The sequence below is a fragment of the Streptomyces sp. NPDC047525 genome (assembly GCF_040643025.1).
Lineage (GTDB): Bacteria > Actinomycetota > Actinomycetes > Streptomycetales > Streptomycetaceae > Streptomyces > Streptomyces durmitorensis.
Genome location: NZ_JBEYTL010000020.1, coordinates 1,747 through 59,417 on the forward strand (window position 1 = coordinate 1,747; position 57,671 = coordinate 59,417).

Genomic DNA, 57,671 nt, shown 5'->3' on the forward strand with positions numbered 1-57,671 from the left:
AAACACGCGGCTTCGGGGTGTTTTTGGGCCAGGGTGTGGGCCCCGGAACCCCCACGTGGGGGTTCCGGGGCCCAACGCATGCCCCAGGCAGGTTGTTTGCCGGACAGGGTTTTCAGCGGAGCATGTGCCCGTCGAGAAGGAAAGTCCGTCGACGTCGGGACCGGTGCGGCGGAAGTCCCGCCAGCTGGTACACCGCATCATGCAGCTGCGGGTGAGCCAGGAGGGTCCAGTTCCTCCGTAGGGCCCGATAGATGTCCACCAGGGCTGTGTGGGGGTGTGTGCCGAGGAGCGTGCTGTAGACGGCTGCCACAGCCGGTGTGCGCGAGCGGCCAGCAACGCAGTGGAGGAAGACCCGCTTACCTTCTTGGCGCAGTCGGAGGATCTGGTGGGCGGTCTGGTGGAGCACGAAGTGGAGGTTAGTGTTCGCGCCTTCCTTGTCGACCAGCCAGACCGTCACGTGTTCGACATCGGTTCCGGCGAGGATCGGGTCCTGTCCGACCCGGCACAAGGACACCACGGCGTCAATCGGCGCCTCGCCCCTGAAGTTCGTCGTGGGCAGGTTGCCCAGGAGAACCCCAGGGTCCTCCGGATGCTGCACGGCGAAGGCCTTTCCCGCGTAGGAGGGAATCCTCACGCGGGCGGCCGAGGGCCAGCCGTCGGCGTCGTCGGCGCCATGGCGCGCCGTCCGTACGGAAAGGCGGACGAGGTCGGGGCCGGTCAAGTTCGGCCAGCCGTTGACGGCCTGCTGCCAGGAGAGTGGGATGCCCGAGACGCCCCAGCGGGCGCCGAGCAGAGCGCCCGCGATCGCGGCGACGGTGTCGGTGTCGTTGCCTGCACGTACGGCGGCTTCCGTGGCCAGCTGGAAGTGCTGGGCGGGGAAAGAGCCGTTCGCGGGCTCAAGCTCCGGGACGGGGGTGCGAGTGATCGCTGACCACGCAGCCTGGAGGGCGGTGACGACGTATCCGTTGCTGGCCCAGTGGTGCGGGGGGTTGACCTCGGCTTCGTCCAGCCGTGCGTTCCACACGTCCTGGCGATCGGCGGCCAGAAGCGCCACGCCCTCCCGGACCCCCCTCAAGGTTCCTTCCAGGACGGCGGTCCGGATCCCGGAGCACCACAGAATGCACGCCTCGACGCACTCCGGGTCGCTGTGTGTCAGCGAGCTGATCAGGGTGACCGCCCTGACCATGCCGTCGATGTCGTCCAGGTAGGCGAGGGCGACGATGCCGGTCCGCATGAGAGAGCCGTTGCCCGCGCTGTACTGGGTGCGGGCGGTGTAGGCATCGGCCTCCGCCGTCATGGCCTTTGATACTGACGCTTCCTTGCGGGCCTTCGCCGCACTGAGCACGGCCCGGGTCTGGGAACCGATGTCGCTCGCGCCGCCATCGCGCCACTGGTGGAAGCGGCGGGCGATCCGGTCCAAAGCAGAGCGACCTGTGAGATCAGCACCGGTGGCGGCGACCTCGGCGATGCAGACCTGCATCTGGGTGTCGTCGCTGTACTCCCCCGGCTTGTAGGGGCCCAGTCCTCCGCCGACCATGACGGGCTGCTGGCTGTCTGTCAGGCGTGGCTGGAACTCGTAGGGAACGCCGAGAGCGTCACCGCACGCGGCTCCTATGAGGACTCCGGCCGCACGATCGGCAGCGTGAATGTCCAGTGTTCGTGGAGTCGGGGGTTGAGGAGTGGCGGCCAAGGCAGTGAGCAGCGTCATCACGGAGTGTCTCCTGAGGATCAGAAATGGGCGGAATGCCGGAGAGGAATGTGGCGGGGAGTGCGGCACCAACTCGCCTAGCACTCCAACCCGCTGTCGCTATGTCAGCCTGACACAACACCTCTATATCGTCAACCAGACGCAATGTGTTGCATGTTAGATTCCTGGTGTGTAATATCATTCTCGCTGAGTTGATGGGCCGCTCACCGGCCGCCATCCCCGTCCTCCTGGGACGCCGCACTCAAGCGCCCCCTGACCGCGAACTGGAGACCAGTTAGCCATGGTTGATATGCGCAGCATCGATCTGGAGTCGCTCAACTCTGCGACCAAGTACCCCTCAATCTCCACGTTCCATGAACGTGGCCCGAAGCGGGGCACGTTCACGGAGAAGTCCATCGATGCCTTCGAAGGAAGCGTGCTGCTCACCGAGAAGGTAGACGGCACGAGCACTCGGATCATCGTGTTCCCGGACGGGGAGTACGTCATCGGCTCCCGAGAGCAACTGCTCTACGCACGCGGGGACTTGATCGTGAACCCCAAGGATGGGGTGGTCGAGACGCTCCGCCCCATCGCGGATGCGCTGCGGTCACAGGACGGAGGCAGCGCCGAGATCCTCACCCTGTACCTGGAGGTCTACGGCGGCAACATCGGCCGGAACGCGAGCCAGTACACCGGGTACAGCCAGCTGGGCTTCCGGATGTTCGACGCGGCCACCGTCCCGGCACATGTACTCATCCAGAATCCGGCGGAGGCCTCGCGCTGGCGGGAGTCCGACGGACAGCACTTCCTCTCCGAGGAGGAGGTTCAGAACATCGCCGTTCGGATGGGGATCGCCCTCACCCCCCGTCTCGGCACCATCCCGGCCACCGAGCTGCCGACCGGCATCGAGCAGATGCACAGCTTCCTAACCACCCGCATTCCGGCGACGAACGTAGCTCTGGACCCCGGCGCCGGTCGACGCCCCGAAGGCATCGTGCTGCGCACCCCGGACCGCACGGTCATCGCCAAGGCGCGGCTGGAGGACTACGAGAACACCCTCCGGCGCCGTTCCGGCCACTGATCCCCACCCGAACTATCCCAGAGGGCGCCGCCCTCCTCCCTTTCCCCACTGCTCAGAGGAGTTCCATCATGAACAAGGCCCAGCTCGTGGAATCGATCGCGCACAAGCTCGGTGGACGTAAGCAGGCCGCCGACGCAGTCGATGCAGTCCTGGACGCGATGGTCCGTGCGGTCGTCGCAGGAGACGGCGTCTCGGTCACCGGTTTCGGCTCGTTCACGAAGGTCGACCGGCCCGCCCGCTACGCCCGCAATCCCCAGACGGGCGAGCGAGTGCGGGTCAAGAAGACTTCGGTGCCGCGCTTCCGCGCAGGACAAGGCTTCAAGGATCTGGTCGCCAATCCACAGATGCTCCCCAAGAACGGCCAGATCTCCGTCAGGAAGGCTCCCAAGAGGAGCCTGACCAGCCCTCTCACGAAGGTCAAGACCGCTTCCTGACCTGACGCCCGCCCCCTTCGCCCCCTCCTTCAGTTCATTGCCGCCTTGTCGGGCGGGCGCCTCGGCGCCCGCCCGCTGCAGAGAGACGCTTCATGACCTATCTCGTGTTGGACCACGGCTGGGTGACCTCGGCCCATGCCTGCCTGGAGTCCGCCCGCGCCGCCGAAACGCAGGGCCTCGGACCCAGCGACGAAGCCGGCCCGCTCCTGGACGGGGACCCCGCCTGGTGGCTCCGGGCCGGGTCACAGGATGACGCCTCTGGCATCGGCCTCGTACGCACCGAGGCGACATCGCTTGGGATCCGCTTCGAGCTGCGCGCATGCCAGGCGCCTTCCGGAACCTGCGACCACCGCCCGTGCGCATTCTTTGCCACCTGGGCCGTCAGCAGTTCATTCCGGCTGCTCAGCGCCTTCACGGCCCTCGTACCCACCTCCGGGATCTGGGCCGGGCTACGCAGCCACGAGCCCCGCGGTGACGATCCCGCCTTCCTCTCCGAGGCCCAAGCGCTCATCGAGAAACTGAACGCGGATCTCCGACCGCCGCTCCGCGCCGTTGGCCACACGAACATCGATGCCCGGACACTGGAGGAACGGCGCCATGCAGCACACGGCCACGTTGTGAGGTTCCTCGCGCGCCAGTTCGGGCCATCAACGGACAGGCCAGCCTCCGCCAAGGTCCGCCCCCTGCTCGACGGCATAAACCTGCATCTGACACTCCAGCCGCCGTCCGCGGAGGCCGCGGCCCTCTGCGGCGTCCCCCTCCAAGACCAACAGCAAACGACCACTCGCGCCGTATCCGGCGTCTCTCAGTGCGACCAGTGCTTCGGGCGCGCACCCATCAGCCCTTCTCCCGTGCTCACGGCGGCCGAGCATGACGCCTGGACGGCATACCTCCACGCGCCGTATCCGCTGGAGCCGTGACCCACCGACCACCTCAAACGCAGCAGGACACTGTCCTGTGCCCAAGCTCTGCCAGTCGCTCCCGGATCACGCAGGGCACTGGACTTCCGCTTGCTCCGCCGTACTCAATTCGCCGCCACCCTTCTGCCGCAAGTGAGCGACCTCGTCGTCCCGAGCACCGTCGGCAGCGAGTTCACGGTGCTCCCTGATCAAAGGAACCGCTCGAGTCCACTACCTCGCGGTGCAGTACGCGGCGAACGGACTGCCGGGGGCTCGCAACCGGCGCGTCATGCTGGACGTGCGGCACGCCGCGGACTTGGTGCACGACCACTATCGGGCAACGGCCGTCCCCAAGCGAGCACGACCTCGCCGCGGCCGCCAGCCCGGAACGAGTGCTGCCGGCGCAGGTCGGCGGGTTTTGCCAGCTCTGCAAAGGCCTGCTGTGGACTCAGTTGCCCGTTGCCGGGTCTCACCAGCACTTCAGCCAACAAAGCGCCGTTTGAACTTCCCGCTGGAGTTTCGACCGGGACACTGAAGCACTGAGCTATGCCCGACACTCATGGCCGAATGCGCTGCGGAGTCACCCCACATCCAGGGTGTTGCATGAAGTGATTTCAAAGAGTATTGTCACTGCATCAACTCGCGCAGCCTTCCCAACCGCTCCCGCCCAGGCCTGAGTTCCTGTGCGGCAACCACGCCCACTGGCGGGACACGCGTCCGCCCGTTGTCCGGCACGAAGCAACGTCTCTCCTTGGAGACCACCGATGACCGACTATGCCCAGAAGTACGCCGCCGCGCTCGACAAGCACGTGCTGAACTACTTTCCCGACAAGTCATTCACCGAGAACGCCGAGGCGGCGCTCGCGGGCTGGGTGTCGACCGAGGGGCTGCCTGAGCACCATATGTGGCTCGCCGCCGTGATGTTCCGCTGCTACGACGGCGTCAATCCCCTGATGGCAGCGCTCGCCCTGGCCGACGATGCTGGGCACCTCACGTGGAACCCCGACCACATGAGCGACCGCTCCGAACGGGGCACGGCGCTGATGGACTACTGGCTCTTGGACAAGTACACCGAGAGCAGCCTGGAGGAGCGGGAAAGGCTGATCCGCAAGGCGCTGCCGCTGTACGGCGTGGACGCCGACGCGACTGACATCGAGCTGGCTCGAACCCTGTTCGACGCCACGTTGCTAGACGACGCGTTCAGGTGCTCTCTGGGTATCCAGAGCCTGTTGCAACGATGCCGCTGACCGGATGCCAGCTCGGCACCATGCTGGCGCCCCAGTGGGTGCCGAACTTCCCTCAAGGCGTTGCATATCACCATTCCGCTATGTACTTTGGATGTATCGCAGGGCTCGACATCGTCTCGCCAAACCCCTCGTGCCACATCGGTCGGTCCGAGGTGCGCCCATTGTCAGTTATGAGTCGTGGAGGACAGGACAGATGAAGCGCAACAAGCCGATAGTGAAGCGTCGCAAGTACGGCACTCAGAGCTTGCGGCGGCGGCCGTACGCGTTCGACCACCGCAGTTCCTCACACTGGGCGCTCGCTGTTCCTCAGGCGTTCGCGGGAGTGGATCAGTCCGCGTTCGACATGACGGGCGCAGTGGCGGCAGGCAACGACCCTGACAGGCCGGAGGACCCTCGCTTTGGCTCCGTGCTGCGGTGGCGCATAGATCGGGACGGGCAGACAGAGTTCGTCTACGGCCGTGAGACCTGGAGTTCACATCCTGGCACGGGCTCTTCGGACTACGGCAAACGCGTCGGGGAGTCCTTCCGATGGAGCATTCCGACACCGTCGACAGACGTCTACCACGTTTTCGTGGCTGAGCGGGAGGCGTGCGCACGTGGCACGAAGTGTCCCCTCACCAGGTACTTCTACGCGTACGCCGACCTTGAGAGGCCGTCACATCGGCCGGACCAGTGCCCCATGAGCGTCCTCAGTGACGGGCCGCCCTGGCGCCTGGTCGGCCGCACCGTGCCGGGCGGTCGCCTGATCGTCTGATCACGTCCTGTTGCGCATCTGTCACCCCAAAGACCAGGTGAGGCGCCGCCCTCGGCGCCTCACCCCCGAACCCGCGCACATGGCCTGGCCCAGGCGGTAATTCGCCGTCCCCGAGGCTGGCCGCACTGACTCCACCTCACACCCTTCGAGCTTTCCAGGACCACTTATGCATCCTCAGCTTCAGCCGGGCGACCGCATGGCCCGCTCCGACCTTCACGCACACTTCGGTGGACGTCTCCAGGGGCGTATCAGACCGAGTAAGACCGCCCCCGTCATCCTCCTGATCACCACGCCTGGTGCGCACGAAAGCCAGCACGACGGCTGGACCGGACATCACTTCCACTTCCAGGGTGAGGGCCAGGGAGAACGCGAGCAGCGCATCACGAACGGCAACCGCGTCGTTGCCGAGCAGGCCGCTTCCGGTAGGTCGCTGCTTCTGTTCGTGGCGGCTTCAGATGGCCTCGTCCGGTATCTCGGCGCCTACCGAGTGGACCCGGACATCCCGTATGTGCGGGTATCTCTGCCGATCGTCGGCGATGCGGTGCAACCTCCGCGCACCGGCTACGTCTTCCGGCTCGTGCCCGAGGCCGGGACCCCTGTCCCCCAGGGAGTTCCGGCCGCGCCGCCAATCGCCTCCTCCACGGTGATCCGTGAGCAGGACCTCGCCCTTCCGTTCCACCCCCGGCCCGGTACCGAGCGGGGCCGGAAAGCCACGTCCATCGAAGAGGAGGCCGAGCGGCTCCTCAAGGACTACTGCGATCATCTGCGCTATCTCGGTCATGAGGTCCGTCGCTACTACGTCACCCCGGCGCGCGAACTCCTTCCGTTGCCTGTGGACCTGTTCAACCGGACCACCAACGAGCTCGTTGCCTGCTCGGGGAGCACTGCGCGGACTCACATGCTCACGGCTTTCGGTGAACTGCTCGATATGCGCCGGTTCTTCGCACCTTCGCCGCAGCTCGTCATGCTCGTCCCGTCCAAGCCTCGTCATGACCTCGCGGACCTCTGCGCGGCGTACGACGTCACCCTGGTCTGGCCCGACGGCAGGGATCAGTTCCTCAGCCTGGAGCCCACCTCAACGGTGTAGCCAGAGCGAATACGTTGCATCTTCTTGTTTTGTAGCGTCTTTTGATGAATCAATTGAGGGGTAGGCCGCGCCCGGACCCTCAACTTCTCCGCTGCTCACTCCGTGATGGAGGCGCTGCGCCTCCGGGACCCTAGGGAGCCCTTCCGTGAAACCGACACGCACCCGCCCACCCGGGAATACCCTCCGGGATGTAGCCGCGTCTGACATCGACGCCGTCATGCTTCTGGTTGCCCATGCCAACCCCGATGCGCCCGGGGCGTTCGAGGGAGCCAGGCACAATCTGGAGTCTCCCCAAATGGGCCCACTCTCCCACTACAGGGCCCTGGCCGTGCTCGCAGAGGACGATGCAGGCCGTCCGGTGGGGGCCCTCATGGGAGGCGCTCCGCTCTGGCTGTTCGAGCACCCGGGCATTGACGACGACGTTGTGCTTGAGGAGCTGGTCGCCCGGATCGGCATCATCTCGGCCGTGGCGGTCGACCCTAACCATCGGGGCCAAGGCGTGGGGGCGGGACTTATCCGCCATGCCATCCGTCGGTTCACCCGCGCCGGATACGGACTGCTGACTCTCAACTACAAGGCCAAGCTGGAGAGTTACTACCAAGGTCTTGGATTCTCGACCATGAACGAACTGAACGTACACCTCAGCTCGGGGCGGATCCTGGGGCAGACATGGGGTGACACACAGGTGGCCGCCCGGGCGCTGGACCGGTACACGGATCTCGCCAGCGTTCCCGGCTTGGCGTCGCCGGTCGTCTCGGGCATCGTGCCCGGCAGCCGGGTGCCCCGCAATGCGCACTTCGACGGCGAACGATTGCGTCACTGAAGCTCACCAAGGCGGCCTGGGCTATGAACCTTTCGCTCAGGCCGCGCCACGCCGGTGCGCGGGATGCGGCCGGCGCCAGGGTCAAGGAGGAATTGATGCAGGTTGATAGCGCGCAGAGCGTCACCCGACGAGCGTGGATGCGTTGGACGCTCGCGTCCGGTCTCCCCAGCTCCCTGGTCGCGTTGGGCAGCGTGTGGCTGTACGAACCGGACAGCCAGGCCAAGGCGATCGCTGCGGCAGGGGTCGGTGTTGCGGCGCTGTTTGTCTTCGTTCTGACGATGCCGCATGCGGCCCAACGAGCGCGGCGCTCGCGCCGCGCCTCACCCGACGATCCCGCGTAGGGCGCGTCAGATCCACCGCCGGGCGGAGTCGGACCATGGATACAGGGCGGCGTGCAGGCAGGAATGGCCTGCGCACCACACGCTTCATGCGAACCCCCGTCAGCCATAGGTGGTGTGGGTTGCGTGAGGCCACCGCGGGGAGCTCATCACCGTTGTGGTAACGCCGAAACAAAGAGTGTTGCATGTTGGAGTTTCGACCTGTATTTTGAATGACGTCGGCAGTGGTCACCGCTCCCGTCGAATCCCTCTCCCCGTTCCTTCAGGAGCCTCCCCGTGCCGACTTCCTTCGCCCATGAGGTCACCGCCGCCCTGATCTCCTATCGACGAGGAAGGGGAGATGCCTGGGTGACCCTTGTTGATGTCACAAGCGACCTGATGCACCTGGCCAGTTACATGCGGACCGACATCGAGCGCTGCCTCGATGGCGACGCCAAAGCCCGGCTGGACGAACGGGCGCCGTCCGCCATGCCGAGCCTTCACCCCTCCGTCGAGCCGATCGCTAACACAGACGACGCAGCCTCCGCGGATCACTGCTTTGACTTGTATGTCCACGCCAGCGACGCAGCTGCCGTGCTCCGAGTGCACACGGCCGATGACGCCCACACCTCGTTCTCAGCCGCGCTGAACCAACTACTGGCTGCACTGGGCTCGTTCGCCGCGCAGCTGGGCTTCAACTTCACCGACGTCATGCGCTCGGCCCGTACCTCCTACCGGATCGAGCAGCACAAGGCCCGGTAGCGCACCGATCCGGCCGGTCGGCACCGGCTCCCCGGACGTGCCGACCGGCCATGCGCGGAACAGCTCCTCGCTACCAGCCCTCAACGGAAGGACATTCCTCATGAGCACGTCCCTCGCACCCGCACCGGCCCACTCGGGTCGCGGTTCGATACGCCAGCTCCTCGACCAGGGTGTGCACCCCGCCAGCCTGGCCTCGCTGCTCGACCCGGACCTCGTCAACCCGTCCGCCTTTTGCGGAGGATGCGCGCACAGCGTGCTCAAGCAGCACCGCGACAACCAGGACCGGCTCAAGTGCGGCCTTCGCCCGCGCGGCAGCCGCGGACTACGCGGTCCCGATCTGCGTGAATCCACGCCCGCGTGCGTGAAGTACGCCGAGCCCTCCGCAGTCTCGCCCGGCAGCTGATTCGTCCCAAGCCCCGGAGCGGTGGCCCGGTCGCTCCGGGGCCCCACCGCGGCCTTCCGCCCTGGACAAGCCGCCGAGGGGCCGCAGACAGGCCAGAAGCCGCCCGCGGGCCCAGGGTGCCCGCTTTGGCGCAGGTGCCTGGCCACGGCCAACACCGAGCCCTCACCGTCAGGAAGTTGCCATGTCCTCTCCCTCCATTGCCACGCAGGTAAGCCAAGCCGTCAGCCAGGCGCTTTCCCCGGCCGTCGGCAACTGCACCGATCCCGGCTGCGCCAGGCACGCGGGCACCACCCAGTGCCCTCCGCTCGCCACGATGCGCAGCTCCGGCGCCGTCTTCGGCGAAGCCGTGGCTGAGGCCTGGTACGCCGCGGGTGGCAGTCGGCTGGACATCCCCGCAGGGATCGTCGCCGCCCTGGCCTTGTGGCCCCACAAGTCGTCTGGGGCGTCAGACGCCGACGCGCTCGCCTCGTACATCGACGCCCAACCGCCCCACGTCCTGGTGCGCGGCTTCGCCGACTGCGCCGACTCCTACTGGGGCCTGCGTCCCGATTTGTGGGAAGCCGCCCGGCCGCTGTTTCGATGGACGAGGGAGGACCTCAACCCCACCGAGCTCAATGGCGTCCAGGCCGTGACACGGGCCGCGTTGCGCCATGGGGTGCTCCTGTACACGGGGGACTCCGATCCCGCGGAGCGGTCCCGGATCGACCTGATGTCGTGGATCATCACGAGCCTGCGTCACGGGTACTCCACACACAGCTTGGGCGAGCACCACACGCCGCCCGATATCAGTCACTTGCTCGCCAGCGTGCTGGACGTCGGCAGGGCCTCGCCTCGGGGGGACTGGTTCATGGACCCGGCTGCCGGCACCGGAGGGCTCTTCCGCTGCACGGCGCAGGAACTGCGCCGCGAGGGCCTCAATCCGGCAGACTTCGGCTGGGTCATGCTCGACCTCGACCCCCTGGCCGCCGCCGGTGCGGCCGTGAACGCGATCGTCTGGGGACTGGGTCCACGTGCGGTCGTCGCGTGCGGTGACGCTCTCGCCAACCCCGACCTGGACAAGGAAGCTCTCACCAGACAGCGCGGCCTCGCACGCCATCGGGACTCGGTCGTTGCGCAGATCGGCTTCGCGATCGCCACCCGCACCACCGACCAGCTCCTGTGTGCGCTCACCGCCAGCAGGTAGCAGATGCGCCTGGCCCTCCCCACGACGGCCAGGCCGAGATGAGCCCAGCGCCAACGCCCCACCTCCGCACGGAGGGCCAGGTCGCGATCCCGCTCCTGAGCACTGTCCCGCCGGTTCCTAGCCGCGGAGGCGTCTCCACCGCTGAGGGCCTGTCAACTCATCGCCCTGCCCTCGATCTGCGAATCCGACGCCGTAATGACCGCCCGTTACGCCCGTCGGGTAACGCACCGCCCGACGCGCCTGGACGCGGGCCGACCGGATCCCCGATTCCCGCACCTGCCCCGTTCGCGCCCGGCCGGACCGTCCAGCAGAGCCCCACCGGAAGGTAACTCCATGGCTGCCCCCTTGCCCCTGACCATCGTCCGGAACCCGGTGGCCTTGGCCACTCACCTCGCCGAACACCAGATGCCCGGCCAGCGATCGAAGACCGCCATCACCCTTCTGCGCCGTGAGCGTGCCCGCCGGAATGCTCCGATGTCGACACCGCCGCCACTGCGGGAACGTGCCCGCGAGCGGCTGCTGAAGCGCATCGACCAGGAGATCGAGCACCGCGGCGGCGAAACCCTGATCGAAGGCAACTTCGGCAACACCTACCTGGAGATCTCTGACCGGCGCGACCGCCTGGTGCTTGCACATGCCGAGGGATGGCGTGCGTACGGCAAGCAGTCGGCCCGCCGCTCCCGGCTGAGCTACCTGTGGGGCCCCGACGACACCGGGTCCGGGCCGTGGGCTGTGCGCGTGCCCGGCACGGTGACCACAGTCGCGGACGCCCTGGAGTGGCTGACGCCGACGGAGGTGAAGAAGGCGCGGGACAAGGGCCTTCGGGTGCGGCGACAGGGCGATGTGTACGCGGTCGAGACGACCCCGGCCCACGACGGCAAGGGTGTCTTGCCGGACTCGCACGACTGGCGACCGAAGACCCGCCACCTGGTCCACCAGCCCGAAGACGGCCGACGCCACCGGCCGCTCCGCCTGCCCTGGCCGGTGCGGTTCGTGGCGCAGACCGCCTACGAGATGGGACGCACGAACACGCGCGGCGACGCCGACTGACCGTCCTTCACTCGCAATTGCCCGGCCAGGCCTCTGGCCGGGCCGATCGGGCCCGGCGGCCATCGCGGCCGGGCCCCGTCCTCCGAGGATCATCATGAATTCCCTGTTCGGACCACCGATCGACCTCTCTGACCTGGCGAACTTCCGGCAGGTGGACATCCGCCCCACCCGCTCGGTCTTCGTCGGCCGTGTCAGCACAAAGGACAACCAGAACCCGGCCTCGTCCATCCCTCGGCAAGTAGTCCTTGCCTCCGAGCGCCTGGCAGCGGGTGAGGAGTTCGCGGCGTACTTCTGGGATGTCGAGTCCGGGATGCTCGCCCCGGAGCTCCGCGGCCTCGGCTCACAGGAGATGTACACAGCCCTGGCTGTTCCGACTCCTCGGGACGGCGGACTCCCGGACCTTGTGGAGCGGGCCGAGTTCCTGGGCGTCACTCGGGTCCTGGCCGAGAGGTCCGACCGCGTAGCACGCCACATGCTGACCAGCCTCACCGTGGAGCACCAGCTGGAGCAGCTCGGGGTGGAGGTGGTGTATGCCAACGAGCCGACAGGCGGCACCGAGTCAGGCCGGCTGCGCAGCCGCCGGTATGGCCAGGTCGAAGCGGAGGTCTACCGCACCGTCCTGATGGAGATGTCAACGGGCGGGCAGATCCAGCACGCCATCGCCGGCTGGAATCACGGCTATGCGCCCTACCCCTACGTCGCGGTCGAGGACAAGAACGCCCCGGCGCGGGACAGGGGGCGGTTCGGCGTGGTGCGGCCGAAAAGGAAGCTGGCTCCGCACCCCGACCCGCGCCGGTTCGACGCGGCCCGCGAGCTGTGCCGCCTGCGGCGGGTGGAGCACCTCAAGGCGGCGGACATCATCGCGATCCTGGCGTCGGAGCCCGAGCTCTACCCGATCGAGGGCAGATGGACGCACAACCGGGTAGAGGGCTTGATCGCCAACCCGAAGCTGACCGGGCACCAGGTCTACAACAGGAAGGCGAGCCGCACCGGACGAAAGGGACACTCCCAGTTGAACCCGGTCTCGAAGTGGGTGTGGTCGCCGGAGACCGTCCACGAGGCGGTGGTCAGCTTGCAGGAGTGGAAGCAGGCTCAGGAGGTCACCGCAGGGCTGCGCGCGGGGCCGGAAGGGGGCGGCCCGCTGCTGCGTATCCGCACTGCGGCCAGCCGGTTGGGGCTCACCGTCACCGCGGTCAGCAGCAGCCCGACGCACACGGTGTACCGGATCGGGGGGCAGCAGGTGGCCTTGCCGACGCCCATCCCGGATGCGGTTGCCCAGCAACTCATCACGGATATGGAGAGCGGAGCATGAGCGAGGTCATCGAGTGCCAGGCCGTCAGGCGGGGGCGTACTTGGGTGGTACATCTCCCCAAGTACAGGGTGTACGGGCACGGACCAACGCTGAAGAGGGTGGCTGAGAACGTCGAGCAGGGCCTGGCGCTCGTCGGCGTGACCGCTGCGGTGGAGATCCTTGCGGTGACGCCGGAGTTGGAGAGGCAGCGCGCCGCAAGGGATGCCTACACGGTGGCCCTGACCGAGACAGTCACGGCCATGGCTCTGCGGCGGACGACCCTGCGCGACATCGCCCACGCGACGGGCGAGCCGATCCGGCTCGTGAAGGCGATCATTGCCGCGAGCCGGCCCAAGGCGCCACCAGCCACGCCCTCGGCTCCTCCGTCGTCTGTGCCCGCAGAGTTCGCGGAGGAATGCCAGGCCTCCGAGCGTCCGCCAGCCTGAGTACCGTTTTACAGCCGATTTGCCGCCGCCCGCCCGCACCACGCCGCCCGGCGGGCGCCCCGCGCCGCGAGCACCGAAGTCCTTCTCCCTGAGCAGTCCCTTAGGCCCTGCCGAGGCTCCGACCCTCGATTGCGTACACGCAGTTCACTTCGTAGCAGGGCCGAGGGTCGCGCCATATCGGCGTCACGAGGAGTGTGCTGAACACCCTCCCGCGCCACCACTTTCCGTCGTGCCTGCGCCGGTTCGTTTCCGGCGAATTCCCACCACCTTGGAGTAGGTCCCCATGCCCCCACCCACTTTCGATCCCCGGCGAGCCGAAGGGCAGCTGATGGAGGCTCTTCGCGACGCCGTCAACGCGAGCATCAAGGACACAGGCGTGTGCACAGGTGATTCCGTCTCCGCACTCCTCATTGAGCGGCTCAGGGCCGGTCTCCTCCACGAAGTAGCCGCGGAGGAGACCGAGCACCAAACGACGCGGCTCGCCTTGCTCGGTGAAGTCGCCGGAACCCTCGCCCTGTTGTCGGACGATGAGGACTTCGCGGCTATGCGCCGCTACCGCACCTTCAGGTTCGCCGACCACCCGACGTACCTCCAGCAGGTCGAAGGCCTGCTCAGGACCCTCGCGTCTCAGGGCAGGCACACAACTGTCGCTCTCTTCGACCCCGAGGAGTACGAGGAGTTCTGCACGGATAGGGGCCTGGAACCGGACACCCCAGACAGTCGAACCCGCTTCACGGCCAACCTGGCATCCACTGGCACCACTGTTCTCTACGAGGGACAGCCCCTCGCCGACCTCCTCGCCGACCTCGTGGATCGGGCGGTCCGCCAAGCAACCTGGGAATACGCGACGACGCTCCTCGCCGACATCGGCGCCTGTGTAGTCTGCCGAGAGGACATCGGCAAAGCGGCCTTCCAGAGGGCATCGCACCTGGTCACGCGTGTCATCGAAACGTCCGGGCGCGGCGACCACCACCTGACGTGCAGCGTTCCGCTCGAGGACGGGACACTCGTCGCCGGTTTGCACGCCGTAGAGGTCACCGAGGGCAACACGGGAGTCGATGAGGCCGAAGCCCTGGAATTCGCCACGGTCCTCGCGGTAGGAATCGCAACCCGTAGTGCCTCGGGCCTGGTTGTGCGCACCACCGCGGGTGGACGCCCTGATCGAGTCCGCGGCTGGCGCCTGAGCGGTGAGAAGCTGCTGCCGCTCACCGCGGCAGAGGTCTTTGATGCCTACTGCACCGATGCCGTCTCGGGTCAGCTGATCGCCCCCGAAGCCGACGTCGACTGCCTCGCGGCGCCGGTCCTGCAAGACGTTGAACCTGAGGATGGCCACCGGCACTGAAGGCCCGAGCGGTGTCCCACTACTTCGGGTGGGACACCGCTCGGGCCCCGCCGGACATGCCCGGTGGTGCGAACTCGTCTGGTGACGCTCGCCAGGAGGAGCTGGGGCCTGGCCACCTGGTGGACGCCGCGCCCGCCTCCCGCATCGGTGGGCCCAGGGACTCACCGGTCGGGGGCGCCGGCCCAGCTCACCCTCCAGGCCTTCACGCACACACGCACGCCATCACCCTCGTTCCCACGCCCTCGGAGGCACTCATGCCCGTCCTCGACCGTCCACACCTCACCTCAAAGACCCCGTCGCCACTTCCCACGTTCTGGCTGGGCGTTCACCGTCCCCACTGGCTCAGCGCTCGCGATGTTCCGATGTTCGTATCGAACCGTCAGCTGGCCGGCCTCAAGAAGCTGCCGCAGGCCCGCGGTCCGTGGGCGCTCGACAGCGGCGGGTTCACCGAGATCACCAAGTACGGCGCGTGGCGCACCAGCCCGACGCAGTACGTGCAGCTGATCCGCAGGTACCGCGACGAGGTGGGCCATCTGGCCTGGGCAAGCCAGCAAGATTTCATGTGCGAGGAGCAGGCCCTCCGCATGACCGGGCTCACGATCGACCAGCACCAGGACCTCACGGTCCGGAACTTTCTGACACTGCGCGAGTTGGCTCCCGAACTCCGGATCACCCCTGTCGTGCAGGGATGGCTCCGTCCCCACTACGTCCGTTGCGTCGACAAGTTCATGGCCGCTGGGGTCGACCTGACCAAGGAACCTCTCGTCGGAGTGGGCAGCATCTGCCGACGGCCGAACACCTTCGTGGCCAGTTGGATTCTCGAGGACTTGCACGCCTTGGGCCTCAGGCTCCACGCGTTCGGCTACAAGAAGTCTGGCCTTGATGTCTCGTGGCGGCATGTGGTGTCGGCGGACAGCATGGCGTGGTCAAAGGGTGGGCGGTACGAGCGCACCTGTGGCACTCACAAGAGCGAGTCCAACTGTCTGGAGTACGCGCTACGTTGGCGGGCGGATCTCGTGGGCCACCTCGAAGAGATCCGAGAACGAGGGTGAGCGCCTCATTGAGCAGGCGGACGATGCGTCCGGAAGTCGGAGGCGGCATGCCGTCGTCTCCCAGCGCACCCCAAGGCCGTGATTCGACTGCGGTGTCCGGGTTACCCTCGCCATGTGCGTTGCACAATACTAAGTCATGATGTATTTTGATGCATGAGTCGAGGTGAGGCCTCCCCCGACGAACCCGCCCGTTGCGGCACCGCACTCAATGCCAAGAATGGGGACACTCCCTTGACCACCACGGACTCCAGTACCCGAGATCAACACATCTGGTTCCTGGCCACTCTCGGGCGCGATGCGCTGCTCCGGGCGCTGGCTCCGCACAACCTTCCTGCCGCCGCCACCCGCGATCCGCTCAGCCTGGCCGCCCGGTGCGTCATCGCCGACCCGATCGGCTTCCCTGAAGCCCACCGGGCCGCGCAGACGGTACTGCGACAGCTGACCGAGGCGAAGACCTTCTCCGTAACCGTCATCGACGACTGCGGCTCTGTGCGGTTCACCGGCGTCGTGCCCGTCATCGGCGAGCACACGGCTGGTGGTGTCACCGGTCAGTACGCCGAGCTGTTGTTGCTCGAAGAGGGCGGGCTGATGAGCAAGGCCGCGTTCCGTCTTTCGCGGATGCCGACGGACACCACCTGGATCATCGATACGGACTTCCGACGCAGCGGGCACCCCGGCGCCCAGCAGCCGTTCGGCTCGTCGCGGCTGGGCCGCAAGCGGACTGTGCTCGCCCCCTTCGCCTCCGAGCTCGACCGCCTCATCACGCAGGTGCAGGGAAGTACGCCGTGACGCTGTACGGCATCCCGCCCGCCGGGTTCCGACGCGCCATGTCGCCCGAGAGCGGGCGGGACCACGCCCACGCCATCGCAGACGTCGCCCACGCCTGGTGGGCGGCCCATCGCGAGGGCTCGGGCGACCGGGCGATCGCTCTCGGAACACTGGCCGGGCTCGCCCTGTGCGCGCCCTCCAAGCCGGACGGGCCCGACTTCGGCACGCTGCTGATCCCGCTCAGCGACGAACGCCTCGTGGACGCTCTGAGAGCGGGCTGGAACTCCTTCTGGACCTACGACCCTGATCTCACGGAAGCCGCGCGCCCGCTCCACGAGTGGCTCTCCCAGCCGAGCGAGACCGGCCCGGGGACTCTCCGACTATGCGCGCATCCTCGTGCGGGGCCTGATGGTCACCCGGATGCGTACAAACGCCGAGCGGCAGGGCACCGGAGAGTTCTTCACCCCGGCGATCGCCGCCGACCACATCGGCGAGACCATCCTCGCCACCGACCGCAGACCGGGCGGCCTGTTCCTCGGACCCGCCGCCGGAACCGGCACGATGACTCGGGCCGCCGCCGCGGCCATGCGCGCCTATGGCGTGGACCCGGCCAGCTACCGCTGGTGACTGAACGACCTCGATCCCCTCAATGTCGCCTGCTGAGCAGTCAACGCCCAACTATGGCGTCTGGGGCGGCAGGTCACCGTCTCCTGCGGCGACGCCCTGAACGAGCCCCGGTTGTTGGAGGAGTCGGTCCGGCTGCGCGCCGAGCGAGCGATCGCCGCTCAGCAGGAGCGGCCGGTGCTGTACCCCACCCGGGCCCGCCCACCGTTCTGGCCGCTCTAAGACCAACCACCCACCCAGTCCTCCCCGTGAACGGAGCCATCCCATGGCCATCAACACCTCACCGCCACCTGCCGTCTGCATAACGGTTCCCGACCCGGAGGGCCGCGGCACGGTCGTGCGGGTCGTCTACGCCCACCACGAAGACGGCGAGACCTTGGCGTTCAAGCTGGCTCACGCCTACGCCCACCGTCCGGAGAACGGCCAGGAGCTTCCGGATGAGTTCACGCTCGCAGCCCTGATGAAGCTCCTCGGCGAGCAGGGGGCGGCGTGTGCTGAGGGATGGCATGAATCGGCGAGCGAGCCGACCGAGGAGTCATGGAACCTGGTCTGGCCTTGGGCGCAGGCTCAGATCCGCCGTCTCTTCCCGAACGCCTCCTGGAACGTCGAGCCCGAGCGCCGGATCGTCATGCCCTGGGACAGCGAGACCGAGACGCCGCCGAACAGCGGCGCGTAGGAGTCTGTCCCGCTCGTCCCACCCGGGCGAGGGCCAGGCGGGACAGCATCCCTGGACTCCCCAAGTCTGCGGAGCCGACGGCAGCGCCCATTGGAACTGTCCCGAGCCCCGAGTGCCAGCCCCACGACGAATGCCCCCCTTCCCCTGACAGGTGTGGCGGACCAGCGCTTCCCGCTCGCGGTTGCGCTTCCACCACTGCCGGTCATTGTCAGACCCCTAAGAGAGGATCATCCTCATGACGACTCTTCCCGCCGCTCAGTCGCAGTCAGGCATTCCCAGCCGCACTGAGTACGAGGCCTCGCTCCAGCGGCTGCGCGAGGCCTCGCAGGCGTACTACGGCGACGGCGACAGCCTCCTGGACGACGCCTCCTACGACCAACTCCGGCTGACCGTCCTGGCCTGGGAGCAGGAGAATCCGGCCGAGGTCTCCCCGGATTCCCCAACCGGTCTCGTCGCCGACGGTGCGGCGCCTGTCGGCGACGTCGTGCACACCACCCGCCTCATGAGCCTGGACAACGTCTTCGACGCGGAAGGCCTCGTGGCTTGGGGCGCCTCGGTCCAGCGTCGGCTGGGCCGCGCGCCAGAGGGCGGGTTCACAGTTGAGCCGAAGATCGACGGCGCAGCCGTGGCCGCCCGATATCTCGACGGCCGCCTGGCGCAGGTCATCACGCGTGGCGACGGCAGCCAGGGCGAGGACATTAGCCACATCATCGGCCAGATCGACGGTCTGCCCGAGCAGCTGGAGGCAACGGTCAGCGTCGAGGTCCGCGGGGAAGTCGCTTTTACTCAGGAGCAGTTTGAGACCGCAAATGCGGTCCGCATTGCCCACGGCGCACAGGTCTTCGCCAACCCCCGCAACGGCACAGCCGGCACGCTGAGGGCGAAGGACCGGCCGTACCGGCTTCAGATGACGTTCTGGGGCTACGGCGCAGTCGAGTTGGACGGCACACAGTTCCTGCCCGACGGGGCTACCCACTCCGAGACCCTCGCCGCCGTGGCCGCGGCCGGTGTGCAAACGACCGCGGACTCCCCGGCTGGCCTGCACGTCGTTGCCGACCTCGCTGCGGCGCAGCAGCAGGTCGATGGGATCGCCGCCATGCGTCCGCAGCTGCCTGTCGGGATCGACGGTGTGGTGATCAAGTTGAACGACGCAGCCGAGCAGGCGGCGGCTGGGTTCGGCTCCCGTTTTCCGCATTGGGCCATCGCGGTCAAGTTGGCTGCGGTTGAGCGCCAGACGGTGCTGGAGGACGTCGTGTGGGAAGTCGGCCGCACCGGGGTCCTTGCACCGACCGCGATCCTCGCTCCGGTTGAGATCGACGGCTCCCTGGTCACGCGGGCGACGCTCCATAATCCCGCCGATATTCGCCGCCGCGATCTCCACCTTTCCGATGTCGTGACGGTATACAAGGCTGGCGACATCATCCCACGCGTGCAGGGAGCCGTAGTCGCGCTCCGTCCGGCCGACGCGCAGGAGGTGCCGCTGCCCGAGGCTTGTCCCAACTGCGGTGGAGAGATCAACAAGGCGCAGGAGCGGTGGCGGTGCGCACAGGGCACCGCGTGCGCGCTCCCGGCTCTGATCGGGTACGCCGCCGGGCGCGAGATGCTCGACATTGACGGCCTCGGCAAGACGTACGTGGCGGCCCTGGTCGCGTCCGGCGTCGTCACCGACGTGGCCGACCTGTTCAGCCTCACCACTGAGCAGCTCACCACGGCGTCCGGCAGTGCCAAGCGCGCCACCAAGCTCGCCGAGCAGATCGAGGCGGCGAAGGGCCGCCCGCTGAATCGCGTCTTCTGCGCCCTGGGCGTGCTCGGTACTGGGCGGAGCATGTCCCGCCGCATCGCCGGGCACTTCGGGCGAATGGAGGCCATCCGCCAGGCCGACGCCGCCGCGATGCAGGAGGTCGAGGGCATCGGCCCGGAGAAGGCCCCGGTCATCGTCGAGCAGGTTGCCGCTCTGGCCCCGGTCATCGACAAGCTGATCGCTGCGGGCGTCAACATGAGCGAGCCCCAGGAGCCGTCGTCGGCTCAGGGCGCAAGGGCACTGGATTCCAAGGTCGTGGTGGTCACCGGCAAGATGACAGGGCCACTGGAAAGCCTCAGTCGGACAGAGATGAACGCCCTGATCAGGAAGGCCGGCGGGCGCGCGGGCAGCAGCGTCAACTCCAAGACGTCCTTCCTCGTCGCAGCGGCATCCGCGGACGGCAGGCCGAGCACGAAGGCGGTCAAGGCCGCCGACCTCGGCGTCGAGGTCCTCACGCCGGAGGCTTTTGCGGAGCTGGTTGCCGACTACCTGGCCTGATCGGGACACAGGGGACATCAGGCGGGGGACGCACGGCACGTGCGTCCCCCGCCGCCGTGTGCTGGACCTGGTGGAGAGCGTGAGGAGGCTCCTGTAGCCACCGTGGCGGGGGCTGGCGTGCGCGACTTGCCCCATCGGCAACGGGGAAGTGCCCGTTCACGGCGCAGCGTTGCCCCCAGCACGCCACCGGACCGCGGCGCGTAAGCGCCCGCACCAACGGCCGGGACGAGCAGCCGATTTGCATGGGGGCTGCCTGTGGCGGGGTTCGTCCGGCACTTCGTCGGGAGGGGCCCTGGCCTGCGTGCTGACGTTGCGTAGCGCGCTGCCGAAGCCTCGTTCCGTCTCATCTAGTCCTTCAGCATCCGCACTCTGACGGCAGGGCAAACCGCTCTGACCTGGCTCAACTCCAAGTGCACGTCCCCTTGCTGAAGGTCCGGACGAGATGCTGAAACACCGAGCCACGCCCGAATGCCTGCCCCAGCGCCGGACCGAGGCTGGAACACAACCAGTGCATTGCAAGACACATTTTTAGAATGTATTATCAATCTGTAGTCGAGTGCAGTGCTTCCCTGACTCGCCTTCCCCCTTCCCATCACCCCAGGTGAGGCTGCCTTGTTCTCGCATCTTCCCGATGTGTCTGAGTCCGAGCTCTTGGCAAGCGCGTCGGCGGCCGCGAAGCGGCGCATTGTCCCTGCCAACGAGTTCAAGTCCCTTACCGACCTTCAGTTCCGCCTCTACCAGGAGTTGCACGCCACTGCGGCGGACGTGATCCGGCCTCCGGGTCGGGCAGGTGCGCACGCGGCAGCAGCCACGCGGCATACCCGGGCAATTGACAAGGTCTTCGAACACGGTGAGGAGCTCACCCTGTTCCGCCTGATCCACGCACACCTGGCGACCGCAGCACTGGATGACGAGAATGCAGCCAGCGAACTGCTGGCCCTGTCCGGCGTGCAAATCGGACCCGGTGGCTCGTTCCTCAAGCGCATGCTGCGGTTCGCAGCTTCGGACATGCTGCTGGGCACGGTCCAGATGCTCATCGTCGACTTCTTGCAGTCCGCAGACCGGGAGACGGTACGCGCGGCCCTGGCACAGATGGTCGGCATCGAATGGGCGATCGATCCGAGGGATACCCATCAGGACCTGACCCGTAACGGCTCAGCCGTGGCCACTGACGTCGATGCGGAAGTGCTCCGGTTTCGGGAGTTGCTCGCCCTGGACGAGGCGAACGGGACACCGTCGGGACCATGTTTGACCGAGTCCAGCAGTAGGCCGTGGGGGACTCCGGACTGGCATCAGATCCGGAACTGGCGGCGCCGGTACGTAGCGGCGCATACCCGGAGCATTGACTGGGCCCTGAACAAGGCCGTGGTCTACCGAAGGCCGAGCGAGCCTCTGGCTCCCTACGGGCACCCGCACGGCCTCGAAGCGGGGGTCGTGACGCAGCTTCGCCAGGAGGCGGAACGTGCGGAGTCCGCGCGCCTGATCCAGATCACCGAATCCGTGGCCCAGATGGCGCTGCGCCGCGTGCAGCGCCGTGCCGAAAAGCGCACGACCCCGTTTGACCCCAGCCACATGCCTTCGACGCGCGGAATGCTGTTCCTCGACTCCCCCTTTGAACTGCCCGGCGGCCGACGCATCGTCGGCTACGTGTGGGGCCCGTGGTCTCCCGGTGAAGCGCAGGGCTGGTCACATGTGCGTGACGACGGGGAACTGGAGCCGCTGGAGATCCCATCGGGAGGCACCTCGTGGACGTGGGTGACACCCCTGACATGCGACGAGTCGCTCCTCACTCTGCCCTTCGCGCCCTACGGCACGCTGCTGCTCCGGCTCGGTGACACCCTGGAGCCGGAGGCACGGCTCCGTGATCCGGAGAATCCCGCGCAGTTCGGGCAAGGACTGCGACGCCAGGGGCGTCGAGAGTCCTTGATCCGGCATGTCCGCAGCCTGTGGGAGTTGCTGACGCAGCATCAGCGGACGTCGGTAAGCGTCCTGTCCAGCCAGATCCATCAGGCCAAGCCTCGTGAACAGCGCTCCGACCGACGCCGTGGCATCACTGACTCCGGCCAGGTGACTACCTTCTGGGTCGACCCGGACGCGGGTGCGCAGTACCAGGCGCGGCGGCGCGGCGAGAAGGGGGCCGGGCGCAAACTGACCGTCCGGTTCTGGAGGGGCGAGCACGAGCGCGACCAGTGCCCGAACTCGCATGAGCACGCATCCCGTGAGGCGGCGAAGGCCCAGAGCTGCCCGCACTACGAGATCACCATTCCTGAGCACGTCGTAGGACCTGCCGGAGCGCCCTGGTCCGACCGTATGCAGCGCGCCCAGACCCGACGGGCTCCCCAGTCTCGCAGCGACGCGAGCACGTAGCCCTCCGTCCCCCAGTCCGGCCGGGCGGCCCCGTCTGCCCGGCCCAACACCCCGATCCCCGCTGGTTTCGGGGCCTTCATCAATTCGCCGCATAGGAGAAGAGCCATTGTCCGATCGCCCATCCCGTACACCCGCGCAGCACCGCTGCCAGCCTTTGCACACCGTCTACGGTCTGGTGGCGTTGCCCGCCGGTGCGGGGGTTCTCGTCCAACAGCCAGTGATGTCCCTGTTTGCCGTCCCGCTTGCCGTCATCGCAGCCCAGGTGCCCCGTCTCGTCAGGGCTCGGTCCAATCCAGGCTCCGGGGCGCAACGTGCGGTGACGCCCATTCCTAGGACCAGGGCCAGGACCATGGCTCGGCCCGCCTGGGAAGTTATGGCTGGCGTGCTGGACGCGCTGGCAGTGGCGTGTGCGTTCACTGTCTGCGCGATCTTGCTGCGCAGTGACGGCGCCGCTCTCGTCCTACGCGGGGCGGCATCCGACTACCTGGTGCTGACCGGCAGCCTGCTTTTCGTCGCCGCGCACGCCTACGCCCATCGCAAGGCCGCCCGCCCCGCAGGGCCGGCGTCCGACGCGTAGCCGCTCCCCATGCCCTGTGCGGGACGCCGTGCTCCAAGCGGTACGGGTCCGGCCCAGCCGGTGGGGCTGCTCATGCAGGGCACGCCTGGAGTTGAGCGTGGCGAACCGCACCAGCGACCCGGTGTACGGCCTCACCACGCTGCGCTTCCTTCCTGACCGGACAGGGTCCTCGGCCTGGCCACCACCGTCCGCCCGGTGTACGGCTACCACGACGCCGCCATCGCCCCACACCGCGCTGCCACTCAGACCGTCGCCTGCCGAATTTCCCTTGGCAGGATTTTCGGGGACATGTCGCGCGGCAGCCCTTTCCGACACCTGTAGCAGTCGACGGTGCCTCCTTCGACAGGAACAGGAACTCACCATGCCCCATCGCCTCCTCGCCGTGTCGCCGCGCGGCGACGCACATCGCTGCTACGCGGCCGAACAGGTCGAGGGGGAGTCTCACCATTCCGGCGGGTACGAAGAGGCCGATTCGGCGTTACAAGGATGCACTTCGTTTCGATGACTGAAACAAGGCCGCCTCTGTGGGCAAACGCCTTGCGCCTGCCCGACCTTCCGCTGTTTGATATTCATACCTTGCACGCCGAACCCAGGCGGGTGTGTGCGCGCAGTGCACCGAACCGGTCGCCTCCGGCCATCTTATGTTCGGTCGGGGGTGCCGTCCGCCCGGCGCAGCGGGCGGCACCTCCAACTCTTCTTCTGTTCTCGCTCGGACATCGTGAGCGTCACAGCGGTAGGCAACACGCTCGCGCTATGAACGGCTACCGACCCAGCACAAGCGGGCGGCGTGAGCGTAGAAGCCGGGCCCTGAGGCGAACAGCAGACCGCCCGATCCCACTGGGGGCGGCGCAGCACACATACGTTGGAGCACATTCAGGATTCCCGAGCCCCCCGCGTTGCCGTCCTCGGCTAGGCTCACTCGTGCAGGGTTCAAAATGCTGTCGGCGAAGCCGCCGGAGGCAGCAAGTGCGTCCAGTTGTTTGGTGCTTCCAGGGTGGATGAGGCCAAAATCCGCCTGCTTCCAGGAGCGGCAGAGATGTGAGACGGATGCATTGATGGCTTGAGCGGCCCGCGGGCTCCCATCGAATGTATGCGCAGTCTCAGGGCGGTAGGGAAAAGGCGGCAAGAGGTCTGGGTCCAACCCGGCCCACTGCCACGTGTCCTCAATGTAGACCGTGGGGTGCGTATGCGGGTCAGGGCTGACGAGCGTGGCTGCGGCACTGTCGCTGCACAGCAGTTTGGCCAACAGCCAGTTCTTGAAGTCTGCGCCACGACCACGGGGCAGCGCAGAGCTGGGGGCTTCAGCGCCGACCACCAATACCCGTCTGCCCAATCGGGCATCTTCCGTGGCTACGCTCAGGGCTTGTGCACCACCTGCGGACCCCAGGTCGGCCAGCGCCGTCAGAGGCAGGCTACGTGGCAAGGCGAGCGCCTGCGTGAGGTGCTCCGCGAGCCCCCGAACGACCCGGGAGTCGGTCGAGTACATGATCAGACCGTCTAGGTCAGCGATGGAGAGGCCCTCGACCTCGAGCGCTTGCTGGACCGCACGCTGGCCCAATTGCTGCACGTCCGCGATGGTCCGCTCCGGCGAGGCTTGGCAGCTCTGCATCACGCTGGCGAGTGGACGGGTGAAGTATCGCCGCTGAACGCCGAGGGCGAGCGCGAGCTGCCGGACATCGGGGTCGAGGAGGTGCCTGGTATCAAGCTCCTCAACTGCGGCGGCCAGTTCGCTGGTGGGCACCTCGTGGGCGGCCAGCACGATGCTTGGACTGTTCACGTACGCCATATCGTCACGCACAGTACCCCGCAGCCGTTAGCTGATGTGCTGGCCCTAGTGCGAGGGGTTCGACGTCTCTGCGCAGAGCGTTCAGGTATAGCGATCCGCTGGACGGCGACGCGGCCAGTCCGCAGGCCGAACAGTCGGCGCCAGTTCTCACCCCGCGGCTGCACGCGCCTTGAGCCGTCGGCATCCAGCGGTCGGTTCCGAAACAGCGTTACGCCCAAACTCCATTGCTCTTCCGGAATCGCACTGTGACAAACCGAGCACCTGGCGCTGTCTCTGGCTGGGCCATGAACAACCGCACGTGGCCGACACCATGGATGGCGTGACGCATTGGGCGGATGCCTACTCCCGGCATGCTTACGCACGCAGAGGATGGGTCCTCGTAGATTCGGCGCACGTCCTTGTCATCGAGAAAGCGTTCATGCAGCCTGTTGAGCTCCGCGTCATCGGCGAAGGCAAGACGATTGGATCTGAACTGGGTCAGAGCGAAAGGCGCCCACTCTCTTTCCCAGTCGATGAGCATGGTGTCCCTAACCGACTCGTCGAGGATCATCCACTCCATGAGGTTCTCTGGCGGCTCTCCGCCGGGGAACGCCGAGGCGAACGCTGGACTGAACATCCGCACACCCCAGCGGCGGTCGGTCAGGTAGGCCATACCGTCCTGACTCTCAACGACCTCCTGCCACGACGGTTGGGGTAGAAGCGGGACATCGTCGGCCAAGGACCGCGCCGGCGCACGGTTGTAGAGCTGGTTGTGCACCTCTACATAGTCGGCTTCGCTCATCTGCAAGACCCGCGCCAGCTTAAGCAGATGCTCGGGTGAAGGAGTGAGTCGCCCCTCCTCAATTTCGGCATGTGTACCTAGCACCTGCCCCATCGCGGAGTCAATGTGATGGGCTTCCACCAGAGGGCGATTGTGATCCTGCCGAGCATGCCGCCACCCGAGTTGCTCCAGTGTGAGAGCCTGGCGCTGATCCTGGAGTATGCAACAAACTGTCCGCACTACGCCTCCGCCTTCGTTGACCCTTGTGGATTGCCATTTGGCATCGGGTCCATGGTGCCGTTGAACTGCTTGCGTGTCCTGTGAAGGTGACTACTTCCCGCCAACGCGCATCGTGGGCTGAACCGTGTGGCGGCCTCCGAGCAGGGGCGGATGATCGTTTCGCCGAGGCCGCGAACGGATCCAGGTACGAGGGAAGCGCCCCGATATCTGGTCACGCCATGTTCTCCCGGCCTGCCCGTCGGCGTCCGCGAGCATGCGGTGCGCATGATCCTGGCCCATGTCTCGATACGGACCAGGTCTGCGTCAGCTGGGCCGAGGATGACCGGAAGATGGTGACGCTGCCGCCGGATTCCGGGGCGGGTTCACAGGCCTCCGCTCCTGTGGGGGACTGCATCAGACGCGGCCACCGACGGCCGGTACACGGTCAAGGTCGCTGCCCCGCACCGTCGAATTCACTACGGCCGCGACTTCCCCCAGCCGCCCGCTTCTGGCTGGCCTGCCGTCTCTGGCACGCGTGCCGTCCTCGCCCGTCACTTTGTGGGGTCCGGCGGGCTGGTCTTCGCAGGAATTCCGGAGGGCGTGTCACACCGTCGCTCTCTCCGACACCTGTAGCAGGTGACGGTGCCACCTTCGACCAGAACAGGACGCTGCTATGCCTCATCGCCTTCTCACCGACGTCCCCCTCCGTGCGGCGTCGCCGTCTTGGCCAGTTTCCAGCCGGACGACAGGCCCGCGATGACGCGGATCGCAGCCCAACCCCGGCCCTTCGACGGGCATGAGCAACGTTGGGACCACGCCCTTCGGGAGACGGCCCAGCGCCTGTATGCCGAGCCTGTGTATGGACATCTACAACTATGGGTGCACGAGATCACGCGCCACGGATGGCTTCGCTGGGATGTGGCCGCCGACGAGCAGTTCCATCCCCACGGACGGCTCCAGGAGGCGGGCATCTTCATGCCCGCTCAGAGCCGGGGCTGGCGGTGGCTCAGCAAGACGGTCTGGGGGCGCCGGCCGCCGACGTATATCTGGGCCCTCGCGGGGCACGAGTTGCCCCGCCCCGTCCCACTCGTCCGAGCTCTGGTGTTCACCGCCACAGCGCTGGCAGCCCTCAGCCCTGCACTGGCCCTCCTGCCTGCCCCAACACGGTTGCTCGCTGCCGGACTTCTCGGCGCGCTTGCGGCGGCCGGGGTACCCGCGGCCACACAGCAGGCGACCAGACGCCGGGTGCGGGTTGTGGGCGAACACCAGCTCTATGCACCGGTCTATTTCCGGCTCTTGGCCGGCGAACAGCAGCTGCGTCGTCTGGCGCAGCACAGTGAACGGCCCGAGCTGGCCCGGGCCGTGGCGATAATGCCCGGCCTGTTGTGGGACGCGGCTGGCCTGGTGCCCCTCGCTGAGAACTGCAACGAGGCCAGAGACTTCCTCCTCGGCTACGAGGAATCGCTGTCGCTCCTTGTCGAGCAGGGTGTCGAAGTGGAGCGCGAGGAAGCAGCTGTCGAGCGTGCGATCCGCGAGGACCCTGTCCCCACGGAGCTCGATGTCGGCACGGCCCCTCTGCCGGGTGCGCTGATGCCTCGTTCCGCGCTCGACGAGGCTCGGCGGGATCTTGAGGAACTGGAACAGGGATTGCGTCACGCCCGCAGCGTCCTGCGCGACGACGGCGATGCGGGCAGTACTGGGAAGGAAGAAGACCATGACCGATGACAAGGGTCGTCCTCGCCCGCCGCTGTGGCGTGCACAACACCCGGAAGCCTACGCGGAACTCAAGCGCACCTACGGAGTGATCGGGCACAGCAGCGTCCTGATGGTGCTTAGCCTGAGCTTGATCGGCACGACGCTGACCCTCGGATATCTGCACCTTCCGGAGTGGGTGGATCGCGTGGTGCGTCTCGTCGCGAGCCTGGCGGCAGTCTGCTGCGCAGCAATCGCCCTGTGGCGGCTGTTGCGCGCCCTGTGGCGGTCTGTGCTGGCTGTTGTCCGAACGTGCAGGCGACGGCCCACCGATGGTGCCGCGAGCCTATGACGACAATGCACCGTTGCCGGTCAGTCGTTGCCGTCGGGACCCTGACCGGGGCCGTCGTTCGCCCAGTGCCGGCTGATCAGCTCGCCCTGCGAGCGCTGCCTCGGGTCAGCTGCCCGCTCATCACCGCGGCGGCGTCCATCAGCGCTGTGATGTATCGGGCACGGGTGGTGGCCCTCTTCATTTGGGCGTCGGCGGTGAGCAAGGCGACGGAACCGGCGATTGCTGATCCACACCAGAGGGGCGCCGCGATCAATGACCGGCCCGGCAACGGTGAGCGGCTTGTCGCATGGCCTTCCTCTTGAGTACAGGCGATGCCGTCCTGGGCGCCGATCGCAGGTCCCAGACAAGCGAGGATGGCCATACCCGCGGCATCGGCGCCCAACGGCGCGGCCTCCAGAGCACGCAATGCCTCGTGCGGCTCCGCGAGCAGCGATTCACGATGTGCTCCGTATGCCCGATCTACGAGGATCCTCATCGGCGTGCCGATCAGATGCGCCCGATAGACAAGTGCCGCCTGTCCAGTACGCGACTGTAGGGTGACGAGTTCAGCCCTCACGGCAGCCGAGGGGTGGCCCGTTGTCAACGGGGCCGTCGAACGTGATTGGGGTGCACCGTGCAGCGCGGCGACCAGCGCATACCGAGCCCGCGGCCCGCGCTGTTCGACAACTCCCTCTCGCACCAGGGCTTGTAGATAGCGGTGTGCAGTAGCAGCGGGAAGGCCCGCCGACTCCGCAGCCAAGGCCAGGGGATGCTCACCCGGGCCGAGTCGGCCCAGCGCCCGGAGCACCGCCATGGTTCGGGACACGGCACCGCCAGCTCGGTCCGATGGGGCGGCAGCAGGATGCAGCAACGCAAACTCCCCCTCGCGAATCGAAGATCGTCACGCCTCCCACAACGCACGCGGTCCGGAGGCCGATTGTTCCTGACCAAGATCCCGTTCGGTAGGATCGAAATTTTCCGGTTCAGAATTTGCCGGAACGAGCGTTTCCGGTAATTCACCGCACCACACACGGCATGCCAGATCTCGGGGAAGGGTTCGAAGTTGATCGACAGGAAGGCGTTGCGGCACCTGCTGGTGAGCAAGCGCAGGAAGATCGACCCGACCGAATTCGGCTGGCCCAAGCGCACCGGGCCCGGCCGCCGCTCACCTGGCATATCGCAGGCACAGCTGGCGCAGGCGCTGTACGTGAGCGAGCGCACCTACGCTGCCCTCGAACGCGGCGACGCGGAGTCCGTGAAGGCGGAGTTTCTCGACAGCGTGGCCCGTGTACTGCGCATGAAGCCGCCTGAGCGCACTGCACTCTACGTCTACGCCGTGGGCTATGAGCCCCCCACTCCCATGGATCCGGAAGCGGGGATGGGCATCCCCGATGTCTGGCACCAGGCGGTCAACCGCGTGACGGGACAGCCCTGTTACGTGAATGACGTGGCCTGGAACATCCTTGTTGCGAATGGTGACTTCTTCACGATGTTCCCGCGAGAAGTGGGCACGCCGCCGGTGTCACCACCCCGCCTTCCAGAACAGAACCTCATCCGCTGGATGCTCCTGCGGGAGGAGGCCCGCGAGCACATGATGGTCAACTGGGAGAAGCAATGGGCTGGTCCTGTCGCAGGCCAGTTGCGCACAGCAGTAGCCGCGCACCCCGACAACAAGGACCTTCAGCAACTCGACAAGGACGTGAACGAGGACCCGGTCGCCGGTCCCATCTACCGAAACCCCAACCTGACGTACGTCCACCCCGACGGCGACACCCGCCTCATGCGGCACGCCGGCTATCGGGGCACGCCGGGTTCTACCGACTTCCGAGACCAATGCTGCGACCAGCACGCCCCTTCCCAATTGGGCTACGTCACCATGTGCTCAGCGCAGCCACACGGCAGCCCGGGAACACGGGTCCTCTTCCTCGTGTTCGAGCCCATCCGATGACACGGACGTGACGCCGCAGGGCAAGGGCTTTCCTACCGAGCTGACTTACCCGCACAATGCATACCCATGGCACTTGATAGCGACATACGACAAATCGCTCCCGGCGTCTTCGGGTATCTTCCCAATCGGCCATCGACCTGGGGATTCGCCAACTGCGGCCTGATCACATCCCAGGGAGAGGCCCTCCTCGTTGACACCCCTTACACGCCGGCCTTGACCGACGTCTTCCTCAACTCCGCCCGCGCGGCCGCCGGTACGCACATCCATATCGACCGGGTCGCGGTCACCCACGCCAACGGTGACCACACCTGGGGACTGCAGCAGCTACCGGACGCCGAAATCATCGCCACAGAGGCCGCCCACGAGCACCAGTGCCTGGAACCGACGCCGCAACAGCTCCAGACGCTCGCCCGCGACAGCGACCCCGACCGCCCCTTGGGCTGGTACATCCAGCGTCACTTCGGCCAGTTCGACTTCTCGGGCATCCAGGTCATTCCTCCGACCGACACCTTCACCGGGCGCCGCGACCTCGAAGTCGGCTCAATGCCCGTGGAGCTGCACGAGGCGGGCCCGGCCCACACAGTCGGCGACCTCTTCGTCCATCTCCCCGAGGAGCGAGTGGTCTTTGCCGGGGACATCGTCTTCGCCGACGACCACCCAGCCCATTGGGCCGGCCCTCTGCAGCGCGTCTCGGATGCCTGCTCCCGGATCCTCGCACTCGATCCGGAGTGGATCGTGCCCGGCCACGGGCCGGTCATGACCCCTGGCGACCTGAGGGAACACGTCTCCTACCTCGACGACCTGGCCAACCAGGCCCGCCTGCTGCATGACCAAGGCCGCAACTCCAACGACGCAGCTCGCATCCTGATCAAGGAAGGCCGCTACGCAGGCCTGGGCCTCCCCGAACGCCTGGTCATCTCTCTGAGCACGGAGTACCGGCACCTCGATCAGAATTCCACCCCACCGGACCTGATCGAGCTGGTGAGCCATGCGGCCCACATCGCCTGGGAAAGCGAAATGCCGCCCGTCTGAACGCGCAGTTTCGCCTCCGCGCGATGTTCCAGCCGGTGGAACAGGGGGATCGCCCCCATTCCTTTCATTGAAATATGAACGGCTTTCGGTGCGTCCGGCTTGCTCCGCACGCACCGACGAGGTGGACTGCCGACGGGGGCGCTCGGGGGAGTGCCGCCCTGCACCGAGGGCACTCCCACGCCCGACGACGTGCGCGGTCGATCAGCAAGACGTTGCTGAACTCGATTCCGGATGCCGCCGCCGACCCCCCGGCGGCGGCATCCGCTCGTAGCCCCCACTCCAGGGAGAGCCATGCCCGCCGCGTCCATGTCCGTCCCCGCAGCCGTACCTGAGTTCCTCGTCCCTCGCGTCGAGGCCGTCCGTGAGGCCGCACGTGCCGGCCGGGGAGCACAAGCGCTGGCCAGGGCCAGCCTCATCAGCGTCGAGCTCGCAGAGAGTCACGGCCCACTGCACACCTACACTCTGCACGCCCTCGAGCTCACCGCGTTCTGCGCACAGCTCGCAGGGCGTCCGGTGGCCGCCACCGATACTTCGGTGCAATCCGCTGCGGGGTGGCAGCGGATCCTTCCCGCCCAGCACAGCCAGATCTTGCGGCAGTCCTGCAACGCCCTGGCCTGCTGGCTCACGATCACTGATGTGGCCGCGGCCGTACGGACCGGCACTGCCCTCCAAGCCCTCCTGCAATCGATCCACGAACCCGGCCACCCAGCCGTCTGCCTCGTGCAGAGGCGTCTTGCAGCCATCACCGGCCCCAGCCCGAGGGCGGCCGGTCAGGCCCTCCGTGCCTCTGGGCCTGCCCTGCTGATCCGGCCCTAGAAATCTGGCCACACGGATTCAACTGCCGTCTGGAGGCAGGCATATACCGGAAGTAGATCTACCGGAAAAAACCTCTCCTGGCAGTACGTGATCCGTTGACTGACAATCAGCCTGGGTTGATCGCGTTGTGGGAGACGCACGGCCCCAGACCGCGAGGGGGAATTCGCGTTGCTACTGACCATTGCCGACGCCGCGAGGAATGGCGCCGGTCCTCGAAACGCCTTTTCACTCCTCGGCCGCGCTGCCGCTGCTCGCCCAGTCGGCGAGAGGGCATCGCCCGCCGTTCCCACCGCGCAGGCGACCAGAGACAGTCGGGTAAAGGCCTGTGCCCTGTGGGCCCCCGTCCGCGGGCCTTCACTGTTTTGCCATGCTCCAAGCCGTAACCACTGCCCACACAAAGGGAGATACGCCAGTGTCGATCTCTAGCGCCGCTTCCGGCCTGCACCGCCGGCAGCGCCGAACAGTGGTCGTGGCCACGGCTCTGCTCGTCACGGCCACGGCCGCCGGCTGCGGAGGCGAGGAGAAGGAGCCCGCCTCCTCGCCCACTCCGAGTGCAACCAAGAGCGCCGACGCGCAAGCGAAGGCCAAGCAAGAGGTCCTGACCGTCTATCGCCACTACTGGGACGCACAGGTGAAGGCCTACGCGAAGGCGGACCCTAAGGGGAGCGGCCTCGAGAAGGTCGCCTTCGGTAAGGCGTACAGCAAGACCTTCGCTGAGCTGGCCACAATGAAGGGCTCCGGGACGGTTCTCAAGGGGAAGCCCCGTATCTCTCCCGCCTCGCCCGACGTCAACGTCGCCAAGTCACCGAAGGAGGCGACGCTGAGGGACTGCGTGGACGTCTCCGACTGGAAGCTGGTCAAGGCCAAGTCGGGTAAGGAAGTCCCGCTGCCCAAGGAGCGGCTGACCAAGTTCGTCACGGACGTGTCCGCCCGGACGGTGGGCGGCAAATGGATGATCGTCGAGGCCACGACGGGCCGGAAATGCTGAGCCGACGCGCAGCCGCGGGCGGCGCAGCGTCCGCCGCGGCTGTGGCGCTCCTGCTGTCCACCCAGCCCGCGATCGCAGAGGACGGCGACACCGGTGTGGGCCGCTGCGCAGGGAAGCCGCAGTGGGTCTGCGCAGGCGTGGAGGTGCCCGGCGACAGCGACCAGGGGTCCGCGGGCGGGGGAAGCGGGGGCGAGCCCGCCGGTAGCACCGGTGGGGGTGGAGGCGGCGGAGGTGGCAAGCCCACCAAGGGCTGCGCAGCCGGTGACAAGTTCAGCTCGACGAAGCCACGCGTGCCCTGCAGCTATGACGGCAAGAAGTTCGACGAGGGCACCAAGTGCTATTACGGCAAGCCGGGCATCCAGCCACCTAAGTCCGACCCGGTCTGGAAGGGACACGACAACGGAGCCATCTATCTGCGCGCGTGCATGGCCGGAGATGGCACCTTGCCGGGCATGGGGCAGACGGACTTCTACTGGTCGGCGACCGACCCGCTGGCAGCCGCGCAGGGCCCGACAGCGGAAGAGCTCGCTCAACAGGCGATCAGCAAGATGCGCCTCGACGGCGCCAAGATCGGCAGCGCTCCCCCGGCAGGCTCCAAGGGCCTGGTGGGCATGCCCGTGTGGATGTGGACCGCGCGCACCCCCAACACCTGGGGCCCGATCTCGACCACTGCGGCGGCTGGAGGACTGTCGGTGACCGCGACCGCCGAGGTCAAGTCGATCACCTGGGCGATGGGCGACGGCACGACGGAGACCTGCACCAAGCCCGGTTCCCCGTACAAGAAGTCCTACGGAAAGAAGAAGTCCCCGGACTGCGGCCACACCTACTCCAAGGTGCCCAAGAGCGGCACCTACAAGGTCACCGCGACCAGCACGTGGGAGATCCAGTGGGATGCCACCAATGGTGAGACGGGCGCGGTGCCCAACGAAACCCGAACCGCCGACACCACGATCAACATCGGCGAGCTCCAAGTCGTCAACTAGCGAGGAACCAGAGCATCATGGCGACGAAATACGCGCAGAGGAAGCCGGATGACCGGCCGGCCGCTCCCGCCGGGCCGGTGCCGATCACCGAGGACGCTCCGCGCCGCCGACGGCGGCCGGTCGTCCTGGGCGCGGGCCTGGCGCTGGCGGCGGTCGGCGCGCTCGTCGCCGTGTGGCAGGTCAATGAAGCCGGGAACCGCGTGTCGGTGATCGCCCTGGCGCATGACGTCCGGGCGGGTCAGACCGTGAAGAAGAGCGATCTGGTCGCCGCGCAGGTGGCGCCGGACCCCGCCCTCGACCCGGTGCCCGTCAGCCGCAGTGCTGACATCGTCGGCAAGACTGCCGTGTCTGATCTGCCCAGTGGCACGCTCGTCACCGACCAGTCCGTCCGCGTCGGCAGCGCCGTCGCGAAGAGCCGCGACACCGTCGGCATCCTGGCCAAGCCGGGGCAACTCCCCGCGCAGCGGCTGCGCACGGGCGACACGGTGGCACTCGTGCACACACCACAGGACGATGACGGCACAGAGCCGACCTCTAAGGCACCGGACAGCATCGACGCGAGGGTGGCCGGTGTGGCCTCCCCTGACGCCAACGGCGCGATCATCGTTGATGTCGCCGTCGCGGGGACCGACAGCGCCCCCCTGGCCACCTGGTCGGCTGGCGGCGCGGTGACCATCGTGCTGAAGGCGGACAGCTGATGGCTGTCATTGCACTGGTATCGGGCAAGTCCAGCGGGGTCACGTGCTCTGCGCTCGCTCTCACACTCTCCTCACCGAAGCCCTCCCTGCTCGTGGAGGCCGACCCGGCCGGTGGCACCATCCGAGCCGGATACCTGGGAGGCGAAGGCAGTGCGGCCATCGGTCTGCACCGCCTGGCCGCCGCGGATCGGCAGGGCACGCTCGCCCGCGAGTTCCCCCAGCACTTCGTCAGCCTGGACCGCGACCACACGGGACAGCGGCTGCTCCTGCCGGGCCTCACCGACCCCACACAGGCTCCGTCGCTCGGCCGTACCTGGCAGCAGATCGCCCGTCTGCTGGCTGTGTTGGACCAGACCGGCCACGACGTGTTCATCGATGCCGGCCGCATCGTGACGGAGTCTGAGTCCCGGCTGAGCACGACCCGGTATCCGACGTCGCTGTTGCACCGGGCCGATGCCGTGCTGATGGTGGTGCGCACCACCCAGGCGTCCATCACGGCGGCGGCGCCCGCGATGCGCGTGCTGCGGGAGGAGTTGGCGCGCCACGGAACGGGCGCTGATTCCCTGGGACTTCTGCTGATCGAGGAAGGGTCCTTCACTTCCAGCCAGGTCCAGCAGACCCTGCACGCCCCGGCCGTCGGGATGCTCGCATGGGACCCCGACACCGCCGACGTCCTCACCCACGGCGCCTACAAGCGGATGCCTCGCACGTTGCTCCGCTCGGCTCGCACGGCCCACTCCACGATCAACGAACTGGTCACCAGGCGCCGTGTCCAGCTACAGCCGGCCGGCATGCCAACGGTCACCGGGAGAGCATCATGACCAGCACCAGGCCGGAGACCCCGGCCCTCCATCTCGAAGCGCTCTTCACCCGGGCTCTGGATGACGGCCGGGCATCTGCTGCACCGGCTCTCAAGCCGGTCTCGGCCCCGCCGTCTCCGGCACAGCTGCCCGACTTTGCGCTCCAGGCTCCTGCTGCCGGCCCTCACACCCTGCCGGTCGGCCACGAGGTCCTCGCCGAGCTGCGCTCCCAGGCCAGCATACGGATCGGCGAAGCCGCAGGCGCGGACGCATCGATGACCGAGCACGACCGCCGGCAGCGCGGCCAGTCGATCATCACCCACGTCGTGTCGCAGTGGGCAACCAAGTACGCGGCGACCGCGACACCTTTGACGCCGGAGCAGGAGAAGGCGGTGCAGAAGGCCGTCTTCGACGAGCTGTTCCGCGCCGGTCGCCTCCAGCCGCTGCTGGACGACCCGAACGTCGAGAACATCCTCATCAACGGAGACAAGGTCCGCGTCGACTACGCCGACCGCCCCTCCCGCTCCTGGGACCCGATCGCAAAGAACGATAGGGACCTGATCAACCTCATCAACCACATCGCCCGGATGCAGGGCCAGGGCGAGCGCGCGCTGACTCCCGCCACGCCGAACCTGAACATGCGGCTGGCCGACGGGTCCCGCCTCGCCGCCTCGGCCTGGGTCACGCCACAGCCCCACATCGTCATCCGCCGCCACCGCACCCGCGGTCAAGGCCTGGACGATCTGGTGGGCTGGGGCACCATCGACCCCGCGCTCGCGCACTTCCTGCGGGCCTGCGTCCGGGGCCGCAAGAACGTCATCGTGGTCGGCTCCCAGGGCGTAGGGAAGACGTCGTTGCTGCGCGCCATGGCCCGCGAGATCCCCCGCAGCGAGCGAGTCGGCACGCTGGAGAGCGAGTACGAGCTCTACCTCCACGAAGACCCCGAGGGCCCCGAAGTCGTCGCTTACGAGGGACGCGAGTCCAACGGCGAGCGCGGCCCGGACGGCAAGCTCCAGGGCGAACTCAACCTCAGCGACCTCTTCCCCCAGCTGCTGCGCATGTCATTGCGGCGCGTGATCGTCGGTGAGGTCCGCAGCAAAGAAGTCGTGCCGATGTTGCACGCCATGAATGAGGGCGAAGGCGGCTCGATGGCCACGCTCCACGCCCGCAGCCCTCAACTGTCGATCGAGCGACTGGCCACGCTCTGCTTGGAGGCGGGCATCGGCATGACCGAGGCCCTGGCCTACCGGCTCATCGCCCAGGCCGTGGACTTCGTCGTCTTCGTCCGGCTCGTCGACGAAACAGAACTGGTCGGCCCGAACGGCAAGCCCGGACGCAAGCACCGTTTCGTCAGCCACGTGATGGAGATATCCGGCATCGGCGAGGGCGGCCGACCTTCCCATCAGATGGTCTTCGCACCACGCGAGCAGGACGGGCGCCGTGAGGCCCGGGCCGTGCCCCACGGGAACATCTCCCAGTCCTGCTTGGAAGACCTCATGCGCGCCGGCCTGGACCGCAGTGTGCTGCGCCACCCGTGGGGGAGCTGGGGCACGCCGCTGGACACGGTGATGCCGCTGTGACGCTCACCCTGGACTCCCTGCTCGCCGCGCTCGCTGGCCTCTGCGCCGTCGGCGGCCTGGTCCTGGCCGCCGCGGGCGGCATCGGCTGGGCGCCCTCGACCACCACGCGTCGGCGCAGCCGCCTGGAGCGCAAGCTCCGCAGCCTCGTTGTCAAGGACGCTCGCATGCCCACCTCCTGGTGGGCCCGCGGCCAGACTCGGCTCGTCGGCGCCGCCCTGACCGGCCTCGGAGTGTGGCTGTTCACCGGTTGGCTGATGGGGGGCCTGGTCAGCCTGGCCGTCGTAGTCGGCCTGCCCTGGCTGCTCAACACCTCCGGCTCTGGGACAGCTCAGATCGAGAAGCTCGAAGCGGTCGAGGAGTGGGTACGGCGCATGTCCGACATCCACACCGTCGGCGTCAGCCTGGAAGCATCGGTCCAGCGCAGTCTGGAGACCGCACCGAAAGCCATCCGCGAGGACGTGACCCTGCTGGTCTCTCGCCTGTCGGCCGGATGGACCCCCCAGGACGCCTACCGGGTCTTCGCCGACGGCCTGAACGACGCCATGGTCGACGAAGTCGTCGCCCTGCTGATCCTGCACGTCGAGGACCGGGGCGCGGGGCTCAGCCGGGCCATGCGTGAACTTGCCGAGGCACTCCAGCACGAAGTCCAGGCCCGCCGTGAAGTCGAGGCCGACCGACAGAAGCCCCGCACCAACGACCGGTGGGTGACGATCTTTTGCCTCGGCATCTTCGGCATCACCGCGCTCTCCGGAAGCTACACCGAGCCCTACCAGACCCTCATGGGCCGGATGGTGCTGACCTTCGTCGGTGTCGCATTCATCCTGGTCAAAATTTGGATGCGCCGTATGGCGATCATCGAGCCCGCCCCACGGTTCCTGTCACCCGCCGACCGCGCGGGCGGCGCTCACGGCGCTGAGGAGGCCGCGTGATCCTCTCCCCTTTCGGCGTCATCGGCGGTGCTGTCGCCGGCCTCGGCCTGGTGATCGCCGCCCGCGGCATCCTGCCCGGGCGGCCGGACCTGAACGACGTCCTTTCGCGCATGGACGCCACCCGGTTGGAAAACCTGGAACGTCACCGCGATGCCCGCCCCAACTCCGCGATGGAAAAGGCAGGCGCTCTCCTCCTGCGCTCCGTGGGAGAGGGCACCCTGCGCCTGCCCCGTCAGCAACTGGAACTCGTAGGCCGATCGCCGGCCGCCCACCTGGGCCGCAAACTCGGACTCGCCCTGTACGGACTGCTGTTGCCGGTGCTGACGGTGGGCCTGGCGAACCTTGCCGGCGCCCCGTTCCCCTTCGCGATCCCCGCCATCGCCGGGCTCGGCGTCGCAGTCATCTTCTGGTTCCTGCCAGATCTGCAACTCAAGCAGCAGGCGGTAGAGGCCAAGGAGGACTTCCGGTATGCCATCAAGGCCTACCTGCGACTCGTCCAACTCGAGCGGGCCGCGGACGCCGCTCCCACCCAGGCCCTGAAAAGGGCCGCCGAGGTGGGCGAGGGATGGGTCTTCGCCAAGATCCGGGACACCATCACCCGCGCCGAGCTTGAGGGCATCTCCCCCTGGGAGGGGCTGAAGCGCCTCTCCATCGAACTCGACGTTCCCGAGCTCGGTGCACCTGCCGACATCATCGCGATTGCCGGAGAGGAGGGCGCAGCGGTCGGTGACACTCTCGGCGCGCAGGCCAAGTCGCTCTCCGGCGCCCTGGTCACCTCCGCGAAAGCACAGGCCAACACGGCCAGCGAAAAGATGGTCATGCCTGTCGCGATGCTCGTTCTAATCATGACCGTGTACATCGGCTATCCCGCGCTCTCGCGGATCATGGCCAGCTAACTCCGAAACCAGACAAGGACGTTCGCCATGGGTACTGACCCGAACTTCGCCTTCTTGAAGGCCTTCTTCAGCGCCCGGATCGACCGGCTGCGCCAGGCCCGCGACGACCGCGGAGCCATCTCCATCGAGACGATGATGATTGTCGCCGGCCTCGTCGCCGGAGCCGCCGTCGTCGCCGGGGTCATCATCGCCAAGGTCAACGAGAAGTCGGCCACGATCAAGTGACCCGCATCCGCAGGGCCGCCCGACGCTGGTCCCGCGCGCTCACCGAGAACGGGGCGCGGGACCGCGGAGCCATGTCCCTGGAGATGCTCATCGTCTTCCCTGCCGTCCTGCTGATCATCTTGCTGGTCGTGCACGTCGGACTGTGGTGGCACGCCCGCAACGTGGCATTGTCTGCAGCCCAGTTGGGCGTGGAGTCGGCTCGCGTACGCGGTGCGGCTGCAGGCGCCGGCACTGCCGAAGCCCGCGACTTCCTCGCCCGCGCCGGCGGCAGCATCTCCGGCATCTCCGTGAGCGGCAGCAAGGGAGCCACCGTACGAATCCGGGTCACCGGCCATGTCGACACGATGATCCCCGGCCTCAAGCTCACGATCGACCAGCACGCCGACGCAGCCGCCGAACGTGTCACGGAGGCCCAGTGATACGCATCCACCGGCACGATGACCGCGGCGCCCTGTCGCTGGAAGCTGCCATCCTCACGCCCGCCCTCATCCTGGTCCTGCTCCTGGTCATCGCGTTCGGGCGAATCAGCTCCGCGGGCAACGCCGTAGACACCGCCGCCCGCAACGCGGCACGCGCCGCCTCACTCGAGCGCACCGGCACCGCCGCCAGCAGCTCCGGCGAGCAGATGGCACGCAACGTGCTGGGCCAGCAGGGCCTGGAGTGCACCGCCACCTCTGTCTCCGTCTCCACCGGCGGGTTCGCTGCGCCCCTCGGCGAACCGGCCTCCACCACCGCAACGGTGCACTGCACAGTCCGGCTCTCCGATATCGGGCTCCCCGGGCTCCCCGGCGCCAAGACGATGACCAGCAGCTTCACCTCGTCGATCGACTCCTACCGCCAGCGCGGCTGACAGGAAACACCGCATGACACCCGCCCGCACCGACTTCGCCTCGCGGATACGCCGCACCCTACGCGCCGACCGCGGCTCGATGAGCCTGTTCGCCCTCGTCACCATCGTGGCCCTCTTGGCCGTGGCCGCACTCGTCGTCGACGGCGGAGGAAAGCTGCGCGCCCGCACCCACGCCGAGGGCGTCGCCTCCGAGGCCGCGCGAGCCGGCGGCCAGGCCGTCGACGCGGGCAAAGTCATCTCCGGCCAGGGAGTCAGCGTCGACCGCAACGCAGCAGTCGCCGCAGCACGGACCTACCTGAGCCGAGCCGGGGCCACCGGCTCGGTCCAGGTCAGCGGGAACGGCGACTCCCTGGAGGTGACCGTGACCGAGACCTACCAACCGCTCTTCCTCGGCGGCGGCGACTGGTCCGTCACCGGCCAAGGCAGCGCCGACCTCGTCTACCAGGGGTAAAGGATCATGAGAAACCGCAGCACCGTGGCCACGATCCTGCGTGCGCTCCTTGCGCTCGTCACCCTCGTCGCCATCCTGATCGGCGTCCCCTACGCGCTGCTCAGCATCGGGGTCCTGCCCGGCCACGTCCCCGGGATCGGGGAGATCACCACCGCGCTCACCAGTCCGGACACGGGCGAGCTGTTCCTGGGCGCGCTCACCCTCATCGGCTGGTACGGCTGGATCACCTTCGTGTTCTCCGTTGCGCTGGAGGCGGGCGCCGCGCTGCGCCACCGCAGCGCCCCGCGGATTCGCATGCTAGGCGGATCGCAGCAGCTGGCCGGGGCCCTCGTCGGCGGCATCCTCATCCTGCTGCCCACCGGGACCGCCTTCGCCTCCGCCCCCAGCGCCACAGCCGCGTCAGCAACAAGCGTAGCCACGGCATCCGTGACAGCCGGTGCGCACGCGTCGGTGCAGGCGAAGGCGGCCCCCTCGGCGTCCTGGGACGAGCCGGTCCACCACGTCCAAAACGGCGACACCCTCTGGGACATCGCGGAGCAACGCCTGGGCGCCGGTATGGAATGGCAACGGATCGTGGAGGCCAATGCGGGCATCCGTCAGGCGGACGGCTCACTCGTCACCGTCGACACCACCGATCTGCAGCCCGGCTGGACCCTGCGCCTGCCATCCGACGCCACACCAGGCCCCGCCGCGGACGACAACGGAGTGCAAACACAGACTGAGGGCACCACCCAGGAGACGACGACTCACACCGTGCGCCCCGGGGAGACCCTGACTGGTATCGCCGAAGACGAACTCGGCGACCCCGACGACTATCCCATGATCGCCGACGCGAACGAGGACGTTCGGCAGTCCGATGGACGCACCCTTACCGACCCCGACCAGATCTATCCCGGCTGGCAGCTGAAGATCCCCGCAGCGTCCGGCAGCGACCGAAGCGACGCAGATTCGGAATCTGCCAGCCCGCCGCGTGAGCAGAAGCCGGCCCCGGAGGGCGATCACGGCGGGGAGCAGGAAGGCAGCCACGACCAGGCCCCGAGCCGGGACGGACAAGACTCGGAGGCAGGCACGCCGGACCAGGGGAAGGGACAGGACGGCGGGCAGCCCACGGACCGGGAGGACACCCCAACCGAGCAGCCCTCCCAGCAGGACCCGGCACCCGAGGAGCCCTCCGCAAGCACACCCGCCGAACAGGCGCCGCGCGAGGCCCCGGGCGCCTCGGACAACGGTGACCAGACTGTGCGGACGGCCGCAGCAGCCGGGAGCATCCTGGCCGCCGCGGTGCTCGCAGTCATCGCGACCCGGCGTGTGCGCCAGCAGCGCCGCCGCCGGCCCAAGCGCCGTATCCCCATGCCCTCCGGTGCAACCGCCAGCTTCGAGAAGCAGCTTCGGGTCGCCTCCGACATCACCGGCACCGCCCTCGCCGACCGAGCTCTGCGCACCCTGGCCTCCCACTGCCGCGACGCCGACCGTCCGCTGCCCGAGGTCGAAGCCATGCGCGTCGCCGCACGTGGTGTGGAACTCCACCTGGCCGCTCCCAGCGCGCCGGTCGCGCCGTTCGCTGAAGTCGAGGACAACCCGATGGTGTGGTGGTGCCCGACCCGTGACTCTGCCCTCCTGGCCGAGGATGAGGTCGCCGACATCACGCCGCCATACCCCGCACTGGTCAGTCTCGGTGAGACCGAGGAAGGAGACGCGGTCCTGGTCAACCTGGAGAGCGTCGGCCTGCTGCGGCTGGTTGGAAGTGTCGCGGACGTACGCGCGGTCATGCTCGCGCTCGCCGTCGAACTGGCCTCCTCCAAGCTGGCCCCCGCCACGCAGATCCTTCTCGCCGGGGCCGGCAGCGACCTGCACCACCTCTACCCCGACCAGATCGACCACCACTTGGACCTCGGAGCGGCGACCACCGAGCTCCGGGCCCACGATGCCTTCCAGCGCGAGGCCCTCGCCGACGGCGGGCACGACCACCTGCGAGCCGCGCGGCTGAGCGACGCGACCGCCGGGGACACCTGGATCCCCCGCATCCTCCTGGCGACGGCCCCGGCAAGCGGCACTGCGGCCGCCGAGCTCGAAGACTTGCTCACGTCCCGGCCCCGTACGTCGGTCGCGGTCGTCACTGCAGCGGGCACAGACCTCGACCTCCCCGGAGCCTGGACGCTGCCTGCGCAACCCGGCACCGCCGTCGAACTTCCGGGCCTGGACCTGTCCCTCAAGCTGCAGTACTTGGACGATTCCGCCTACGACCGGCTCGTCCAACTCCTGGCCACCTCCAGCCGTACCGACGACGTGCCCCCACCGGCATGGACCGGGCACACCAAACCGGACCACAACGGTCCCCAGGGCCCGGATGACACCGCCGTGGAAGCCTCCGCGCTCACCCCCGAGACCTCCGGGAGATCCCAGCCTCCTGCCAACACCCCGGTCCGCACGGGCGACTTGGCCACCAGCCTGCCGGACTATTCCTCGCTCGCCCCCAGCTTCGCCCAATCGGTCGCCGATCACGCCGGCCCGGTTGAAGCAGAGGGCGACAGCGCGCTGTCCCCCGCCGTCGCCGGCCCCCGCCCCGCGGGCGCCTTCACCCTCGCCGACGACAACGACCTCAGCGCCGTCCCTGCCACTGACGGGAGCGGCTTCGGCCACCAGGACGAGCAGGAAGTCAGCGAGGAAGCCCCGGCACTGGAAACGACGGTGGGGGACGGCGGCGAGCCGATCGAGGACTTCGACTCCATGCTCGGTGAGGTGCTCGGCGAGCAGGACGACGACTCCCTGGCAACGTACGGTCAGGACGCGGAGTCTGGGCTGTCGGCGGCCGCGCTCGGCGGGAGGGAGGCAGACCCGCCGGAGACTGAGGCGCACATCGTCCCGCGTCCCAGCGCCGCAATCTCCACCGTGCTGGCCGCGCTCTCCACTCCGCCCCCGACTCCACAAGCGCCGCAGGTCCAAGTGCTTGGCCCAGTAGCCCTGGTGGGCACACGCGGCCGGGTGAGCAGCAACCGCCGCAACAGCCTCATGGAGATCGCCGCCCATCTCGTCCTGCATCCCGCGTTGGGACGCCAGGACCTCGACGACGCGATCTGGCCCGGCATGCGCATCACCGCCGAGACCCGCAACACCGCGATCAGCCGGCTCCGCTCCTGGATGGGTCAGTCCCCCCACCAGGGGGTCGGCGCCCCGCAGGCCGCCTACCTCCCCCCGATCAAGGGCGGCATCTACCGGTTCAGTGACCACGTCACCTCCGACTGGGACCACTTCCGCGAGCTGTACCAACAGGGCATGCACCACGACGGGCAGGACGCCGACATCGCGCTCGCCCAAGCCCTCACCTTGGTCCGCGGCCGACCCTTCGCCGACGTCGACCCGTCCAAGTACACCTGGGCCGAGGCGGACATCCAGGAGATGATCAGCGCGATCGTCGACGTCGCCCACGAACTCGCTGAACGGCGCCGCCAGATGCGTGACTACCGTGCGGCGGCCCAAGCCGTCACCAAGGGAATGCTCGTCGACAGCCAGTCGGAGCTGCTCTACCGCGACCTGTTCACCATCTGCCACGAGATGGGCGACCGCGAAGGACTCCAGCGCGCCGCCCATCAACTGGCCCGCATCAACGCCGAGGAAGGTATCGACTCCTCGCCCGAGACCGTCGGCCTGCTGCGCACCCTCCTCAAGGGCGAGCACACAGACCCCAATTGGGGATCGGCCGCCTCATGACCCGCACGCTCGGATTCACCGCCCCGCAGTGTCACACCACACCGCCCGCCCACACCTGTAGAGAGCGAGGAGCATCCTCGGCCAGCTGTCCAACGGCGGAGATCGCGCGCATGATCCGCTCCTGGCCGCACGCTACTGCCCCGTCGGTCGGGCCTGCCCGGGAAGGAGAACGGTGATGGATCTGTCCCAGTGGGCACTGCCCTCGGGCCTCGCCGTTGGGGGGATCGGCACCGCCGTGGCCGTCGGCATGCTGCTCGGCCACCGGCGCCGCACCGGCGAGAAGAACGCGACGGCCGAGGAACGTACCCAGCTTGCCCTTCAGCGCCGACAGGCCTGGCAGCGCCGTCTGGCCGTGATCGCACTCGCTATCGGCTGCGTGATGATGTTCGTACTCGCAGGCATCGCCGCCTGGCTGAGTTTCGGAGCGCAGCGCGAGTACGCCCACGCGCACAACGGTGGAGACTGGGATGCGGCGACCGGCTTCGCGCTGCTGCTGGATGCCGGCGCGCTGAGCCTGTCCCTGATCCGGTTTTTCGAGGCTCTCACCCTTCGCTCCTCCGGACTCACCCGGGTATTACTGATGGCGTTCGTCAGTGCCTCGGCGGCGATGAACTCGCTCCATGCTCCGCAAGCGGGCGCCGGGAGCGCGTTCCTCGCTGTGGTGCCGCCGCTGGTCTATGCCGTGCTGCTCGAGATGCTGCTCTACAAGGTCGAGCAGGTGATCATGGGCCGGCAGCAGCGGCGCAAGGAGGGCAAGGAGCGCGGCTACAGCCTGCTGTTGTGGCTGCCCTGGCCGATCGGTGCACCGGTGAAACTGTGGCAGGCCTGGAGGACCGAACTCCTCTCTACGGTCGACAACGTCCGCGTGACCGGCTCCCGGCATCCGCACCCTGCGCCAGCCGCGTCTGCCCAGGCGACACCTCCCCCAGCGGTCCCCATCGACGTGCCGATGACGACGGACACTGTCGCCCAGCACCCGTCGGTCGCCGGGGCCGACACAGTCGAGGTAGCGGCGACCGTGGTGAACTCCCTGCCTGCCGCTGGGCAGCCGCCCGCCGAGCAGCACGTGCAGAGGGCCGCGCCTGTCGCCCCCACGCCGAAGCCCACGATCTCGGCTACCGATGCCAATGCCCGAGCCGAGGGGGAGGAGCGCCTCGGCGCAGCGCCCGGGCCTGCAGCCACCGGCACCGCTCCTCCAGATCCCGAACCGATTACGGACGGATATCAGCCGGAGCCTGAGATCTGGCCGGGTACCCCGAACGTGGAGGCGGATCCACTGTTCAAAGCTGATCAAGGCCTACAGCTCCCCTCCGAGAACCCTGCAGACGACGACACGCAAGAAGCCGAAGGCGGCCCAGGCAAGGCAGAAGAAGCGTCGGACGAAGACGAAGCAGGGGGCAGGGAGCCCGATACGCAGCACGAGCACCCTTCGCCCGGCACCGGCGATGAAGAGGTGCGCGAACGGCGGCGCATTCAGATCGACCTGTCCACACTCCCGAAGGACGAGGGGCCGCGCCAGCTCGCTGAGCGGATCTACGTCGCCCACCAAGTCGCCGGCCTGCCACTGGACAAAGGCGACCTGGGCAGATGGGCGGGCTACACGAATCCGCGCTCGGGCGGCAACGAGTACAGGCGGTTGGAGAAGGAGTACGGGCCGATCCTGGAGAGGGAGGAAGCCGCCTCCGTAGACCTGGACTGGTCCAGTCTCGACCAGCAGAGCCAACCGGCTACCGCCCAACCGCGAGCGGACGAGCACCATAAGGAGGTCACGGAAGAGGCCCAGGCCGCCTGAGATCCCACCAGGCGCAACCGCTGGTGAGAGCGGGCAGCGCGTCAACACCTTCCGGTCCGCCACCGGAGCCGTCCATCCGTCCTGCTATCTGGAGTCACCGGACTCGATGTCGCCGGTCCGCATCAGCGTGAGCTGTAGCAGCTGAGGAATCAGACCGTTCCGCCATGCGGCCACGGGATGACTCATTCGCAGTCTGCGTCAATTACATCCGACTTCCCGTCGCGGGAAACAATGAGGAGTCTCCGAAGTGAGCCACCCACCACAAAGTCCCCTCCCGGTGTCACAAGGGCTGCCCAACTACCCTTCACCACAGCAGGTGATCGGGGCCCAGTACCCGCCGCTCCACCAGTCCAACTATCCGTACACCCTCCAACACCCCCCATACGCCGGGTGGATGCAACGGGCAGATGCGTTCCTCCTGGACAGTGCGATCAACTTCGGGCCGATGTGGTTGCTGATATGGATCGGTTACGCGATCGACGAGCAAAGCTCCGGCGACAGCGGCGAGGTCCCCGCGGCAATCCTGAGCTGGGTGGGCATCATCACCATGATCGCCGCGGTTGTCGTACAGCTGATCCGCGAGGGCCGGACCGGGCAGACCGTGGGAAAGAGGGTCTTCGGTATCCGAGCCGTCCGTGACCGCGACGGCCTCCCGCCCGGTGTGGGACTGGCTCTCAGCCGACGGCTCTGCCAGGTTCTCAACTACCCGGTGTTCGGGCTGGGTTGGCTGTGGGCTATCTGGGACACCAAGAAGCAGACGTTCGCTGACAAGATCACCGGCGCTGTCGTCGTAACTGCCGACGCCGGACCTCCACGACACCCTGTCGCCTGGGGCCAGTGACATCCGAAACGGAATACACGGTCAAGAGGAGCAGGGCCTGTCCGACGGCCCTGCGCGCGGCGCCTCGGCGGCAGCGGTCGTCGGTGTGAAGCTCATGGCGATGACGCAGCTGTCGGGGCTGCCGGGCACCCCGGCTCCCGTCATCCCATGGCACCGTGAAGCAGCCGAGGCCTCCCAACCAGCACCTTGATGAAAGGTTCAGCGATGGGTTTCAAGCGAATGGGACGGGATATGCAGCGTCGCCATCGGCGTGATCAGGCGGCGCTCATGTCAGTGGCCCTGGATACGGTCGGTGGTATGACTTCGATACCTCAGGTCGCTACTACGGGCTGGCTGCTGCGGGTCACCGCCAGCGCAGCCCCCGCAGACTCCGGCCGTTTCGAGCAGCAGCTCCAGCTCCTTCGCCCAATCGCCGGGTTCGACCTAGATTCCCGCGTCTGGACAGCATGGATCGGACATCTCGATGTCCGGGCGTTGGAGATCCTGCAACAGATGTACGACGCGGCCAGCCGGTTCGGAACCGAGATCTCTCTCGATCCCGTTGCCGCTCCACCGACATGGCAGGGGCCCGCATTCGCCACCGAGAGTGATCTGGCGGCGCTGATGGACGCTCGCGCCAATCGAAATCGGGTGCTCGGCCAGCTGTCCATCAGCTGACCACACTGCGCCGTCCAGCGGCCGCCCACTGCCCTCGCGGGCGAGATCGGCCCCAAACGACGCGGACGAGGACCTGTGGGGCCGCCGACCACCGTGTTATTGACAAGGAACCACTACTCCAGCAGAAGCGAAACGCTGCTGGAGTACGACGACACTCTGAGACGCCGCGGCGGCCCCCGCCTCAAGCAGTCGAAAGGCCCGGGCCGCCGCTCGTCGTCGGGCAGGACGGATACCCTTGAGCAGCAGAACACAGGCGGAGCAGGGGGATGAGATGAGCGACCGCTGGCGGCATTCACTCGCGGCATTGTGCGCGCTGGGCGACGGGGCCCGCGCCGCCGCCGAACGCGTCAACGGTTCGGGGACCGACACCACGATGGCCATCCGGTATGCGACCGAGGCCGACTATGTGCGCGGTGCCCTCGCTTTACTGCGCGCCCATCTCGACGGCAGGCGCGCACCCCAGCGGCTGCCCGTCGCCCGGGTTTGGCCGTGCTTCCGCGACGTGTGGCAGCACCAGGCCCTGAGCCGTCTCGGCGGGGTGTGGCGGGCCATCCCCGGGCGGGCCGCCCTGGAACAGATGCGCAGCGCACCGACCGATCCCCTGCTCGACGTGGTGATCGAAGAAGCCGAGGCTCTGCAGGCCAGCCTCCGCGGCCATCGACAGCTGGATCGAATGTACGAGTCATACATCCCTGGCCCGACCAGCAGCCCGATCGATGAGCTCGTTGGCAACGTCGGCCGGTCCGCCCCCACCCTGCCCGGGTTCCCCGACCCCGGCCATGCCCTGAACCGTGCCTTCCCGCGGGGTCGGGGGACACGCATCCAACCTGGCCGGATGGCCGAGTTCAACCAGCTGGCAACCGACCGGCACGCCGTCCATAAGCGGGCCGTCGCCTTCGGCGATGCCGTCCTGGCCCTGCTCGTCGCACACCACGGAGACGGCGGGGCGCCGCAGGCGGGGCGGCTGCGCGGAGCCGGCCTCTGGGTAGGACGCGAATCAGTACTGGTCCCGCACCGGCCGAAGTGGCCGACCAAGCTGAGCGGCTTTCAGTTCGCGGCGCTGGCCGGGATGGCCTGGCTGGTGATGGCATGCGCCGCCCTTCCGCTCACATTCGGCCAACGCGCCCATCTGGTGTTCTCCCACGGCACGCTGCTGTTCCTCGCAGTAGGTGCCATCGTGTGCTTCGGCATCGGGACTATCTACCGGTTCGGACCGAAGTGGATCCAAGCACCCGATGCCCGGGCCGCTCTACCAGGCGTCGCTGCGGCTCTCGCAGCCCTCCTGGTAGGCCAGTGGCAGGGCGCCGTCGCCGATCACTATTTCGCGGGCCCCTACGACCGGTACGAGCGGGAGTACGCGGACGAATGCCTAGCGGCGAGCCCGTATCGGCGCGACGCTGTCCAATCCCGCGTCAGCGAAGGAGTACTCATCGTCAGTCCCATCAGCGGCGGGACGACACTGCGCCTGGGACCGGCCGAAGAGGGCGGCATGCACCCACTGCGTCCGCTTGACCAGGCAACTCGGGCGGTGCTCGACAAGTACGGGTGCTGACGCCAGTCTGCGGTGGTGCACAAGCCCCCCTCGATGCTCCGCTCGATGGTCTAGCGTCCGGCGACGACGAAGGCCTCCATCTCTATGACACGGGCGATGCCGGGCCGGACGAGATCGTGGACGGAGCCACGAAGCTGTTGCCGAATGCGCGGGCGGTGGTTCCCGCACACGGCCGACGGCCTATGGTCGGCGTGTGATGGAACTTGGATCGCTCCGAGACGCCTATCGCCGGTCCGCCCTCTACGGCCTTGCTGGGGGCGCGGTGCTTGCCTGGATGGGCGCAGTCGGCATGGGGCACCGCTGGCTGGCACTCGTGGCGGCTGCACTGCTGAGCACCGCCGTGATCCCCGCGGTGAAGCTAACGCGGCCGCACCGGGGCGCGTCGTGGCCGGGGTGGATCAGTGGAGCGCTGGGAGCTCTGCTCCTGCAGTGGTCGTGCCCCTCGTCCTGGTCGGACATCTCACGCACGGTGCTACTGCCGCTTTCCGGGCTGTGTGGGCTGGTCGGGGCGGCGCTGTTCGCACGGTGGACTCTGTTCCGTAGCCGCGCTCGCTCCTGAACGCCGTCGTACGAGTGCCCAACAGCTGGGCAAGGACGTGCCTCAGGCACCAGTGTCACCCCGTAGTGCTGTGGCTTGTTGAGGTCTTGTCAGGCCAGACACCTCTGCCGCCAGGCTCACTCCCCTGAGAAGCGAGATGCGCTGGACTCCGTCGGACTTCGGCAACTCCTCTCGTTCGCTAAACACTTCGTTTAGTGTGTGGTGGGTGAACTTACTTCGGTCCCGTGGTACCCAGGCCGCCCTCGCTCCCGCCTACAACTGCGCCGACATCGCCAGGCTGACCGGCCTGTCCAAGGGTCGCATCACCCAGCTCCGTTCACCGGTATCGGCCGGCGCTGCCACTCCGCTGCCCGCTCCAGATGCCGAAGGCAGCACCGAGGACCGGCCCTTGTGGCGCGGCAGCACTGTGGCCCGCTGGTGCGCGGCATCCGGACGCCCTCTGCCGACCCGCATGGCCTCGTGGCTGCTCCCTGGCCCGGACGGCCCGCACCTCGAACGGAGGGGGCAGCGCACGGTGCAACTGCGCCAGAACCCCGACGTCGATGTTGAAATGCGGCGGCCGCCGGTCGATGTGCATGTCGTCTCCTACTCGCCGCAAGGCGGGCCGGGCACCGGCCCGTCGTTGTGGCTCGTCACAGTGATGGCGCCCGGTGAGGGCTCCCGTCTGTTTGGGTGGCCGCCTTCGTGGCCGCATGGAACTCCGCTACAGCACCTGGTGCACAAGCTGCTCTCCGACTCCGACGAGGAGGCGCAGGGTGCGCTGCTGGGGACACTCGTGATCCTGCCGACAGAGTCCGAGCCCGGGTACACCAGCCACTCAAGCCTGGTACGCCTCATCGACTTGTACCGCTCCGAAACGAAGAACGCCGACGAGCTCCACGACCTCGTGCATCGGGCGAGACAAGTCCCCGTCCATGCCGACGAGCTCGGAGACCTCGCCGCCGCGATCAACGAGCGGCTTCCTTGGTGGCCCGCGGGGTGTGCAACCCCACCACTGGTCACGGCATGGCAACCCGGCACCCAACTCACAGAGGCTCTGCCACCGCCGCTGGCCGAGGCGGATGCCTTCCGCCGCCGCTGTGCCGCAACCGCCGATCAACTCAGCGGCGATCTCGCCGCGTCGGTACGTGAACTGGGCGACTCCCGCTGGGGAATGGCCTCCGACGGATGGCGGCCTGGCGCCCTTCCGGACTGGTCCGCTCTACCCGCAGACTGCGATGAGACCGTCTGGCAAGTCCCGGTCCGGTTCACTCTCGCCCACGAGCGGCACGCCTACACCGGCGACTTCTGGCAGGGTCTGAACTGGTTGATGGAGAACGCACCCTCGCAGCGCCTGGCACATGACGCCCACCGGTACTTCGGCGACCCTGACAGTGCCCGCGCCGTCCTCGTCGACACGGCCGGCCTACCCGCGAGCGCAGCCCATCACCTCAACGCATCCGTTAAGCCCGTTCAGGCCAGCAAGAGCTACCGCGCTCAGCTGGTCCTGAGCGCCCTGGACGCGCACCCACGCAGCGCCGCAGGCGTTGCCCTGGGTACCTGGCCGGCCCTCGCGGGCCCGGCCTGGTGCGCCACCATGCCCGACAGCAACCTCATCGCCCTCCACGTTCCGCGCGCTCTTCCCGATACCGAGGCCGCGGGCGTGCCACTGGAGATCGTGGTGCTGCGCACGGAGAAGGCAGACGGACGCTACGAGCCAGCACCGGCTATCGCGCTCGTCGTCACCGACCAGGACAATCTCCTGGTCCTGCCCGAGTGCGGGGACGCCGACGACATCGCCGCCGTGATCGAGCACGTCATATGGCACCCCGGGGTTGCGGTGCACCTGGTCGGGCTGGCTCCCAGCCTGAACAGGAACCTGATCGACGTGGTGCAATCACTGATCGACACGACAGCCCGCAGCACGCCGTGGGATCAACTGGCCCGGCTAGTCGGCCCGCACTCGGCAGACCACGCCTGTATCTACTGCCGAACTCGCGTATAGGAGACCGGCCCTCGACGGTGTCAACGATGGCCCCTCGAGGGCGTGCAGAGGCGCAGAGCACTCCGTCACGGACGACGAACGGCCGACCAGCATCACCTGCACCAACGAGAATGCAGAGCCAGTACTGGATTACGTTTGGACTGTCGACCTCAGGGTTTCAGCGCTACACCAGCGTAGAACGAGACAGCGGCGTCCGTGGCTTTCGCCTCAATCTGGCCATCGGGGCGCCATCGGTGTGGCACGACAACGCCTGGCTCAACGAGATGCAGGCCGTCGAAGAATCGCAGCACCTCATCCTGAGAGCGGACTTGGGCTGGAATCCCGCCTGCATGATATGTGGCGATGACCTTTTCCCACATTTCCGGTGCGAAGTCGGGCGTGCAGTGAGACAGAACGAGATAACTGCCAGGGGCAAGCGGCTCAAGGAGGCGTTCCACAATGCCGTACGGTCCATCGCAGTCGGGCACGAAGTGCAACAAGGCGTTGAGTGAGAGGGCCACCGGCTGGCTCAGGTCCAGGACGTCGCGGAGCCGCTCGGCGTGGATGATGGAGTCCGGCTGCCTGACGTCGGCTTGAATGTAGGCGGTCCGTCCTTCTGGCAGGCTGCGCATCAGGGCGTCGGCGTGGGCGAGGACGATGGGATCGTTGTCAACATAGACGATTTTGGCGTCAGGTGTTGATGCCTGTGCAACCTCGTGCAGGTTGGGCCGAGTGGGAATGCCTGTCCCGACGTCCAGGAACTGCCGGATGCCTGCCTCCCCCGCGAGAAAGCGGGTGGCTCGGTGCATGAATAAGCGGTTGGCCCGCGCGCATGTCTTGACCGTCGGGAAGACCTTCTCGACTTGGGACGCAGCGGCTTGGTCAACGGGGTAGTTGTCCTTGCCGCCGAGATAGAAGTCGTACATGCGAGCGGGATGCGGCTTGGTCGTATCGATCTGTCTGGTGTCGCCCATGCTGGTGCCCTTTTCCTCAACTCGTGGTGGTCAGGCTGTGGGTGCCTGCGCCGGCACCGGGTGGTTCAAGGAGATAGTCGGCCTCCCCCTCCTTGATCGCCCGGATGAACTCGGCGAACGCCTCGGGGCCGCTGATGAAGGCAGGGCCTGCGGGGTCGGTGGACTGTCGCAACGCAACGCTGCCGTCCTTGAGAGCCTTGGCTTCGACGCAGTTGCCACCGTTCGCGCCGCTCCAGGGCTTGACCCAGCCGCTGTCGCCGAGGGAGGTGGCAGGTACGGTCCTGTGGTTCATATGTGTTCCTTGAGGGCTTTTTCCAGAATCTTTCGGGTTTCGTCCACTGTTGACGCCTGGGTGGACATGTGGTCGAGCGCTTCCAGATGAGCGGCGACGTCTAGGGGTTCGTCCTGGTAAGAGGCGTCGGTGAGACCCTCGGTGTAAACGACGTCTCCGAGCTCCCCGCTCTCGAAGCGGAAGAGGCTGAAGGGCCCGTAGGCTCCAAGGTGCGGTCCAATCGAGAACGGCAGGATCTGCAAAGAGATGTTCGGCATGTCGAGGGACTCAAGGAGCCGCTCGAGCTGGCCCCTCATCACAGCCGTTCCGCCCACGGGCCGCTGGAGCACAGCCTCTTCGAGCACAACCCACAACGCGGGGGCCTCGGACGTGGTCAACAACTCCTGCCGCTTGAGGCGCAGATCCACACGGCGCTCGAGCTCGTCAGCCGAGCCCTTGGTCAGTCCAGCGCTCAGGATGGTGCGGGCATACTCCTTGGTCTGCAAGAGACCGGGAGCGTAGTGCGGTTCGTAGGCGCGGATGAGGCTGGCTGCGTCCTCAAGGCTCACGTACGCGCTGAACCAGTCAGGCAGCACATCACGGTACCGGTTCCACCAGCCTGGCTCGTTGGCTTGCTTGGCCAGGTCAAGGAATTCATCAACCGAGCCCCCATCGACGTTGTACGCACGGAGCAGAAGGTCCACGTATGGGATCTTGAGCCGGACTTCCGCGTTCTCCAGTCTGCGGATCGTCAGCGGGGTGACGTCGATGATTTTGGCAGCCTGCTCCCGGGTCACCTTGGCGCTCTCGCGCAATGCCCTAAGCCGCCCGCCGAGCACAATCCGTAGCACCACCGGAGCGCTGGCTCGTGGCTCTCCCACGTCTCACCTCCTGCTTCTACGTCATCTAGCCGAGTGTGCCAGGGAGTTGATGAAACCGACAGGTGGTTGCGGGCAGTCTGAAATTATCAGATGGACACTTGCGGCTGGGGGCACCAGAGACCATAGTTGCAGCGTGACTCAGCTCACGTAGTACGGATGCAAGCTCCCCGCCTTCGCCCCAGGAAGGTTTGAGATGCCAGCCCGCCCCACGTCATTCCGCCTCCTGATAGAGGGGCGGCAATGGGACAACTGGGCTGTGTTCTGCGTGCACTTTGAACGGGTCGCGCGCGAGTTGAGCGGACCGGCCAGCCTCAACAGACGTGTTGCAGTCACCCGACGCACCTTTGACCGGTGGATGATCGATGGATTGGCGGGTATGCCCGCGCGGGACACTCAGATGGTTCTTGAGCGGCTCTTGGGCTGTGCGTGCTCCGAGATGTTCGCCCCACCCCCTGCGAACTTGGGTGCAGCGACGAAGGCAGACCGCGGCGACCTGGCCGGCTCGGTGGCAGCCAAAGTGCAGTGGTCGCGCACTAGTTCATCAGGCAGCTGCTCGTGATGGCACTTTGCGAGCCTGCGCTGCCCCCCCCCAGGATGGCCAGCGATGCGACGGGGCGCCGCTGTGCACGACGAGCTTGCCTGACTCGCCCCAGATCCCAGAGGTACGCGCTATGCAGATCGTACGAATGACGTTGTTTCGTCAGCTGGCTCAAAATAAACACTGGACGACACTCGAGACGTTCAGCACGCATTTCACTGATGCCGCACGAGAACTGGCCCAGCAGACCGGGGAGAAGCGGCTCGCGGGCGCCTCCGTGGCCCGCCGCACTTTCGACCGATGGATGGCCGGCGATCTGAAGCAATTACCTCATCGCGATACCAGGAACGTCCTGGAGTACCTCTTCGAACAGCCCGTAGCTCTGCTGTTCGCGCCCCTCGGGGCTGATCGGAGCGCAGGCGTATCGTCCTGCGACACGCCCTACGGCGCTTTTGACAACCCGCTCGAGGTGGTCACCCAGACGCAGAGCCTGACCCGGTCGAATGCCGACGCCGCGGTGCTGGAACACCTCAGCCTCCAGCTGCAGGGTGTAGTGGACCGCTACGAGACACGCGGTCCGCAGACTCTTGCCGGTGAGGTGCGAGTGATCCGGGGCACGCTGCACGCCTTGCTCGGCGGACAGCACCTGCCTTCTGTACGTACCGAGCTGTTCGCTATGACGGGGCGTGCTGCAGGTCTTCTTGCCTACATGGCCGTTAACGCCGGAGCAGAGCCCGCCGTGACGGAGGCGTATTGCACTGAGGCAGAAACCCTCGCCGAAGACATCGGAGATACGCAGCTGCGGTTGTGGGCTGCCGGAACTCGGTCGTTGAGCTTGTACTACCAAGGCCGCTATGCCGATTCCGACTCAGCGGCCGCCGCGGGCATCGCCCTGGCGCCAAACGACGGCCAGTCCATCCGCCTGATGGCTAACGGACGGGCTCGCGCCCTGGCCCGCCTCGGAGACAGACGGGGAGCAGAGCGTTCGATCGGACAAGCCCTGGATCTCTCCGACCGGCTTCCCACGTTGCCATCCGGTCTCACGTCCTGCATCTCATTCGCCCCCTACAGTCTGGCGCGCACCCTGGCCAACGTGATCACCGCAAGGCTCTCGCTCAACGACACCCGTGAAGTTCTCTCATGTGCGGAGAAGATCGACGATCTGATCGAGCAGTCTGATTCCGAATGGAGCCGCGCGCTGGTGAGGCTGGATGTCGCCACAGCCCTCCTCCAGCAGAAGCGCCCCGATGTGGAGCAGGCCATGGCTCTCGGCACGAGCGCACTGCACGCCGGGACGACCGCGCCCATCACGTCCGTATGGCAACGGGCGATCGAGCTGTACATGCACGCCGAGCGCTGGCGCGATGAGCCCCACGTAGGCGACTATGCCCAGGAGCTCCGAACCTGGCGCTCACAGCCACGGGCCGAACCCATCGTTGCTGGCTCGAGCGCGGACTTTGCGCCATTGCAGTAAGGAGAGTCGTGCCGCCCGAACTGGATGTCCACCCGGGTGCTTTCCCTCCCATGCCGCCGGCGGACCTCAACGCTCCGGAGCAGCTCGTCGATCACGACTGGAGGGCATTCACCATGCTCGACAGGATGACGAACCACTGGGCGCGGCCCGGGTGGACCAGCGGCCGTCGTGTCTACTACTGGATGCTGACGTTCCCCGACGCCTCTGATCTGCGTGCCCAGGCACAGCGCTGCCAGGAGGAACTCTCACATCTGGCCATGGATCGAGTGCCGGGAAAAGGACTCCATGTGACGATGCCCCGCATCGGAGACACCGATCGGGTGCCGGAGGGACAAGTCCAACTTCTTGGCGACCTTACCGAGCAGATGCCCGTGGAGACCTTCCGGATCCTGGCACATCCCATGGCCGGGTCGCGAGGAGCGATTCGCTACACCCTTTCGCCGTGGTCACCTCTCGTCCGCCTGCATGCTGCGCTCAGCGATATAGGCCGCCAAGCCTGTGTTCCCGGGGGCAAGCCCACTGCTGGCTTCCGTCCTCACCTGGGCATCCAGTACAACAACCAGGACCGCGCGGCTGCCCCAGTCATCAGCAGCGTCGCCCGCCTGCGCACGCTCTCCCCTGTCCCTCTGGAAATCTCCAGCGTGGAGCTGGTGGAACTCCGCAGAACCAGCGGCGCTTCCCCGGCCTACCGCTGGAACGTCATGCGCAGCATTCCTCTGCGCCCACGATCACCCCGCGTGCCGCCCTTGTGAGCAGAGCGGGTCGGTCGGTGAGGCGAAGAGAGCGATCGGCATGGCCTCCTTCCGCCACCTCGTTCAAGAACGCTACAGAGCAGCAAACGCGCGTCGGGGATGGCTGTTTCGGGCAATGGACGCCTGTTGACCCGAGAGCGCCGTGGAGGCACTTCGAGGGCACAGCACCGTCGGCTGGCGCGGCGGGCGGGCAGTGCGGGTCGCGTCGCCGACTACGGCTCGACTTCAAGGCCGGGGTACCGGCTCGGGCCGTCGGCTTCGCTGTATGCGGCGTCGAGTAGCGCGACGTGGAGACGGTCGCGCCGGTTTCTGGACTGCAGGCGCCGCCGGCGACGGGTGAGAGCCCACGCTTTGAGGCCCACAGGGTCCGCCATGAAGCATCTGGCGTTCTCCCGCAGCATGTCTGGCGTGTAGATCCCAAGGTTGAGGCCGGCGCGCCAAGACTCGAGCCACCACTGGCACATCAGGAGCGCCCCCGACTCATCCTCTTTAACATGGTTTGGATGATTCCGTACCCATATTGGATCCAAGGCGGGATGCGTTGCGGCGACCTCGAGGATGTGCCCATGCGCCTTGTGCATCTCCATCTCCAGCACCTCTCTGTGCTGGAGATGCCGTTGGACGGTATGTACCGCAGCGATGGCTACAGCAGTGGCGCCGAGAGCGAGAACTGAACGGTTCACCGTGCTACCTCATTTGCTGTTGGAGGAGAGGCCTGCGGGCCGCGGCCGCGGCGCCAGGCCGTCTGTCGGGAGGTCCCAGAGAGCTGGAGCCGCGCCTCGTCAAACCAATCGGGCCCGCCCTGCGCTGAGCAAGGTCAGGGACCATCGCAGCGCCCATAGTTGTGTCGCTCATACCGACAGCTCCTGGACGGACGTCCGTGCGGCAGCTTTCTGAAGGCAGGAGCGAAGCTGAGCGTAGATGTCGTCAACGATTCCGAGTTCGTGCTCGGTGAGAGGGCCGCCCAAGCAGCTGTAGTTCTCCTCGACCTGCTCCTCGTTACTGAAGCCGACAACCACCACGCACTGGTTGCCTCGCTGCAGAGACGAGCGAAGGGCCACGCGGGTCAGTGTCCCTGGAGCTTCACCGAAGTGTCGGCGGAGTGCCCCCAGAGCCTCCTCGACTCCTTCGGTGAAGCACGACATGAGCCGAGGCAACCTCGGCGCTACGGATCGGGGCGACGAAGCCCACGCGGTCGCCTTCCCAGAAAGCACACCATGGGCCAGCGGAGCGGCCAGCACTAGTCCGACCCCGTGACGGGCGGTAAAGGAGAAAAGGTCCTCGCCCTCGATCAGCACAGCCGGAGTGAAGGCATTGAACGGAGTCCAGACCACATCCGGTTTGATCAGGCGAAACAGGTGCAGAAACCGCTCGCCTTGTGCCGCCCACTCCTCGGGGGAGGCGCCGTAGCGCGCGTACGGCCCCCGCATGCCGATCGCCTTGATGGACTCCACCTCCCGCAGTGTGCGCATCACGTCGATGGCATTGCCCAGGTAGCGATCGCGGCGGCCGAAGTCGAAGCTGTCCAGCGTGTACAGATCGAGTTGCTCGACGTA

Annotated in this window: 53 protein-coding genes and 2 pseudogenes (1 of these 55 running past the window's edge); 45 read left to right on the plus strand and 10 right to left on the minus strand. The window is 67.3% G+C overall.

The window, feature by feature from the left end; all coding sequences use genetic code 11:
- Nucleotides 1-112 precede the first annotated feature (112 nt).
- On the minus strand, nt 113-1,708 hold the full coding sequence (locus tag ABZ833_RS38270) for an ADP-ribosylglycohydrolase family protein (protein WP_361057175.1): 1,596 nt from the start codon (nt 1,706-1,708) through the stop codon (nt 113-115).
- Between the two features lie 289 nt (nt 1,709-1,997).
- Between ABZ833_RS38270 and ABZ833_RS38275 the strand changes: the two genes are divergently transcribed.
- The 22 genes and pseudogenes from ABZ833_RS38275 (at nt 1,998) to ABZ833_RS38380 (ending at nt 23,169) form a co-directional block, all read left to right on the plus strand.
- Nucleotides 1,998-2,768 carry an RNA ligase family protein gene (locus ABZ833_RS38275; RefSeq protein ID WP_361057177.1) on the plus strand — a complete coding sequence of 257 codons (771 nt, stop codon included), beginning with the start codon at nt 1,998-2,000 and terminating at the stop codon, nt 2,766-2,768.
- Nucleotides 2,769-2,836: 68 nt separating this feature from the next.
- A pseudogene (locus ABZ833_RS38280) lies at nt 2,837-3,175 on the plus strand (HU family DNA-binding protein); the annotation flags it as partial.
- Nucleotides 3,176-3,294: 119 nt separating this feature from the next.
- Nucleotides 3,295-4,122 carry a hypothetical protein gene (locus tag ABZ833_RS38285; RefSeq protein WP_361057180.1) on the plus strand — a complete coding sequence of 276 codons (828 nt, stop codon included), beginning with the start codon at nt 3,295-3,297 and terminating at the stop codon, nt 4,120-4,122.
- A gap of 743 nt (nt 4,123-4,865) precedes the next feature.
- Nucleotides 4,866-5,348, plus strand: coding sequence for a hypothetical protein (locus tag ABZ833_RS38290; RefSeq protein WP_361057183.1), 483 nt, complete (start codon nt 4,866-4,868; stop codon nt 5,346-5,348).
- Nucleotides 5,349-5,541: 193 nt separating this feature from the next.
- A complete protein-coding gene (locus tag ABZ833_RS38295) occupies nt 5,542-6,102 on the plus strand; it encodes a hypothetical protein (RefSeq protein WP_361057186.1) in 561 nt (186 codons plus the stop codon).
- A gap of 166 nt (nt 6,103-6,268) precedes the next feature.
- On the plus strand, nt 6,269-7,189 hold the full coding sequence (locus ABZ833_RS38300) for a hypothetical protein (protein ID WP_361057189.1): 921 nt from the start codon (nt 6,269-6,271) through the stop codon (nt 7,187-7,189).
- Between the two features lie 217 nt (nt 7,190-7,406).
- Complete coding sequence (locus tag ABZ833_RS38305) at nt 7,407-8,012, plus strand: GNAT family N-acetyltransferase (protein WP_361057192.1); 606 nt, start codon at nt 7,407-7,409, stop codon at nt 8,010-8,012.
- A 23-nt stretch (nt 8,013-8,035) separates the two neighbouring features.
- Nucleotides 8,036-8,353: a hypothetical protein gene (locus tag ABZ833_RS38310; protein ID WP_361057195.1), complete on the plus strand. Its 318-nt coding sequence runs from the start codon at nt 8,036-8,038 to the stop codon at nt 8,351-8,353.
- Between the two features lie 273 nt (nt 8,354-8,626).
- Nucleotides 8,627-9,091, plus strand: a complete 465-nt coding sequence (locus ABZ833_RS38315) for a hypothetical protein (protein WP_361057198.1) — start codon at nt 8,627-8,629, stop codon at nt 9,089-9,091.
- 100 nt (nt 9,092-9,191) lie between these two features.
- Nucleotides 9,192-9,494, plus strand: coding sequence for a hypothetical protein (locus tag ABZ833_RS38320; RefSeq protein ID WP_361057200.1), 303 nt, complete (start codon nt 9,192-9,194; stop codon nt 9,492-9,494).
- A gap of 181 nt (nt 9,495-9,675) precedes the next feature.
- The gene (locus tag ABZ833_RS38325; RefSeq protein ID WP_361057203.1) at nt 9,676-10,677 is read left to right on the plus strand and encodes an N-6 DNA methylase; all 1,002 of its coding nucleotides are present in this window, start codon (nt 9,676-9,678) and stop codon (nt 10,675-10,677) included.
- 333 nt (nt 10,678-11,010) lie between these two features.
- A complete protein-coding gene (locus tag ABZ833_RS38330) occupies nt 11,011-11,727 on the plus strand; it encodes a hypothetical protein (RefSeq protein WP_361057206.1) in 717 nt (238 codons plus the stop codon).
- A 94-nt stretch (nt 11,728-11,821) separates the two neighbouring features.
- Complete coding sequence (locus ABZ833_RS38335) at nt 11,822-13,039, plus strand: recombinase family protein (RefSeq protein WP_361057209.1); 1,218 nt, start codon at nt 11,822-11,824, stop codon at nt 13,037-13,039.
- A 98-nt stretch (nt 13,040-13,137) separates the two neighbouring features.
- Entirely contained in the window at nt 13,138-13,464 is a 327-nt protein-coding gene (locus tag ABZ833_RS38340; RefSeq protein ID WP_361057212.1) for a hypothetical protein, read from the plus strand.
- A gap of 328 nt (nt 13,465-13,792) precedes the next feature.
- Nucleotides 13,793-14,806 carry a hypothetical protein gene (locus ABZ833_RS38345; protein WP_361057215.1) on the plus strand — a complete coding sequence of 338 codons (1,014 nt, stop codon included), beginning with the start codon at nt 13,793-13,795 and terminating at the stop codon, nt 14,804-14,806.
- 362 nt (nt 14,807-15,168) lie between these two features.
- On the plus strand, nt 15,169-15,858 hold the full coding sequence (locus ABZ833_RS38350; protein WP_361057218.1) for a hypothetical protein: 690 nt from the start codon (nt 15,169-15,171) through the stop codon (nt 15,856-15,858).
- 231 nt (nt 15,859-16,089) lie between these two features.
- Nucleotides 16,090-16,647, plus strand: coding sequence for a hypothetical protein (locus tag ABZ833_RS38355; protein WP_361057221.1), 558 nt, complete (start codon nt 16,090-16,092; stop codon nt 16,645-16,647).
- Nucleotides 16,648-17,046: 399 nt separating this feature from the next.
- Nucleotides 17,047-17,253: a hypothetical protein gene (locus ABZ833_RS38360; protein ID WP_361057224.1), complete on the plus strand. Its 207-nt coding sequence runs from the start codon at nt 17,047-17,049 to the stop codon at nt 17,251-17,253.
- Nucleotides 17,254-17,515: 262 nt separating this feature from the next.
- Nucleotides 17,516-17,926 (plus strand): hypothetical protein, encoded by a 411-nt coding sequence (locus tag ABZ833_RS38365; RefSeq protein ID WP_361057227.1) that lies wholly within the window; start codon nt 17,516-17,518, stop codon nt 17,924-17,926.
- A gap of 235 nt (nt 17,927-18,161) precedes the next feature.
- Nucleotides 18,162-20,225, plus strand: a complete 2,064-nt coding sequence (ligA, locus tag ABZ833_RS38370; RefSeq protein ID WP_361057230.1) for an NAD-dependent DNA ligase LigA — start codon at nt 18,162-18,164, stop codon at nt 20,223-20,225.
- A gap of 633 nt (nt 20,226-20,858) precedes the next feature.
- Nucleotides 20,859-22,592: a hypothetical protein gene (locus ABZ833_RS38375; RefSeq protein ID WP_361057232.1), complete on the plus strand. Its 1,734-nt coding sequence runs from the start codon at nt 20,859-20,861 to the stop codon at nt 22,590-22,592.
- 430 nt (nt 22,593-23,022) lie between these two features.
- Nucleotides 23,023-23,169, plus strand: a complete 147-nt coding sequence (locus ABZ833_RS38380) for a hypothetical protein (protein ID WP_361057235.1) — start codon at nt 23,023-23,025, stop codon at nt 23,167-23,169.
- Between the two features lie 751 nt (nt 23,170-23,920).
- On the opposite strand, the gene ABZ833_RS38385 is transcribed toward ABZ833_RS38380, so the two are convergent.
- Both ABZ833_RS38385 and ABZ833_RS38390 read right to left on the minus strand, forming a co-directional pair.
- Complete coding sequence (locus ABZ833_RS38385; RefSeq protein WP_361057238.1) at nt 23,921-24,955, minus strand: hypothetical protein; 1,035 nt, start codon at nt 24,953-24,955, stop codon at nt 23,921-23,923.
- 208 nt (nt 24,956-25,163) lie between these two features.
- A complete protein-coding gene (locus tag ABZ833_RS38390; protein WP_361057241.1) occupies nt 25,164-25,736 on the minus strand; it encodes a hypothetical protein in 573 nt (190 codons plus the stop codon).
- Nucleotides 25,737-26,813: 1,077 nt separating this feature from the next.
- Between ABZ833_RS38390 and ABZ833_RS38395 the strand changes: the two genes are divergently transcribed.
- Both ABZ833_RS38395 and ABZ833_RS38400 read left to right on the plus strand, forming a co-directional pair.
- Complete coding sequence (locus ABZ833_RS38395) at nt 26,814-27,659, plus strand: hypothetical protein (protein ID WP_361057244.1); 846 nt, start codon at nt 26,814-26,816, stop codon at nt 27,657-27,659.
- On the plus strand, nt 27,649-27,978 hold the full coding sequence (locus ABZ833_RS38400) for a hypothetical protein (protein WP_361057247.1): 330 nt from the start codon (nt 27,649-27,651) through the stop codon (nt 27,976-27,978). The genes ABZ833_RS38395 and ABZ833_RS38400 overlap by 11 nt, the downstream gene beginning before the upstream one ends.
- Nucleotides 27,979-28,054: 76 nt before the next feature.
- On the opposite strand, the gene ABZ833_RS38405 is transcribed toward ABZ833_RS38400, so the two are convergent.
- Together ABZ833_RS38405 and ABZ833_RS38410 are read right to left on the minus strand one after the other, a co-directional pair.
- The gene (locus ABZ833_RS38405) at nt 28,055-28,534 is read right to left on the minus strand and encodes a hypothetical protein (RefSeq protein WP_361057585.1); all 480 of its coding nucleotides are present in this window, start codon (nt 28,532-28,534) and stop codon (nt 28,055-28,057) included.
- 108 nt (nt 28,535-28,642) lie between these two features.
- Nucleotides 28,643-28,783, minus strand: a pseudogene (locus ABZ833_RS38410) (helix-turn-helix domain-containing protein); the annotation flags it as partial.
- Between the two features lie 237 nt (nt 28,784-29,020).
- On the opposite strand from ABZ833_RS38410, the gene ABZ833_RS38415 reads away from it, so the two are divergent.
- From ABZ833_RS38415 to ABZ833_RS38505, 19 genes are all read left to right on the plus strand, one after another.
- A complete protein-coding gene (locus tag ABZ833_RS38415) occupies nt 29,021-29,905 on the plus strand; it encodes a helix-turn-helix domain-containing protein (protein ID WP_361057249.1) in 885 nt (294 codons plus the stop codon).
- Nucleotides 29,906-29,971: 66 nt separating this feature from the next.
- A complete protein-coding gene (locus ABZ833_RS38420) occupies nt 29,972-30,937 on the plus strand; it encodes an MBL fold metallo-hydrolase (protein WP_361057252.1) in 966 nt (321 codons plus the stop codon).
- Between the two features lie 1,228 nt (nt 30,938-32,165).
- Nucleotides 32,166-32,741, plus strand: a complete 576-nt coding sequence (locus ABZ833_RS38425) for a hypothetical protein (RefSeq protein WP_361057255.1) — start codon at nt 32,166-32,168, stop codon at nt 32,739-32,741.
- Nucleotides 32,702-33,724: an ATP-binding protein gene (locus ABZ833_RS38430; RefSeq protein WP_361057258.1), complete on the plus strand. Its 1,023-nt coding sequence runs from the start codon at nt 32,702-32,704 to the stop codon at nt 33,722-33,724. The genes ABZ833_RS38425 and ABZ833_RS38430 overlap by 40 nt, the downstream gene beginning before the upstream one ends.
- 17 nt (nt 33,725-33,741) lie before the next feature.
- A complete protein-coding gene (locus ABZ833_RS38435; RefSeq protein WP_361057261.1) occupies nt 33,742-34,422 on the plus strand; it encodes an SAF domain-containing protein in 681 nt (226 codons plus the stop codon).
- Nucleotides 34,422-35,243 (plus strand): hypothetical protein, encoded by an 822-nt coding sequence (locus tag ABZ833_RS38440; RefSeq protein WP_361057264.1) that lies wholly within the window; start codon nt 34,422-34,424, stop codon nt 35,241-35,243. Before ABZ833_RS38435 ends, ABZ833_RS38440 begins: the two co-directional genes overlap by 1 nt.
- Entirely contained in the window at nt 35,240-36,802 is a 1,563-nt protein-coding gene (locus tag ABZ833_RS38445) for a CpaF/VirB11 family protein (RefSeq protein ID WP_361057267.1), read from the plus strand. The genes ABZ833_RS38440 and ABZ833_RS38445 overlap by 4 nt, the downstream gene beginning before the upstream one ends.
- Entirely contained in the window at nt 36,799-37,731 is a 933-nt protein-coding gene (locus ABZ833_RS38450) for a type II secretion system F family protein (protein WP_361057270.1), read from the plus strand. The genes ABZ833_RS38445 and ABZ833_RS38450 overlap by 4 nt, the downstream gene beginning before the upstream one ends.
- Nucleotides 37,728-38,627: a type II secretion system F family protein gene (locus tag ABZ833_RS38455; RefSeq protein ID WP_361057273.1), complete on the plus strand. Its 900-nt coding sequence runs from the start codon at nt 37,728-37,730 to the stop codon at nt 38,625-38,627. The genes ABZ833_RS38450 and ABZ833_RS38455 overlap by 4 nt, the downstream gene beginning before the upstream one ends.
- 27 nt (nt 38,628-38,654) lie before the next feature.
- Entirely contained in the window at nt 38,655-38,852 is a 198-nt protein-coding gene (locus tag ABZ833_RS38460) for a hypothetical protein (RefSeq protein ID WP_361057276.1), read from the plus strand.
- Nucleotides 38,849-39,271: a TadE family protein gene (locus ABZ833_RS38465; RefSeq protein WP_361057278.1), complete on the plus strand. Its 423-nt coding sequence runs from the start codon at nt 38,849-38,851 to the stop codon at nt 39,269-39,271. Before ABZ833_RS38460 ends, ABZ833_RS38465 begins: the two co-directional genes overlap by 4 nt.
- The gene (locus ABZ833_RS38470; RefSeq protein ID WP_361057281.1) at nt 39,268-39,702 is read left to right on the plus strand and encodes a TadE/TadG family type IV pilus assembly protein; all 435 of its coding nucleotides are present in this window, start codon (nt 39,268-39,270) and stop codon (nt 39,700-39,702) included. Before ABZ833_RS38465 ends, ABZ833_RS38470 begins: the two co-directional genes overlap by 4 nt.
- Before the next feature lie 13 nt (nt 39,703-39,715).
- A complete protein-coding gene (locus ABZ833_RS38475) occupies nt 39,716-40,153 on the plus strand; it encodes a pilus assembly protein TadG-related protein (RefSeq protein WP_361057284.1) in 438 nt (145 codons plus the stop codon).
- 6 nt (nt 40,154-40,159) lie between these two features.
- Nucleotides 40,160-43,861 (plus strand): LysM peptidoglycan-binding domain-containing protein, encoded by a 3,702-nt coding sequence (locus ABZ833_RS38480; protein WP_361057287.1) that lies wholly within the window; start codon nt 40,160-40,162, stop codon nt 43,859-43,861.
- Between the two features lie 175 nt (nt 43,862-44,036).
- Nucleotides 44,037-45,653 (plus strand): DUF2637 domain-containing protein, encoded by a 1,617-nt coding sequence (locus ABZ833_RS38485; RefSeq protein WP_361057290.1) that lies wholly within the window; start codon nt 44,037-44,039, stop codon nt 45,651-45,653.
- Between the two features lie 394 nt (nt 45,654-46,047).
- Entirely contained in the window at nt 46,048-46,494 is a 447-nt protein-coding gene (locus ABZ833_RS38490; protein WP_361057293.1) for an RDD family protein, read from the plus strand.
- Between the two features lie 297 nt (nt 46,495-46,791).
- A complete protein-coding gene (locus ABZ833_RS38495) occupies nt 46,792-47,151 on the plus strand; it encodes a hypothetical protein (protein WP_361057296.1) in 360 nt (119 codons plus the stop codon).
- A gap of 271 nt (nt 47,152-47,422) precedes the next feature.
- Complete coding sequence (locus ABZ833_RS38500) at nt 47,423-48,703, plus strand: hypothetical protein (protein WP_361057299.1); 1,281 nt, start codon at nt 47,423-47,425, stop codon at nt 48,701-48,703.
- 1,073 nt (nt 48,704-49,776) lie between these two features.
- Nucleotides 49,777-51,246: a hypothetical protein gene (locus tag ABZ833_RS38505; protein ID WP_361057302.1), complete on the plus strand. Its 1,470-nt coding sequence runs from the start codon at nt 49,777-49,779 to the stop codon at nt 51,244-51,246.
- 149 nt (nt 51,247-51,395) lie between these two features.
- Here ABZ833_RS38505 and ABZ833_RS38510 read toward each other — a convergent pair whose 3' ends face one another.
- From ABZ833_RS38510 to ABZ833_RS38520, 3 genes are read right to left on the minus strand one after another with little or no spacing between them, the layout of a single operon-like run.
- Nucleotides 51,396-52,199: an SAM-dependent methyltransferase gene (locus ABZ833_RS38510; protein ID WP_361057305.1), complete on the minus strand. Its 804-nt coding sequence runs from the start codon at nt 52,197-52,199 to the stop codon at nt 51,396-51,398.
- 16 nt (nt 52,200-52,215) lie between these two features.
- Nucleotides 52,216-52,491: a DUF397 domain-containing protein gene (locus tag ABZ833_RS38515; RefSeq protein WP_361057308.1), complete on the minus strand. Its 276-nt coding sequence runs from the start codon at nt 52,489-52,491 to the stop codon at nt 52,216-52,218.
- Entirely contained in the window at nt 52,488-53,351 is an 864-nt protein-coding gene (locus ABZ833_RS38520) for a helix-turn-helix transcriptional regulator (RefSeq protein ID WP_361057311.1), read from the minus strand. The genes ABZ833_RS38515 and ABZ833_RS38520 overlap by 4 nt, the downstream gene beginning before the upstream one ends.
- Before the next feature lie 671 nt (nt 53,352-54,022).
- Here ABZ833_RS38520 and ABZ833_RS38525 point away from each other — a divergent pair.
- Complete coding sequence (locus tag ABZ833_RS38525; RefSeq protein ID WP_361057314.1) at nt 54,023-55,363, plus strand: hypothetical protein; 1,341 nt, start codon at nt 54,023-54,025, stop codon at nt 55,361-55,363.
- 8 nt (nt 55,364-55,371) lie between these two features.
- The gene (locus ABZ833_RS38530; RefSeq protein WP_361057317.1) at nt 55,372-56,115 is read left to right on the plus strand and encodes a 2'-5' RNA ligase family protein; all 744 of its coding nucleotides are present in this window, start codon (nt 55,372-55,374) and stop codon (nt 56,113-56,115) included.
- Between the two features lie 212 nt (nt 56,116-56,327).
- On the opposite strand, the gene ABZ833_RS38535 is transcribed toward ABZ833_RS38530, so the two are convergent.
- Nucleotides 56,328-56,798, minus strand: a complete 471-nt coding sequence (locus tag ABZ833_RS38535; protein ID WP_361057320.1) for a DUF6082 family protein — start codon at nt 56,796-56,798, stop codon at nt 56,328-56,330.
- A gap of 168 nt (nt 56,799-56,966) precedes the next feature.
- Nucleotides 56,967-57,671: the 3' portion of an aldo/keto reductase gene (locus tag ABZ833_RS38540; protein ID WP_361057323.1), read on the minus strand. The gene runs 351 nt beyond the window's last position; only the last 705 of its 1,056 coding nucleotides appear in the window; its start codon lies off the right edge, out of view; the stop codon is at nt 56,967-56,969.

Excerpts from the sequence above, each read along its gene's own strand:
- ABZ833_RS38300 (WP_361057189.1), top strand. The coding sequence starts at position 6,269 with ATGCATCCTCAGCTTCAGCCGGGCGACCGCATGGCCCGCTCCGACCTT.
- ABZ833_RS38350 (WP_361057218.1), top strand. The coding sequence starts at position 15,169 with ATGTTCGTATCGAACCGTCAGCTGGCCGGCCTCAAGAAGCTGCCGCAG.
- ABZ833_RS38510 (WP_361057305.1), bottom strand. The coding sequence starts at position 52,199 with ATGGGCGACACCAGACAGATCGATACGACCAAGCCGCATCCCGCTCGC.
- ABZ833_RS38460 (WP_361057276.1), top strand. The coding sequence starts at position 38,655 with ATGGGTACTGACCCGAACTTCGCCTTCTTGAAGGCCTTCTTCAGCGCC.
- ABZ833_RS38290 (WP_361057183.1), top strand. The coding sequence starts at position 4,866 with ATGACCGACTATGCCCAGAAGTACGCCGCCGCGCTCGACAAGCACGTG.
- ABZ833_RS38500 (WP_361057299.1), top strand. The coding sequence starts at position 47,423 with ATGAGCGACCGCTGGCGGCATTCACTCGCGGCATTGTGCGCGCTGGGC.
- ABZ833_RS38490 (WP_361057293.1), top strand. The coding sequence starts at position 46,048 with ATGCAACGGGCAGATGCGTTCCTCCTGGACAGTGCGATCAACTTCGGG.
- ABZ833_RS38305 (WP_361057192.1), top strand. The coding sequence starts at position 7,407 with ATGCTTCTGGTTGCCCATGCCAACCCCGATGCGCCCGGGGCGTTCGAG.
- ABZ833_RS38475 (WP_361057284.1), top strand. The coding sequence starts at position 39,716 with ATGACACCCGCCCGCACCGACTTCGCCTCGCGGATACGCCGCACCCTA.
- ABZ833_RS38325 (WP_361057203.1), top strand. The coding sequence starts at position 9,676 with ATGTCCTCTCCCTCCATTGCCACGCAGGTAAGCCAAGCCGTCAGCCAG.
- ABZ833_RS38310 (WP_361057195.1), top strand. The coding sequence starts at position 8,036 with ATGAACCTTTCGCTCAGGCCGCGCCACGCCGGTGCGCGGGATGCGGCC.
- ABZ833_RS38445 (WP_361057267.1), top strand. The coding sequence starts at position 35,240 with ATGACCAGCACCAGGCCGGAGACCCCGGCCCTCCATCTCGAAGCGCTC.
- ABZ833_RS38525 (WP_361057314.1), top strand. The coding sequence starts at position 54,023 with ATGCAGATCGTACGAATGACGTTGTTTCGTCAGCTGGCTCAAAATAAA.
- ABZ833_RS38435 (WP_361057261.1), top strand. The coding sequence starts at position 33,742 with ATGGCGACGAAATACGCGCAGAGGAAGCCGGATGACCGGCCGGCCGCT.
- ABZ833_RS38335 (WP_361057209.1), top strand. The coding sequence starts at position 11,822 with ATGAATTCCCTGTTCGGACCACCGATCGACCTCTCTGACCTGGCGAAC.
- ABZ833_RS38275 (WP_361057177.1), top strand. The coding sequence starts at position 1,998 with ATGCGCAGCATCGATCTGGAGTCGCTCAACTCTGCGACCAAGTACCCC.
- ABZ833_RS38270 (WP_361057175.1), bottom strand. The coding sequence starts at position 1,708 with ATGACGCTGCTCACTGCCTTGGCCGCCACTCCTCAACCCCCGACTCCA.
- ABZ833_RS38430 (WP_361057258.1), top strand. The coding sequence starts at position 32,702 with ATGGATGATCGTCGAGGCCACGACGGGCCGGAAATGCTGAGCCGACGC.
- ABZ833_RS38485 (WP_361057290.1), top strand. The coding sequence starts at position 44,037 with ATGGATCTGTCCCAGTGGGCACTGCCCTCGGGCCTCGCCGTTGGGGGG.
- ABZ833_RS38480 (WP_361057287.1), top strand. The coding sequence starts at position 40,160 with ATGAGAAACCGCAGCACCGTGGCCACGATCCTGCGTGCGCTCCTTGCG.
- ligA (WP_361057230.1), top strand. The coding sequence starts at position 18,162 with ATGACGACTCTTCCCGCCGCTCAGTCGCAGTCAGGCATTCCCAGCCGC.
- ABZ833_RS38345 (WP_361057215.1), top strand. The coding sequence starts at position 13,793 with ATGGAGGCTCTTCGCGACGCCGTCAACGCGAGCATCAAGGACACAGGC.
- ABZ833_RS38360 (WP_361057224.1), top strand. The coding sequence starts at position 17,047 with ATGCGTACAAACGCCGAGCGGCAGGGCACCGGAGAGTTCTTCACCCCG.
- ABZ833_RS38285 (WP_361057180.1), top strand. The coding sequence starts at position 3,295 with ATGACCTATCTCGTGTTGGACCACGGCTGGGTGACCTCGGCCCATGCC.
- ABZ833_RS38320 (WP_361057200.1), top strand. The coding sequence starts at position 9,192 with ATGAGCACGTCCCTCGCACCCGCACCGGCCCACTCGGGTCGCGGTTCG.
- ABZ833_RS38385 (WP_361057238.1), bottom strand. The coding sequence starts at position 24,955 with ATGGCGTACGTGAACAGTCCAAGCATCGTGCTGGCCGCCCACGAGGTG.
- ABZ833_RS38440 (WP_361057264.1), top strand. The coding sequence starts at position 34,422 with ATGGCTGTCATTGCACTGGTATCGGGCAAGTCCAGCGGGGTCACGTGC.
- ABZ833_RS38495 (WP_361057296.1), top strand. The coding sequence starts at position 46,792 with ATGACTTCGATACCTCAGGTCGCTACTACGGGCTGGCTGCTGCGGGTC.
- ABZ833_RS38330 (WP_361057206.1), top strand. The coding sequence starts at position 11,011 with ATGGCTGCCCCCTTGCCCCTGACCATCGTCCGGAACCCGGTGGCCTTG.
- ABZ833_RS38515 (WP_361057308.1), bottom strand. The coding sequence starts at position 52,491 with ATGAACCACAGGACCGTACCTGCCACCTCCCTCGGCGACAGCGGCTGG.
- ABZ833_RS38400 (WP_361057247.1), top strand. The coding sequence starts at position 27,649 with ATGACCGATGACAAGGGTCGTCCTCGCCCGCCGCTGTGGCGTGCACAA.
- ABZ833_RS38365 (WP_361057227.1), top strand. The coding sequence starts at position 17,516 with ATGGCCATCAACACCTCACCGCCACCTGCCGTCTGCATAACGGTTCCC.
- ABZ833_RS38295 (WP_361057186.1), top strand. The coding sequence starts at position 5,542 with ATGAAGCGCAACAAGCCGATAGTGAAGCGTCGCAAGTACGGCACTCAG.
- ABZ833_RS38390 (WP_361057241.1), bottom strand. The coding sequence starts at position 25,736 with ATGAGCGAAGCCGACTATGTAGAGGTGCACAACCAGCTCTACAACCGT.
- ABZ833_RS38420 (WP_361057252.1), top strand. The coding sequence starts at position 29,972 with ATGGCACTTGATAGCGACATACGACAAATCGCTCCCGGCGTCTTCGGG.